The 57,671-nt window shown below is 71.6% G+C and carries 46 protein-coding genes and 1 riboswitch (1 of these 47 running past the window's edge); of the genes, 32 read left to right on the top strand and 14 right to left on the bottom strand.

The window, feature by feature from the left end; genetic code table 11:
- Positions 1 to 1,401 carry the 3' portion of an ATP-dependent DNA helicase gene (locus P4R38_RS13460; RefSeq protein WP_277192575.1) on the top strand. It extends 906 nt beyond the left edge of the window, so only the last 1,401 of its 2,307 coding nucleotides appear in the window; the start codon falls outside the window, past its left edge; the stop codon is at positions 1,399 to 1,401.
- 27 nt (positions 1,402 to 1,428) lie between these two features.
- On the opposite strand, the gene P4R38_RS13455 is transcribed toward P4R38_RS13460, so the two are convergent.
- Positions 1,429 to 1,779, bottom strand: coding sequence for a nucleoside triphosphate pyrophosphohydrolase family protein (locus P4R38_RS13455; RefSeq protein WP_277192574.1), 351 nt, complete (start codon positions 1,777 to 1,779; stop codon positions 1,429 to 1,431).
- Between the two features lie 81 nt (positions 1,780 to 1,860).
- Here P4R38_RS13455 and holA point away from each other — a divergent pair, with 81 nt between their 5' ends.
- From holA to P4R38_RS13425, 6 genes are all read left to right on the top strand, one after another.
- Positions 1,861 to 2,820, top strand: a complete 960-nt coding sequence (holA, locus tag P4R38_RS13450; protein WP_275238709.1) for a DNA polymerase III subunit delta — start codon at positions 1,861 to 1,863, stop codon at positions 2,818 to 2,820.
- Positions 2,821 to 3,005: 185 nt separating this feature from the next.
- Entirely contained in the window at positions 3,006 to 3,266 is a 261-nt protein-coding gene (gene rpsT / locus P4R38_RS13445) for a 30S ribosomal protein S20 (RefSeq protein ID WP_275238708.1), read from the top strand.
- Between the two features lie 236 nt (positions 3,267 to 3,502).
- Complete coding sequence (gene leuS, locus P4R38_RS13440) at positions 3,503 to 6,364, top strand: leucine--tRNA ligase (protein ID WP_277192571.1); 2,862 nt, start codon at positions 3,503 to 3,505, stop codon at positions 6,362 to 6,364.
- 4 nt (positions 6,365 to 6,368) lie between these two features.
- Positions 6,369 to 7,256, top strand: a complete 888-nt coding sequence (locus P4R38_RS13435; protein WP_277192570.1) for a DegV family protein — start codon at positions 6,369 to 6,371, stop codon at positions 7,254 to 7,256.
- 122 nt (positions 7,257 to 7,378) lie between these two features.
- Positions 7,379 to 8,341: a helix-hairpin-helix domain-containing protein gene (locus tag P4R38_RS13430; protein WP_277192569.1), complete on the top strand. Its 963-nt coding sequence runs from the start codon at positions 7,379 to 7,381 to the stop codon at positions 8,339 to 8,341.
- Between the two features lie 2 nt (positions 8,342 to 8,343).
- A complete protein-coding gene (locus P4R38_RS13425; RefSeq protein ID WP_277192568.1) occupies positions 8,344 to 10,698 on the top strand; it encodes a ComEC/Rec2 family competence protein in 2,355 nt (784 codons plus the stop codon).
- Positions 10,699 to 10,709: 11 nt separating this feature from the next.
- Here P4R38_RS13425 and P4R38_RS13420 read toward each other — a convergent pair whose 3' ends face one another.
- Both P4R38_RS13420 and P4R38_RS13415 read right to left on the bottom strand, forming a co-directional pair.
- Positions 10,710 to 11,633: an AEC family transporter gene (locus tag P4R38_RS13420; protein WP_277192566.1), complete on the bottom strand. Its 924-nt coding sequence runs from the start codon at positions 11,631 to 11,633 to the stop codon at positions 10,710 to 10,712.
- Between the two features lie 6 nt (positions 11,634 to 11,639).
- Complete coding sequence (locus P4R38_RS13415) at positions 11,640 to 12,551, bottom strand: LysR family transcriptional regulator (RefSeq protein ID WP_277192565.1); 912 nt, start codon at positions 12,549 to 12,551, stop codon at positions 11,640 to 11,642.
- 136 nt (positions 12,552 to 12,687) lie between these two features.
- On the opposite strand from P4R38_RS13415, the gene P4R38_RS13410 reads away from it, so the two are divergent.
- Entirely contained in the window at positions 12,688 to 13,551 is an 864-nt protein-coding gene (locus P4R38_RS13410; RefSeq protein ID WP_277192564.1) for a Sir2 family NAD-dependent protein deacetylase, read from the top strand.
- Between the two features lie 3 nt (positions 13,552 to 13,554).
- Here P4R38_RS13410 and lexA read toward each other — a convergent pair whose 3' ends face one another.
- Positions 13,555 to 14,268, bottom strand: a complete 714-nt coding sequence (lexA, locus tag P4R38_RS13405; protein ID WP_275238699.1) for a transcriptional repressor LexA — start codon at positions 14,266 to 14,268, stop codon at positions 13,555 to 13,557.
- 231 nt (positions 14,269 to 14,499) lie between these two features.
- On the opposite strand from lexA, the gene P4R38_RS13400 reads away from it, so the two are divergent.
- The 4 genes from P4R38_RS13400 to zwf all read left to right on the top strand — a co-directional run bounded on the left by P4R38_RS13400 (position 14,500) and on the right by zwf (position 20,293).
- Positions 14,500 to 14,871 carry a LysM peptidoglycan-binding domain-containing protein gene (locus P4R38_RS13400; protein ID WP_275238698.1) on the top strand — a complete coding sequence of 124 codons (372 nt, stop codon included), beginning with the start codon at positions 14,500 to 14,502 and terminating at the stop codon, positions 14,869 to 14,871.
- 439 nt (positions 14,872 to 15,310) lie between these two features.
- Positions 15,311 to 15,811 carry a transcriptional regulator NrdR gene (gene nrdR / locus P4R38_RS13395; RefSeq protein ID WP_275238697.1) on the top strand — a complete coding sequence of 167 codons (501 nt, stop codon included), beginning with the start codon at positions 15,311 to 15,313 and terminating at the stop codon, positions 15,809 to 15,811.
- A 23-nt stretch (positions 15,812 to 15,834) separates the two neighbouring features.
- A complete protein-coding gene (locus P4R38_RS13390; protein ID WP_277192563.1) occupies positions 15,835 to 18,726 on the top strand; it encodes a vitamin B12-dependent ribonucleotide reductase in 2,892 nt (963 codons plus the stop codon).
- Between the two features lie 73 nt (positions 18,727 to 18,799).
- On the top strand, positions 18,800 to 20,293 hold the full coding sequence (zwf, locus tag P4R38_RS13385; protein ID WP_275238694.1) for a glucose-6-phosphate dehydrogenase: 1,494 nt from the start codon (positions 18,800 to 18,802) through the stop codon (positions 20,291 to 20,293).
- A gap of 15 nt (positions 20,294 to 20,308) precedes the next feature.
- On the opposite strand, the gene P4R38_RS13380 is transcribed toward zwf, so the two are convergent.
- Positions 20,309 to 20,953: a CPBP family intramembrane glutamic endopeptidase gene (locus P4R38_RS13380; protein ID WP_277192562.1), complete on the bottom strand. Its 645-nt coding sequence runs from the start codon at positions 20,951 to 20,953 to the stop codon at positions 20,309 to 20,311.
- 138 nt (positions 20,954 to 21,091) lie between these two features.
- Between P4R38_RS13380 and P4R38_RS13375 the strand changes: the two genes are divergently transcribed.
- The 4 genes from P4R38_RS13375 to P4R38_RS13360 all read left to right on the top strand — a co-directional run bounded on the left by P4R38_RS13375 (position 21,092) and on the right by P4R38_RS13360 (position 27,546).
- Complete coding sequence (locus P4R38_RS13375) at positions 21,092 to 21,460, top strand: hypothetical protein (RefSeq protein ID WP_277192561.1); 369 nt, start codon at positions 21,092 to 21,094, stop codon at positions 21,458 to 21,460.
- Positions 21,460 to 22,101 (top strand): HD domain-containing protein, encoded by a 642-nt coding sequence (locus tag P4R38_RS13370; protein WP_277192560.1) that lies wholly within the window; start codon positions 21,460 to 21,462, stop codon positions 22,099 to 22,101. Before P4R38_RS13375 ends, P4R38_RS13370 begins: the two co-directional genes overlap by 1 nt.
- 84 nt (positions 22,102 to 22,185) lie before the next feature.
- A complete protein-coding gene (locus tag P4R38_RS13365; protein WP_277192559.1) occupies positions 22,186 to 23,823 on the top strand; it encodes a peptide-N4-asparagine amidase in 1,638 nt (545 codons plus the stop codon).
- A 90-nt stretch (positions 23,824 to 23,913) separates the two neighbouring features.
- Positions 23,914 to 27,546, top strand: a complete 3,633-nt coding sequence (locus tag P4R38_RS13360) for a TM0106 family RecB-like putative nuclease (RefSeq protein ID WP_277192558.1) — start codon at positions 23,914 to 23,916, stop codon at positions 27,544 to 27,546.
- Here the strand turns inward: P4R38_RS13360 and P4R38_RS13355 are convergent.
- The 5 genes from P4R38_RS13355 to P4R38_RS13335 are packed head-to-tail and all read right to left on the bottom strand — an operon-like array spanning position 27,536 to position 32,305.
- Positions 27,536 to 28,507 carry an NADPH:quinone oxidoreductase family protein gene (locus tag P4R38_RS13355; RefSeq protein ID WP_277192557.1) on the bottom strand — a complete coding sequence of 324 codons (972 nt, stop codon included), beginning with the start codon at positions 28,505 to 28,507 and terminating at the stop codon, positions 27,536 to 27,538. The genes P4R38_RS13360 and P4R38_RS13355 overlap by 11 nt on opposite strands.
- A 29-nt stretch (positions 28,508 to 28,536) precedes the next feature.
- On the bottom strand, positions 28,537 to 29,214 hold the full coding sequence (locus P4R38_RS13350; protein WP_277192556.1) for a histidine phosphatase family protein: 678 nt from the start codon (positions 29,212 to 29,214) through the stop codon (positions 28,537 to 28,539).
- A complete protein-coding gene (locus tag P4R38_RS13345) occupies positions 29,211 to 30,290 on the bottom strand; it encodes a phosphotransferase family protein (protein ID WP_277192555.1) in 1,080 nt (359 codons plus the stop codon). Before P4R38_RS13345 ends, P4R38_RS13350 begins: the two co-directional genes overlap by 4 nt.
- A gap of 3 nt (positions 30,291 to 30,293) precedes the next feature.
- A complete protein-coding gene (locus P4R38_RS13340) occupies positions 30,294 to 31,061 on the bottom strand; it encodes an SDR family oxidoreductase (RefSeq protein WP_277192553.1) in 768 nt (255 codons plus the stop codon).
- On the bottom strand, positions 31,058 to 32,305 hold the full coding sequence (locus tag P4R38_RS13335) for an acyl-CoA dehydrogenase family protein (RefSeq protein WP_275238684.1): 1,248 nt from the start codon (positions 32,303 to 32,305) through the stop codon (positions 31,058 to 31,060). Before P4R38_RS13335 ends, P4R38_RS13340 begins: the two co-directional genes overlap by 4 nt.
- 41 nt (positions 32,306 to 32,346) lie before the next feature.
- Here P4R38_RS13335 and P4R38_RS13330 point away from each other — a divergent pair, with 41 nt between their 5' ends.
- The 3 genes from P4R38_RS13330 to P4R38_RS13320 all read left to right on the top strand — a co-directional run bounded on the left by P4R38_RS13330 (position 32,347) and on the right by P4R38_RS13320 (position 35,203).
- Positions 32,347 to 32,940, top strand: a complete 594-nt coding sequence (locus tag P4R38_RS13330) for a TetR/AcrR family transcriptional regulator (RefSeq protein ID WP_277192552.1) — start codon at positions 32,347 to 32,349, stop codon at positions 32,938 to 32,940.
- On the top strand, positions 32,937 to 34,199 hold the full coding sequence (serA, locus tag P4R38_RS13325) for a phosphoglycerate dehydrogenase (RefSeq protein ID WP_409201268.1): 1,263 nt from the start codon (positions 32,937 to 32,939) through the stop codon (positions 34,197 to 34,199). The genes P4R38_RS13330 and serA overlap by 4 nt, the downstream gene beginning before the upstream one ends.
- Positions 34,200 to 34,336: 137 nt before the next feature.
- Positions 34,337 to 35,203, top strand: coding sequence for an excalibur calcium-binding domain-containing protein (locus tag P4R38_RS13320; RefSeq protein ID WP_277192551.1), 867 nt, complete (start codon positions 34,337 to 34,339; stop codon positions 35,201 to 35,203).
- A gap of 27 nt (positions 35,204 to 35,230) precedes the next feature.
- Here P4R38_RS13320 and P4R38_RS13315 read toward each other — a convergent pair whose 3' ends face one another.
- Positions 35,231 to 36,715 (bottom strand): cytochrome P450, encoded by a 1,485-nt coding sequence (locus P4R38_RS13315; protein ID WP_277192550.1) that lies wholly within the window; start codon positions 36,713 to 36,715, stop codon positions 35,231 to 35,233.
- A gap of 91 nt (positions 36,716 to 36,806) precedes the next feature.
- On the opposite strand from P4R38_RS13315, the gene P4R38_RS13310 reads away from it, so the two are divergent.
- A complete protein-coding gene (locus P4R38_RS13310; protein WP_275238679.1) occupies positions 36,807 to 37,235 on the top strand; it encodes a hypothetical protein in 429 nt (142 codons plus the stop codon).
- Here the strand turns inward: P4R38_RS13310 and P4R38_RS13305 are convergent.
- Positions 37,232 to 37,888 (bottom strand): DUF6891 domain-containing protein, encoded by a 657-nt coding sequence (locus P4R38_RS13305; RefSeq protein WP_275238678.1) that lies wholly within the window; start codon positions 37,886 to 37,888, stop codon positions 37,232 to 37,234. The two genes, P4R38_RS13310 and P4R38_RS13305, sit on opposite strands and share 4 nt — an antisense overlap.
- 123 nt (positions 37,889 to 38,011) lie before the next feature.
- Between P4R38_RS13305 and P4R38_RS13300 the strand changes: the two genes are divergently transcribed.
- From P4R38_RS13300 to P4R38_RS13245, 12 genes are all read left to right on the top strand, one after another.
- Positions 38,012 to 41,077, top strand: a complete 3,066-nt coding sequence (locus P4R38_RS13300) for an AAA family ATPase (RefSeq protein ID WP_277192549.1) — start codon at positions 38,012 to 38,014, stop codon at positions 41,075 to 41,077.
- Positions 41,078 to 41,097: 20 nt separating this feature from the next.
- The gene (locus tag P4R38_RS13295) at positions 41,098 to 42,297 is read left to right on the top strand and encodes an McrC family protein (protein ID WP_275238676.1); all 1,200 of its coding nucleotides are present in this window, start codon (positions 41,098 to 41,100) and stop codon (positions 42,295 to 42,297) included.
- 42 nt (positions 42,298 to 42,339) lie between these two features.
- On the top strand, positions 42,340 to 42,873 hold the full coding sequence (locus P4R38_RS13290; RefSeq protein ID WP_275238675.1) for a hypothetical protein: 534 nt from the start codon (positions 42,340 to 42,342) through the stop codon (positions 42,871 to 42,873).
- A 626-nt stretch (positions 42,874 to 43,499) separates the two neighbouring features.
- Complete coding sequence (locus tag P4R38_RS13285; protein WP_277192548.1) at positions 43,500 to 44,219, top strand: hypothetical protein; 720 nt, start codon at positions 43,500 to 43,502, stop codon at positions 44,217 to 44,219.
- A gap of 29 nt (positions 44,220 to 44,248) precedes the next feature.
- Positions 44,249 to 45,523, top strand: coding sequence for a DUF445 domain-containing protein (locus P4R38_RS13280; protein WP_346770758.1), 1,275 nt, complete (start codon positions 44,249 to 44,251; stop codon positions 45,521 to 45,523).
- Positions 45,524 to 45,587: 64 nt separating this feature from the next.
- A riboswitch (SAM riboswitch) is annotated at positions 45,588 to 45,702 on the top strand.
- Between the two features lie 65 nt (positions 45,703 to 45,767).
- Positions 45,768 to 47,087: a bifunctional o-acetylhomoserine/o-acetylserine sulfhydrylase gene (locus P4R38_RS13275; protein ID WP_277192547.1), complete on the top strand. Its 1,320-nt coding sequence runs from the start codon at positions 45,768 to 45,770 to the stop codon at positions 47,085 to 47,087.
- A 78-nt stretch (positions 47,088 to 47,165) separates the two neighbouring features.
- Positions 47,166 to 47,783: an antibiotic biosynthesis monooxygenase gene (locus P4R38_RS13270; RefSeq protein WP_277192546.1), complete on the top strand. Its 618-nt coding sequence runs from the start codon at positions 47,166 to 47,168 to the stop codon at positions 47,781 to 47,783.
- A 148-nt stretch (positions 47,784 to 47,931) separates the two neighbouring features.
- Positions 47,932 to 48,792: a serine protein kinase RIO gene (locus P4R38_RS13265; RefSeq protein ID WP_275238671.1), complete on the top strand. Its 861-nt coding sequence runs from the start codon at positions 47,932 to 47,934 to the stop codon at positions 48,790 to 48,792.
- Positions 48,793 to 48,823: 31 nt separating this feature from the next.
- Positions 48,824 to 50,026, top strand: a complete 1,203-nt coding sequence (locus P4R38_RS13260; protein ID WP_275238670.1) for a DUF4185 domain-containing protein — start codon at positions 48,824 to 48,826, stop codon at positions 50,024 to 50,026.
- A 16-nt stretch (positions 50,027 to 50,042) separates the two neighbouring features.
- Positions 50,043 to 53,909, top strand: coding sequence for an ATP-dependent RNA helicase HrpA (hrpA, locus tag P4R38_RS13255; RefSeq protein ID WP_277192545.1), 3,867 nt, complete (start codon positions 50,043 to 50,045; stop codon positions 53,907 to 53,909).
- 81 nt (positions 53,910 to 53,990) lie between these two features.
- The gene (locus P4R38_RS13250; RefSeq protein WP_275238667.1) at positions 53,991 to 54,416 is read left to right on the top strand and encodes an HIT family protein; all 426 of its coding nucleotides are present in this window, start codon (positions 53,991 to 53,993) and stop codon (positions 54,414 to 54,416) included.
- A gap of 79 nt (positions 54,417 to 54,495) precedes the next feature.
- Positions 54,496 to 55,449: a PAC2 family protein gene (locus tag P4R38_RS13245; RefSeq protein ID WP_277192544.1), complete on the top strand. Its 954-nt coding sequence runs from the start codon at positions 54,496 to 54,498 to the stop codon at positions 55,447 to 55,449.
- Positions 55,450 to 55,584: 135 nt separating this feature from the next.
- Here P4R38_RS13245 and P4R38_RS13240 read toward each other — a convergent pair whose 3' ends face one another.
- Positions 55,585 to 57,246, bottom strand: a complete 1,662-nt coding sequence (locus P4R38_RS13240) for a DNA polymerase (RefSeq protein WP_277192543.1) — start codon at positions 57,244 to 57,246, stop codon at positions 55,585 to 55,587.
- Between the two features lie 56 nt (positions 57,247 to 57,302).
- Positions 57,303 to 57,671 (bottom strand): hypothetical protein (locus P4R38_RS13235; protein ID WP_277192542.1); only part of this gene is annotated, 369 nt, incomplete at its 5' end.

Raw genomic sequence — 57,671 nt, 5'->3', positions numbered from 1 at the left:
GACAACCTCGCGCTCGCGCTCTCGCGGGTGCGCGACGCCGCCCGTGACGTGCAGTCGCAGATCAAGCCGTCGAGCCCGGCCGAGAACGACGGCGCCCGTCAGATGGCGCGCGCGGCGGTCGACGAGGTGTTCGACAACGCCGAGCGGGTCCTGGAGGACCGTGAGCTGGACGTCGTGTGGGTCTCCTCGGACCCTCGGCGCGGTCAGGTGCTCCGGGTGGCCCCGATGAGCGTCGCGATGCTCCTGCGGGACAAGATCTTCGGCGAGCGCTCGGTCGTCATGACCTCGGCCACCCTGGAGCTCGGTGGCTCCTTCGACGCGATCGCCGGTCAGCTCGGGCTCCGCGGCGAGGGCGGCCCCCGCTGGAACGGCCTGGACGTCGGGTCGCCGTTCGACTACCCGAGCCAGGCGATCGCCTACGTCGCCCAGCACCTGCCCGCGCCGGGCAGAGACGGTACGTCGCCGGCCGCGCTCGACGAGATCGAGGCGCTCGTGCGGGCCGCCGGCGGTCGCACCCTGGGGCTGTTCTCCTCCACGCGCTCCGCGAAGGCTGCGGCCGAGGAGATGCGGCGTCGCTTCGGTGCGGACATCCCCGTGCTGTGCCAGGGCGACGACCAGACGGCAACGCTGGTACGGCAGTTCGCCGGCGACGCCCGGACATGCCTGTTCGGGACGATGTCGCTGTGGCAGGGGGTCGACGTCCCCGGGTCGGCGTGCCAGCTGGTCATCATCGACCGCATCCCGTTCCCTCGACCGGACGACCCGCTGGCCTCGGCCCGGTCGCAGGCGATCGCCCGGATGGGTGGCAACGGCTTCATGGCCGTGTCGGCGACGCACGCCGCGCTGCGCCTCGCCCAGGGAGCGGGCCGGCTGGTCCGACGCTCGGACGACCGCGGCGTCGTCGCGTTCCTGGACTCGCGGATGATCACCGCGCGGTACGCCGGGTTCCTGCAGCGCTCGCTCCCGCCGTTCTGGCCCACCAGCGATCGCGCCCTGGTGCTCCAGGCGCTCAAGCGGCTGGACGAGACCGCGCCGCCGGTGCTGCCTGTCGCCACGCCCGCGCTGCGCGGCGTGACGGGTGCCCGGGACGACGCGCGGATGGCGCCGGCGCCCGAGCCGGCCGCCACGACACCGAAGGCACCGGCGCCCGAGCCGGAGCCGGAGCCGGAGCCGGAGCCCGTGATGCTCGAGGTCGCGCCGGAGCCTGCGTCGACAGCACCTCCTGTCGAGCCCGACGCGGCGCATGCCGGGTGGAGCGCCGAGGACGACGAGGAGCTGAGGGACGCCGCCGACATGGGCCTGACCGCAGGAGAGCTGGCCGATCACCTCGACCGTCCGCAGGACGAGGTCGCCGGACGCGCCGCGCAGCTCGGTCTCGTCCTCGAGGCCGACCCGGCCTGAGCGCGCGTCGCCCCCGAGCGCCGCTCCCTACGGCGCCGGGGCGGCGGCCGAGGGTCCGTCGAGCTGCTGCCCGACGTACCCGGTCAGCAGGTTCATGCACCGGTCGAACTCCGCGGCGAGGTCGACCCCCGTGCGGTGCGCGAGGACGGCGACCGAGTAGAGGCAGTCCGCCAGCTCGTGTCCCAGCTGCTCCCGCACGTCGTCCGCGTCGCGGGTGCCGGAGTGCGCCATCACGAGCTTGGCGAGGTCGCCGACGTCGCCCACGAACCCGAGCATGTAGTCGTCGGTCGTCCAGGTCCGGCCGCGCTGCTGCTCGTTGAGCCGGTCGTAGAGCGCCGCGACGTCGGTCGCGCGCCGGGTCACCTCGGAGAGATCCATCCGCCGATTGTGGCCCCGCCCGACCGGACGGATGCCGGTGGCCGACCCGGGCACGTCGGTGGCGGCTGGCACTCTTGGTCCGTGAGCGTCCCCTCGTACGTCCTGATCTCCGGCCCCGAGCAGGTCATCGCCGAGCGCGCGCTGGCGAGCACGCTCGAGGCGATCCGCGAGGAGGAGCCCGACGTCGAGGTCGTCCGCCTCGAGGGGAGCCTGTACGAGCCGGGCTCGCTGCACGTCCACACCAGCCCCAGCCTGTTCGGAGGTCGCAAGGCCGTCGTGGTCCGCGACCTGGACGAGGGCAACGACGCGCTGATCGAGGACCTGGTCGCGATCGTGGCGCAGGGCAGCGACGCGGTGCTGGTGGTGACCCACAAGTCCGGTACCCGTGGCAAGAAGGCGCTGGACGCCCTGAAGAAGGCCAAGGTCCGGATCATCGAGGCGCCCGCGATCAAGTCCGACCGCGACAAGACCGCGTTCGTCACGAACGAGTTCCGCAGCAAGGGTCGCAAGGTCGCACCCGAGGCGGTGCGCGCCCTGCTGGAGGCGGTCGGCAAGGACCTGCGCGAGCTCGCGCAGGCCTGCCAGCAGCTCGTCGACGACACGACGGGCGTGATCGACGCGGCGACGGTGGAGCGGTACCACGGCGGCAAGGTCGAGGCGACCGGCTTCCGGGTCGCCGACGCGGCGGTGGCCGGTGAGGCCGCGGAGGCCCTACGGCTGCTGCGGCACGCCCTGGCGACCGGGCTGGACCCGGTGCCGATCGTCGCCGTCCTCGCCTCCCAGCTGCGTCAGGTGGCGCGCGTCGCCTCCGCAGGTCGCGGTCGTTCCGCGGACCTGGCCAAGCAGCTGGGCATGGCGCCCTGGCAGGTCGACCGCGCGCGCGCCGCGGCCCGCGGCTGGGACGGCGACCGGCTCGGCCGTGCCATCCAGGCGGTCGCGGCCGCCGACTTCGACGTCAAGGGCGGCGGCCGCGACCCGGTGTACGCCGTCGAGCGAGCCGTCCTGGAGATCACCCGCCAGCGGGCAGGAGGCGCGACATAGCGCGGTTCCCGCGTTTTGGTCGCGACGTGCTGCACTGGTAGATTTCTCCCTTGCGTGCGCGCTCTGGTCGTGCGCGCACGACAGCACCACCTCAGCGCGGTTCAACGCCGGGTGTCCCCACGCCCCATCCCGAGCCGCGTCTGTCGCCCTCATGACAGATCAGCTCCGACCAAGAGAGAGTTTTCGTGGCAAACATCAAGTCGCAGATGAAGCGGATCAAGACCAACGCTGCGCGTACCGAGCGCAACAAGGCGCACAAGTCCGAGCTGCGTACCTGGGTCCGCAAGTTCCGCGAGGCTGCCGCCTCCGGTGACAAGTCCGCCGCCGAGACGGCTCTGCGCGACGCCTCGCGCAAGCTGGACAAGGCCGTCACCAAGGGCGTCATCCACAAGAACCAGGCCGCCAACAAGAAGGCGGCGATGGCCAAGAAGTTCTCGAGCCTGTGAGCCTCGAGCACTGACACCGACGACGGCCGCCGCCCGCGAGGGCGGCGGCCGTCTTCGTCCCCGCGGCCTGCCGTCCACGGTGCGATATCATCCTCGCCATGCAGCGACTGCTCCTTCTTAGCCGGCCGCGTTGACCCACACGGACCTCAACGCGGCTGACCCCTCCTGAGTGAGGGGTTTCTTTGTGTTCGCGAGTCCGCGCCCCGACCGCCACACGAGCTCGATCCGAGGAAGACATGACTGAGCAGGAGCACCCCCACCGCTACACGGCCGCGCTGGCCGGGGAGATCGAGCGGCGCTGGCAGGACCGCTGGGAGGAGGAGCGCACGTTCGAGGCGCCCAACCCCGCGGGTCCGTGGGCCGAGCCCAACAAGGTCGGCGGCCGCCCGAAGTTCATGGTGCAGGACATGTTCCCCTACCCCAGCGGGGCGGGTCTGCACGTCGGTCACCCGCTGCCCTTCGTCGCTACCGACGTCTACGCGCGGTTCCAGCGCACCCAGGGCAAGAACGTCCTCTACACCCAGGGCTTCGACGCGTTCGGGCTGCCGGCCGAGCAGCACGCGGTGCAGACCGGCCAGCACCCGCGCAAGACGACCGAGGACAACATCGTCACCTTCACCCGGCAGCTGCGGCAGCTGGGGCTGTCGTACGACCGTCGTCGCCGGGTCGCGACGATCGACCCGGAGTTCTACCGCTGGACCCAGTGGATCTTCCTGCAGATCTACAACGCCTGGTACGACGAGCAGGCCGGTCGCGCCCGGCCGATCGACGACCTGGTCGCGGCGTACGAGGCGGGCAGCGTCCGCACGCCGGACGGGCGCCCCTGGGCCGACCTGTCCGACGCCGAGCGTCGTGAGGCGGTCGACAGCCGGCGGCTGGCGTACAAGAAGAAGGTCCCGGTCAACTGGGCCCCGGGTCTGGGCACGGTGGTGGCCAACGAGGAGGTCACCAACGAAGGCCTGACCGAGCGCGGCGACATGCCCGTCTTCCAGCGCAACCTGTCGCAGTGGATGATGCGCATCACCGCCTACGCCGACCGGCTGACCGACGACCTGGACCGCGTGGAGTGGACCGAGTCGATCAAGCAGATGCAGCGCAACTGGATCGGTCGCTCGCACGGTGCGGCGATCACGTTCCCGGTGCAGGGCTCGCAGCCGGGCGTCGAGGTCTTCACCACGCGCCCGGACACGATCTTCGGCGCGACCTTCATGGTGCTGGCGCCGGAGCACCCGCTGGTCGCCTCGCTGGTCCCGGACGCCTGGCCCGAGGGCACCAAGGACGCCTGGACCGATGGTGCCGCCGACCCGCGCACCGCGGTGACCGCGTACCAGCGTGCGGCCATGCGCAAGAGCGACCTGGAGCGGCAGACCGACGACAAGGCGAAGACGGGTGTCTTCACCGGTGCGTTCGCAACGAATCCCGTTTCGGGACAGCCGGTTCCGGTCTTCATCGCCGACTACGTGATGATGGGTTACGGCACGGGCGCCATCATGGCCGTGCCGGCGGAGGACCCGCGTGACTGGGACTTCGCCAAGAAGTACGACCTGCCGTACGTCCGGACCGTTCAGCCGCACGAGGGCCACGACGAGGACGCCGCCTACACCGGCGTCGGTCCGATGATCAACTCCTCCAACGAGCGGATCAGCCTGGACGGCAAGGACATCGAGGACGCCAAGGACGCCGTCATCGCCCTGCTGGAGCAGGACGGCACCGGCCACGGCACCATCACCTACAAGCTGCGCGACTGGCTGTTCAGCCGGCAGCGGTACTGGGGCGAGCCGTTCCCGATCGTGTACGACGAGGACGGCGTCGCTCACCCGCTGCCCGCGTCGATGCTTCCGGTGGAGCTGCCCGACGTGGCGGACTACTCGCCGAAGACGTACGAGCCGGACGACGCGGACTCCATGCCGGAGTCACCGCTGTCCCGGGCCGAGGAGTGGGTCGAGGTCGAGCTGGACCTGGGCGACGGTCCGCGCAAGTACCGTCGCGAGACCGACACCATGCCCAACTGGGCGGGCTCCTGCTGGTACGAGCTGCGCTACACCGATCCCGCCAACACCGAGCGCTTCGTCGACCCCGAGGTCGAGAAGTACTGGATGGGCAAGCAGCAGGGTGGCGGCGAGGGGATCGCCGACGACCCGGGCGGCGTGGACCTGTACGTCGGCGGGCCCGAGCACGCCGTGCTGCACCTGCTGTACGCGCGCTTCTGGCACAAGGTCCTGTACGACCTGGGCCACGTCTCGTCCGAGGAGCCGTTCCGGCGGCTGTTCATCCACGGGTACGTCCAGGCTTACGCCTACCGTGACCACCGCGGCCAGCCGGTGCCGGCCGCCGAGGTGGTCGAGCACGGGGAGGGCCAGGAGGCGACGTACACCTGGAACGGCCAGGCGGTCACGCGCGAGCACGGGAAGATGGGCAAGTCGCTGAAGAACGTCGTGACTCCCGACGAGATGGCCGCGGAGTACGGCGCCGACACCTTCCGGGTGTACGAGATGTCGATGGGGCCGGTCGACCAGTCGCGCCCGTGGGAGACGCGGGCGATCGTCGGGTCGCAGCGCTTCCTGCAGCGGCTGTGGCGCAACGTCGTGGACGAGGACTCCGGTGAGGTCCGGGTCGTGGAGGACGCTGCGGACGAGGCGCTGAACCGCCTGCTGCACAAGACGATCGACGGCGTGCAGAGGGACTACGAGAGCCTGCACTTCAACACCGCCGCCGCCAAGCTGATCGAGCTGAACAACGCGGTTGTGAAGGCCGGCGTCGCGCCCCGGGCCGTGATGGAGGCCATGGTGCAGATGGTGGCTCCGCTCGCTCCCCACCTGGCCGAGGAGCTGTGGGAGCGGCTGGGCCACGACGGGACGCTGGCCTTCGAGCCGTTCCCGCAGGCCGACCCCGGTCTGCTGGTGGACGACCTGGTCACGTGCGTCGTGCAGATCCAGGGCAAGGTGCGCGACCGTCTGCAGGTGGCGCCGGACATCAGCGACGCCGACCTGGAGGCGCTGGCCCGCCAGAGCGAGAAGGTGCTGGAATCGTTGGGGGACAAGCAGATCCGCAAGGTGATCGTGCGCGCCCCCAAGCTGGTCAACATCGTCGCGGGATGACCCGATGACGGTCGCGGTGGTGACGGACTCGACGGCGTGCCTGCCGCGCGAGTCCGTCACCCGGCACGGCATCCACGTCGTCCCGCTGCACGTGGTCGTGGAAGGCCGCTCGTTCACCGAGGGCGAGGGCATCAGCTCCTCCGAGGTGGCCGAGGCGCTGCGCGCGCACCGCACGGTGTCGACGTCGAAGCCGTCACCGGGCGAGATGCTCGACGCGTACGAGAAGGCGGCGGCGGGCGGCGTCGACGCCATCGTCTCGGTCCATCTCTCGGCGTCCATGTCGGCGACCGTGTCATCGGCGCTGGTCGCGGCGAGCGAGTCCCCGGTGCCGGTGACCGTTGTCGACTCCCACTCGGTCGGGATGGCCATGGGGTTCGCGGTGGAGTCGGCCGCCCGCTACGCCGCGGCGGGGGCGTCCGCCGAGGTCGTCGCGCAGTCCGCCCGCAGCAGGGCGGAGGCCGCCCGCGCGATGTTCTACGTCGACACCCTGGAGTACCTGCGGCGTGGCGGACGGATCGGCAAGGCCTCGGCGCTGCTCGGCTCGGCGCTGGCGATCAAGCCGCTCCTGGAGCTGTCCGACGGTCAGATCCTCCCGCTGGAGCGCGTCCGGACGTCCTCCAAGGCGCTCGTCCGGCTGGAGGACCGGTTGATCTCGGCCGTCGAGGCGATGGACGCGCCGCTCGGCGTCGAGATCGCGATCCACCACCTCGACTCCCGACCACGCGCCGACGACCTGCTGCGGAAGGTGCGGGCCCGGCTGCCGCACGTCAGGTCCGTCCAGGTCGTCGAGCTCGGAGCCGTCGTCGGTACGCACGTGGGCCCGGGGACGCTCGCGGTGGCGGCCAGCCCGTGGAGCGGTCCCTCGACCGTGATCGGCGCGGCCGTCCTCTGAGCGGACCGCGTCCTCGCTGTCCGCACCCTCGCTGTCCGCACCCTCGCTGCGGGCGCCCCGTTGTCCACAGGGGGCGCCGCTGCTGGGGCGGTGGCTGCGGTGTTCTCCCTACGGTGCCAGCCATGGGATCCCGTCGCGCCGCCTCGCCACCACCCGACCGCCTCGCCGCCGTGCTCGGCGAGGTCGACCGGGCGCGACGCGGCGGCTGGGTCCCGCAGGAGTCCACCGTCAGCGACGAGCGGCCGCGGCGTCGCCCGTCCACGGGCTCACGTCGTGACACCTCGGCCAGCGTCACGGCCGCCGACCGGGCAGGCCATCGCGGCGGCGAGCCGGACCGGGTCCGCCCGTACGCGCCGTTGATACGGACCCCGAGCAGCCTGCAGGGCGCCCAGGTCGGGACCAGCCGGCTGGCGCTGGTCGGCGTGCTGATGCTGGTGGCCGCCGCCGTGGTCGTGCTCGGCGGCCGGATGATGTGGGTCCGCGCGATGGCCGAGCCGCACCCGGCGCGCGGTCCGCTGCCGGTCGCGACGAGCACTCCGAGCGGCATCGCCACCTCCAGCGCACGGACCCGCGTGCCCGGTGTCGCTCCGGCCGCCGCCGGTCCGACCAGCGCTGCTACGTCGCTGCTCGTCCACGTGGTGGGCCAGGTCCGGCAACCGGGGGTGGTCCGGCTCACGGCGGGCGCCCGGGTGCAGGATGCCGTCCGTGCCGCCGGCGGGACCACCGGTACCGCGGATCTCGCGCGGGTGAACCTCGCCCGCCCGGTCGTCGACGGCGAGCAGGTCGTGATCCCGCGACCGGGAGAGCAGGTCGATCCAGTGCAGGGTCCGCCGGCGGCAACGGGCCTGCCCACTGCCGCCGGCGGCACCGGAGGGACGGCCGCCGCGGTCGGTGCACCGGTCGACCTCAACGCCGCCGACGAGACGGCGCTGGACGCGCTGCCGGGCGTGGGCCCGGTCATCGCCCAACGCATCGTGCAGTGGCGCACCGACAACGGGCGGTTCTCCACCGTGGAGGAGCTCAGCGAGGTGAGCGGCATCGGCGACAAGCTCATGGAGAAGCTGCGCCCGCTCGTCCGCGTCTAGGGATGGGTCTGGACCTTCGCCTGCTCGCGCCGGCGACCGTGGCCTGGATCGGCGTCCTCGTCTGTCTTCGTCTCTCGCCCGCAGTGGTCGCCGTCGTCGCCGGGGTGCTGACGGCGGCGGGAGTCGTCGTCCTGCTGGCCGAGCGGCGCGGCGCCGACCCGCGCGTCCTCGTCATCGGGCTGTGCTGCGCGGCGGCTGCGCTGACGCTGGTCTCGACCGCAGCGCACCAGGCCACCAGGTCGGCCGGACCGGTCGTCCACCTCGCCGAACGGCGCGCCGCGGTGTCGGTCGAGGCCGTCGTCACCTCCGACCCCCGCACCCTGCCGGCGGCGGGGCCCGGTCGCACCGGTCCGATGGTGCTCGTACGTCTGTCGATCCGGCAGGTGGTGGGTCGTGGCCAGGTCAGCACGCCTCGTACGCCGGTGCTGCTGTTCGCCGACGCGCGCTGGCTCGACGTGCGCTGGCACCAGCGGGTGCGTGCGCAGATCCGGCTCGCTCCGCCCAAGGAGAAGGGGTCCGAGGTCGAGGCGGTGGCGAGCGCGCAGTCACCACCCGTGGTCGTCGCCCAGCCCGGTGTGATCACCCGGAGCATCGACGCGGTCCGCGGGGACCTGCGCACCGCGACGGACCCGCTGCCGGCCGACCCTCGCGGGCTGGTTCCTGCCCTGGTGATCGGCGACACGAGCCGGGTTCCACCGGCACTGGACGACGACATGCGGGCGACCGGCATGACCCACCTCAACGCCGTCAGCGGCAGCAACGTCACGGTGGTCCTGATGGCGGTGCTGTGGGCCTGCGGCTGGCTGCGGGTACCCCGCCGCTGGCGGCTTCCGTGCTGCCTCGGTGCGCTGGTCCTGTTCGTCCTGCTCTGCCGACCGGAGCCGAGCGTGGTGCGAGCGACCGCGATGGGCGTGGTCGGTCTGCTCGGGACCACCCTGGCCCGGCCGCACGCCGCACCGGCCGCCCTGTCAGCGGCCGTGATCGGACTGCTGTGCATCGACCCGTGGCTCGCGTCGTCGTACGGCTTCGCCCTGTCCGCGCTCGCCACTCTCGGTCTCATCCTGTTCGCGCGTCCGTGGGGGAGCTGGTTCGCGAGGTTCCTGCCCGAGCGGCTGCGTCCGCTGGCCGACGCCGTGGCGATCCCCGTGGCGGCGCAGGCGGTCTGCGCCCCGGTCATCGTGCTCCTGCAGGGTTCGGTGAGCGTCGTCGGCGTGCCCGCGAACCTGCTGGCCGCACCCCTCGTCGCTCCGGCGACTGTCGCGGGCGTGGTGACCGTGCTCGTCGCCCCGCTCTCCACGACGGCCGCGCTGCTGCCCGCATGGCTCGCGGGACTGCCGGCGTGGGGGATCGCGGCGGTGGCGCACGCGTTCGCGGCGCTGCCGTTCGGTGCGCTGCCCTGGCCCGACGGTGCGGCGGGCGCGTTCCTGCTCGCCGGGATCACCCTCGGGCTGCTGCTGTGCGCCCCGGCCCTGGCCGTCCGCGCCGTCCGACGACCGGTGCTCGCCATGGCGGTGACTGTTCTCGTCGCGGCGGCGTTCGCGCCACTGCCGCCGGTGGGCTGGCCGGCCGGAGGCTGGGTGTACGTCGCGTGCGACGTCGGCCAGGGGGACGGCGGCGTGCTGCGTACGGGCGACCGGTCGGGCGTGCTCGTCGACGCCGGCCCGGACGGTGAAGCCATCGACCGGTGTCTGAGCCGACTGGGCATCACCAGGCTGGACGCCGTGCTGCTCACGCACTTCCACGCCGACCACGTCGACGGACTCGCCGGTGCGCTGCACGACCGGTCCGTCGGGGTGATCTTCACCAACGGCGTCCACGACACCGGCTCCTCCGGCGCTCGCGACGAGCCGTCGCAGGAACCGGAGGTCGATCGGCAGGCGGCCGCCGCCGGCGTACCCGTGCACGCCTTGGAGGCGGGCCAGCAGCTGCAGTGGGGTGCGGTGACCGCGCGAGTCCTCTGGCCTGCCAGGGTGATTCACGAGGGCTCGGTCCAGAACAACGCATCGGTCGTGCTGGACGTCCGCTCCGGCGGGCTGCGCATCCTGCTGCTGGGCGACGCCGAGCGGGAGGCCCAGGCGCAGGTACGGCGAGCGCTGTCCGGGGACCCGGACCGCACACCCTTCAGCGTGCTCAAGGTCGCTCACCACGGCTCCTCGAACCAGGACCCCGAGCTGATGCACCTGGTGAGGGCGCCGGTCGCGGTGATCAGCGTCGGCGCCGGCAACGACTACGGCCATCCGGCTCCCCGGACGCTGGACCTGATGCGGGACAGCGGGTCCATGGTGGTTCGGACCGACCGTGGGGGAGACGTCGCCGTGGTCGGCCGCCACGGCCGGCCGTTCATCGCCCGGCCGTGACGCCCGGACGGTCAGGCGAGCAGCGCGGCGATCCCGAGCAGGACGGGCACCGAGCAGAGCGTGGTCACGAAGATGGCGTCGCGGGCCAGCACCTCGGCACGGCCGTAGCGGGTCGCGTACACGAAGATGTTCTGCGCCGTCGGCAGGCTCGCCACCACGACCACGGCCAGCAGGTCGTGACCGCGCAGCCCGAACGGCCCGGCGGCGACGGCCCAGGCGACCAGGGGCTGGACGAGGACCTTCAGGACGGCCACCGTCGCGACATCGGCGACCGAGGTGTCCGCGAGGGGACGTGGCCCCAGACGGAGCGCGACGCCGTACGCGAGCAGGGCGGCGGGGACGGCGATCTGGCCGATCATGGTGAGCGGGTCGACCACCACGGTGGGTGGCCGCCGGCCGCTCAGGGCGATCGCGACACCCACCGACGAGCCGATGGTGATCGGGTTGCGCAACGGCTGCGCGAGCACCCGGAGCACGGACGGCCGTCGTCCCGAGGTGACCAGGTCCAGCACCGCGAAGGCGGTGGGGGTCAGCACGAGCAGCTGCATCAGCAGGATCGGCGCGATCGCGGCGCCGCCACCGAGCACGTAGACCGCGATGGGGAGGCCCAGGTTGCCGGCGTTCACGTACGAGGAGCAGAGCGCACCGACGACCGTCTCGGCCGTGTCACGCCGCCAGATCAGCCGAGCGACAACGACATAGACACCGGCTGCGACGACCACGCTGACGAACGCGATCACCAGACCGGCCGAGAACACCCGGTGCAGGTCGGCCTTCATCAGCAGCGTGAGCAGCAGGCACGGTGTCGCGACGAAGAAGACCAGCCGGGCGAGAACCTGCTGGGCAGCGACGTCGAGTACCCCGGTGTGCGCCAGCACGAAGCCGACGCCGATGACGGCGGCGATGACTCCGAACCCGTCGAGGACTCCCTGCATCCTCGCTCAGCAGGTGAGGCGTGCGGCCTCGTGCAGCGCGTCGAGCGTCGCCTGCACGGCCGGGACCCGTTGCAGGTCGGGCGTGGTCACCGCCTGGACGGTACGTCGGCTGGCGGGGTCGATCGGCATCGTCACCACGCCGGGGTTGTGGGCCGAGCGCAGGATGAGGTCGGGCACGAGGGCCACCCCGAGGCCCTCGGCCACGAGGCCCAGCACCGCGACGTAGTCCTCGGTCTCGAAGGCGACCTCGGGCACGAAGCCCTCCCGCTCGGCCAGGGTCAGCAGGTGGCCGCGGCAGCGCGGGCAGCCCGCGATCCAGGGCTCGGCCGACAGGTCGGACAGCCGGGCGGAGCCGGCCTTCGCCAGCGGGTGCTTGGCCGACACCGCGAGCCGCACCTCGTCGACCAGCAGGTCGCGGATGGTGAAGGCCTCCATGTCGTCCTCACCGCGCGGCAGGTCGTCGCCCTCGTAGGCGAACGCGACCGCGAGGTCGCACTGGCCGGCGCGCAGCGCCGCGAGCGACTCCGGCGGCTCGGCCTCGGCGAAGGTGACCTGGACGTCGGGGAAGCGCTCCTTCACCAGCGCGAGCGCCCGAGGTACCAGCGTCGAGGAGGACGACGGGAAGGCCATCAGCCGCACCCGGCCGGAGCGCAGTCCGGCGATCGCGGCCACCTCGGCCTCCGCGGCCTCGAGGGCGGACAGCACCGGCCCGGCGTGACGCGCGAGGACGGTGCCCGCCTCGGTGAGGCGGACGGTGCGTCCGAGCCGTTCGACCAGGACCGTGCCGGTGCGCTCCTCGAGCCGCCGCACCATCTGGGAGATGGCCGGCTGGGAGTACCCGAGGGAGGCGGCGGCGGCGGTGAAGCTGCCCTCGTCGGAGATGGCCCGCATGACGCGCAGGCCGGCGGCGTCGATCATGGTTCGAATCCTATAAGTGCACGTTATCGAATGCCAGTCGTCCAGCGTGGGCCGTGATGCTGGCGCGGCCGCGGCGCGGGCCCGGCCGGCGAGGGCGTGCCTGGGTGGCGGACCGCGGCGGCGCCATACTGCAGGGGTGTACGAGACGACCACCCAGGCCCCCGACGGCGTGGACGAGCGCACCTGGGCCGAGCTGGTCGACCTGGTACGCGGGCGGGGGCTCGCCGTGCTGAGCGGAGCCGGCCTGTCGACGGAGTCGGGTATCCCGGACTACCGCGGGCCGGACGGTGAGCGCCGCATCACCCCGATGACCGCCGCGGAGCTGCTGGCGACCGTGGAGGCGCGGCGTCGCTACTGGGCGCGCAGCTTCGCCGGCTGGCGCCGGTTCGCCCGGGCGCGTCCGAACGAGGGCCATCGGGTGGTCGCCCGGCTGCAGGACGCGGGCGTCCTCGGCACCGTCATCACCCAGAACGTCGACGGGCTGCACCAGCAGGCGGGCTCCTCCGACGTCCTGGAGCTGCACGGCTCGCTGGAGCAGGTGGTCTGCACCAGCTGCGGCGAGCACTACCGACGGACGGTCATCGACGAGTGGCTCACCGAGGCGAACCCGACCTTCGACCGGGACGTCCGGGGCGAGATCCGACCGGACGGCGACGTCGTGATCCCGGAGGAGCTGGCGCAAGCCTTCCACCTGGTGGCGTGCGTGGTGTGCGGCTCCGACAAGCTCAAGCCGGACGTGGTGATGTTCGGGGAGTCGGTGCCGAAGCCGCTGGTCGAGCAGTGCTTCGGCGTGGTCGAGGCCTCCCGCGGGCTGCTGGTGCTGGGGTCCTCGCTGATGGTGATGTCGGGCTACCGGTTCGTGCGCCGGGCGGCGCGGCTCGGCCTCCCGGTCGCCGTGCTGACCACCGGGCAGACGCGGGCGGAGGCCGAGACGACGATCAAGCTGGACTCGCCGCTCGGGCTCACGCTGACCCGCCTGGAGAAGGCTCTCGGGCAGTAGCCCTCAGACGCGCCGGAGCACGGCCGTGACGCGTCCGAGGATGGTGGCGTCGTCGCCGTCGATGGGCTCGTACGCCTCGTTGTGGGGCATCAGCCAGACCTTGTCCTTGGTGCGCTTGAACGTCTTGACCGTGGCCTCGTTGTCCAGCATCGCGGCCACGATGTCGCCGTTCTCGGCGGTCTGCTGCTGGTGCACGACCACCCAGTCACCGTCGCAGATCGCCGCGTCGACCATCGAGTCGCCGACGACCTTGAGCAGGAAGAGGTCGCCCTCGCCGACGATCTGGCGCGGCAGCGGGAAGACGTCGTCGATGACCTCCTCGGCGAGGATCGGGCCACCGGCGGCGATTCGCCCCACGACCGGGATGTAGGAGGGCTCCGGCCGCTCGTCGTTGATCCCGGTCTCGTCGACGCCCTCCTCCGCCTCGCCCGGGACCTGCCCGCGGTAGCCCCGCGCCTGCTTGCCCAGGTCGGGAGAGATGACCTCCATCGCGCGGGGGCGCATCGGGTCGCGGCGCAGGTAGCCCTTGCGCTCCAGCATCGACAGCTGATGGGCCACCGAGCTCGGGGAGGTGAGGCCGACGGCCTGACCGATCTCGCGCATGCTGGGCGGGTAGCCCCTGCGGTCGATCGAGCTGCGGATGACCTCCAGCACCTTGCGCTGGCGCGTCGTGAGCGCGTGGCTGTCCGGCTCCGGCAGCTCGTGGATCTTGGCCATCGTTGGCGTCCCTCGTTCCCCGTCGTGCGGCGCCAGGACGCCCGGGGAAGAGGGCTGTCGGTGGACGCTGCTTCAGTCTTCTGGTGTGAGGTCAGCGTATGGACTTCGCACACAGTTCTCAAACACCTGTACGAGGCATGTCGCGCTCCGCGTGGTCGACACGTTCGAACGTACGTGCTATATCTCGTACGAACGTTCTATCGCACAGGTGTTCGGATCGAGGAGGTCCTCATGAGCGCAGCGACCGCGTGGCACGTCCCGGATCCGCCGGCGGGCGTGCGTCGCCGCCACCTGGTGCTGGTGCCCGATCCGCCGGTCGAGGTGGCCACGCCGCGGATGCGGCTGACGCGTCGCGGCCGCCTGGTCCTCGCCGTGCTTCTCGCGCTGCTCGTCCTGGCCGTCACGATGACGTCCGTGGCGATGGCAGGGACGTCATCGGCGCCGACGACGGTGACCGTGACGCGCGGGCAGACGCTGGGGGAGGTCGCCCACCGCCAGCTCCCTACCCTCCCGGTCCGGGAGGCGGTCGTGCGCTTCCAGCTCGCCAACGATCTGAGCTCGCTGCAGGTGCAAGAGGGGCAGCGGCTGGTCGTCCCGGACTGATCGGCGGCGCGGCGGCGGTGGGGAGATCGCTCCCCGCGCCGCCGCCGTCGTGTGTGGGGCGACCCGACGCGGACGGCGCCGAGCGGAGGCCCAGCGTCGGCGGAAGGCAGGGCGACACGCCGTCGACGCCCGCTCGACCCGCCGGTGACGAGGCGCTGACCTGCACGTTTACGAGCGCTCGACAGGTGCGGTCGGGCGGATCTTGCACGTGCGCGTCCCGCGACCTACGATCCCTATATCTAGTAGTTACACCGCTGTAAGTCGTCCACATCTAGTCCCCACGTCGTCCACCGGATAACCCACAGAGTTATCCACAGGCGGCGCTGTCGGGACCATCTCCACACACCGTCGCCCGGGCATTCGTATGCCCCCGCCGACGTTGACCACGGGGGGTGGAGTGGGCGTCGCAGCAGCCACGCGAAGGGCGAGAGGAGCCGTCATGCACTGCCCGTTCTGCCGGCACACCGACAGCCGGGTCGTCGACAGCCGCACGAGCGAGGACGGCACCGTCATCAAGCGGCGCCGCCAGTGCCCGAGCTGCGGCAAGCGCTTCTCGACGATGGAGAACGCGAGCCTCACCGTGGTCAAGCGGTCCGGTGCGAGCGAGCCGTTCAGCCGCGCCAAGGTCGTCACCGGCGTACGCAAGGCGTGCCAAGGGCGGCCGGTCGGCGACGACGACTTCGCCCTGCTGGCCCAGCAGGTGGAGGAGTCCATCCGCGCCAAGGGTGTGGCCGAGATCGACGCCCACGACGTGGGGCTGGAGATCCTCGGGCCGCTGCGCCGGCTGGACGAGGTCGCCTACCTGCGGTTCGCCAGCGTCTACCAGGCCTTCGAGTCCCTCGAGGACTTCGAGGCCGCCATCAGCCTGCTGCGCCTGGAGGCGCAGCGCAGGCCCGAGGACACCACGGCCACTGTCAGTGGTCAGCGAGACGATCAGTGAGTACGAGGAGAGGGAGCACCACCATGACCGAGACGGCGCGCACGTCCCAGGCACGTCGCAAGAGCAAGGGTGTGAAGGTCGAGCGCATCTACACCACCCCGGGTGTGCACCCGTACGACGAGGTGACGTGGGAGTCGCGCGACGTCGTCCAGCAGAACTGGAAGACGGGCGAGACGATCTTCGAGCAGCGCGGGGTGGAGTTCCCCGACTTCTGGTCGCTCAACGCCTCGACGATCGTGACGACTAAGTACTTCCGGGGGGCCGTCGGCACCGACGCGCGGGAGAAGAGCCTCAAGCAGCTCATCGACCGCGTCGTGCTGACCTACGTCAAGGCGGGCAAGGACCACGGCTACTTCCGCAGCGACGAGGACGCCGAGGTCTTCGAGCACGAGCTCACCTGGGCGCTGCTGCACCAGGTGTTCGCGTTCAACTCACCCGTCTGGTTCAACGTCGGCACCAAGAGCCCGCAGCAGGTCTCGGCCTGCTTCATCCTCTCGGTCGACGACTCGATGGACTCGATCCTGAACTGGTACAAGGAGGAGGGGTTCATCTTCAAGGGCGGCTCCGGTGCCGGTCTGAACCTCTCGCGCATCCGCTCCTCCAAGGAGCTGCTCTCCAGCGGTGGCACCGCCTCCGGGCCGGTCTCGTTCATGCGCGGCGCGGACGCCTCCGCCGGCACCATCAAGTCGGGCGGTGCGACCCGTCGCGCGGCCAAGATGGTCGTCCTCGACGTGGACCACCCGGACATCGAGGAGTTCATCGAGACCAAGGCGCGCGAGGAGGACAAGATCCGCGCGCTGCGGGACGCCGGCTTCGACATGGACCTCGGCGGCAAGGACATCACCTCCGTCCAGTACCAGAACGCCAACAACTCCGTCCGTGTCAGCGACGCCTTCATGCGTGCGGTGGAGGACGGCACGACGTTCGGCCTGACCTCGCGCGCCGACGGCTCGGTCATCACCCAGGTCGACGCCCGCGAGCTGTTCGACAAGATCAACAAGGCCGCGTGGGAGTGCGCCGACCCGGGCATCCAGTACGACGACACGATCAACGACTGGCACACCAACCCCGAGACGGGCCGCATCACCGCGTCCAACCCGTGCTCGGAGTACATGTCGCTGGACAATTCCTCGTGCAACCTGGCGAGCCTGAACCTGCTGAAGTTCCTCAAGGAAGACGACACGTTCGACGTCGCGACCTTCCAGAAGGTCGTGGAGCTGGTCATCACCGCGATGGACATCTCCATCTGCTTCGCCGACTTCCCGACCGAGGCGATCGGCAAGACCACCGTCGACTACCGCCAGCTCGGCATCGGGTACGCCAACCTCGGCGCGCTGCTCATGGCGACCGGCCACGGCTACGAGTCCGAGGGCGGCCGCAGCCTGGCCGCCGCGATAACCTCGCTGCTGACCGGTGCCGCGTACAAGCGGTCCGCGGAGATCGCCGGGGTCGTCGGTGCGTACGCGGGGTACGCCCGCAACGCCGAGGCGCACCAGCGGGTCATGCGCAAGCACCGCGCGGCCAACGACGAAGTCCGCACGCTCGACGTCATGGACGGCTCGATCCACCGCGCGGCGACGCAGGCGTGGACCGACGTCATCGAGCTCGGCGCCAAGCACGGCTACCGCAACGCCCAGGCGTCGGTGCTCGCGCCGACCGGGACCATCGGCTTCATGATGGACTGCGACACCACCGGCATCGAGCCGGACTTCTCGCTGGTCAAGTTCAAGAAGCTCGTCGGTGGCGGCTCGATGCAGATCGTCAACCAGACGATCCCGCGCGCCCTGACCAAGCTCGGCTACCAGAACGAGCAGATCGAAGCGATCGTCGAGCACATCGCCGAGAAGGGCCACGTCATCGACGCGCCCGGGCTCAAGCCGGAGCACTACGAGGTGTTCGACTGCGCCATGGGGCAGCGCGCCATCTCGCCGATGGGCCACGTCCGGATGATGGCGGCGACCCAGCCGTTCCTCTCCGGTGCCATCTCCAAGACGGTCAACCTGCCCGAGACGGCGACCGTCGAGGACATCGCCGAGGTGCACCTGCAGGGCTGGAAGCTGGGCCTGAAGGCGCTGGCGGTCTACCGCGACAACTGCAAGGTCGGCCAGCCGCTGTCCGACGGCAAGAAGGAGCAGGAGCCCGCGCCGGCCAAGACCGCTGAGGTCGCCGCGGTGGAGAAGGTCGTGGAGTACCGGCCGATCCGCAAGCGTCTGCCGAAGCGTCGCAGCAGCCAGACCACCTCGTTCGCGGTCGGTGGCGCCGAGGGTTACCTCACCGCCGGCGTGCACGACGACGGCGAGCTCGGCGAGATCTTCCTGAAGTTCGGCAAGCAGGGCTCGACTCTCGCCGGCGTGATGGACGCCTTCTCGGTCGCGGTCTCGGTGGCGCTGCAGTACGGCGTGCCGCTGGAGACGTACGTGGAGAAGTTCACGAACATGCGATTCGAGCCGGCCGGGATGACCGACGACCCGGACGTGCGGATGGCGCAGTCCATCATGGACTACGTGTTCCGTCGCCTGGCGCTGGATCACCTGGACTTCGAGACGCGCTCGTTCATGGGCATCCACACCGCCCAGGAGCGGGCCCGTCAGCTGGAGACCGGCTCGTACGCCGAGTCGACGACGGACGACACCGACGGTGACGACGTGGCCGGCGAGCTCGAGTCGTACTCGCAGTCCGCGGCTCCGGCCTCGGCGCGCAAGGCCGAGAAGGCCGACGTCGAGGTGAAGTCCGGCGCCGGTGCGGCCGACGCACGGGAGGTCTCCGCGGAGATCCACTCCTCGGCCGAGCTGATGGAGAAGTTCCAGGGCAAGGCCGCGGACGCGCCGATGTGCCTGACCTGCGGTACGAAGATGCGCCCCGCGGGCAGCTGCTACGTCTGTGAGGGTTGCGGCAGCACCAGCGGCTGCAGCTGATCACCGAACGATCGATGGCCCGGAGCGCGGCGAGCGCTCCGGGCCATCGTCGTCGGTGGCAGGATTCGTTGGCATGAGCGCCAATGACGAGAGCATCGCCTACCCGCACCCGGGTGCGCGCCGCCCGTACGACACCGAGCCGACGGCGCCGCACGTGGTCGTGCTGTTCGGCGCGACCGGCGACCTCGGCCGGCGCAAGCTGCTGCCCGGGCTCGCGCACCTCACGCTGTCCGACCTCACCCCTGACGTGCAGGTGGTGGGCACCTCGCTGGAGGAGATGGACGACGAGGGCTTCCGGCAGTTCGCCCGCAAGGCGCTGGACGAGTTCAGCACTAAGCCGGTCGAGGGAGCCGACTGGGAGGAGTTCGCGGCCCGGCTGCGCTACGTCCCGCAGAGCGCCGGCCCCGACGCCCTCGCGTCCGCGGTGCGCGACGCCGAGGAGCAGCTCGGCACGGACGTACGGCGGCTGCACTACCTGAGCGTGCCTCCGAAGGCGGCGCGTGCGGTCATCAAGATGCTGTCCGAGGCCGACCTGGTCGAGGGCTCGCGGGTCGTGATGGAGAAGCCGTTCGGCACCGATCTCGCCAGCGCGATCGAGCTGAACGACGAGATCCACCAGACGTTCACCGAGGACCAGATCTTCCGGATCGACCACTTCCTGGGCAAGGAGGCGGCGCAGAACATCCTGGCGTTCCGGTTCGCCAACGGCCTGTTCGAGCCGATCTGGAACCGCACCTTCATCGACCACGTGCAGATCGACATCCCCGAGACGCTCGGCCTGGACAACCGCGCCGAGTTCTACGAGCAGACCGGTGCGTTCAAGGACATGGTCGTGACGCACCTGCTCCAGGTGCTGGCCTTCGTCGCGATGGAGCCGCCGACGGCACTGGAGCCACGCGCGATCAGCGAGGAGAAGAACAAGGTCTTCCGCTCGCTGCAGCCGATCGACCCTCGACACGTCGTGCGCGGCCAGTACGCCGGCTACCGTGACGAGCCGGGGGTGTCGCCGGACTCCGACACCGAGACGTTCATCGCGCTGAAGTGCGAGATCGACAACTGGCGCTGGGCCGACGTGCCCTTCTATCTGCGTACGGGCAAGCGGATGGCCGAGGGCCAACGGATCATCTCGATCGCGTTCCGCGAGGCGCCCAAGAGCATGTTCCCGGCGGGGTCGGGTGTCGGCTCCCAGGGACCGGACCACCTCACCTTCGACCTCGCGGACGCCTCGAAGCTGTCGCTGTCCTTCTACGGCAAGCGGCCCGGCCCGGGCATGCGCCTGGAGAAGCTGTCGATGCAGTTCGCGACGCGGGAGACCGCCGAGGCCGACGACGTGCTGGAGGCCTACCAGCGGCTGATCCTGGACGCGATGCGCGGCGACCACACGCTGTTCACCACCTCGGAGGGCATCGAGAGCCTGTGGGAGCGGTCCGCCCCACTGCTGGAGAACCCGCCGATGGTGAAGTCGTACGCGCCGGACAGCTGGGGCCCGAACGCCATCCACCAGCTCATCGCGCCGCACGCCTGGCGGCTGCCGTTCGAGCGGACCTGGCGGGAGTCGCACCGCTGACGGCGGCCGGTCCGGCTACGCGGTGGCGTCCAGCACCGCCGGCAGCACGAGCACCAGGCAGACCGTCCAGACGGCGTGCGTGATCACCGGGGCGAGCACCCCGCCGGTGACGGCCCGCTGCCGAGCGGTCAGGAGCCCGAGCACGACCGTGGCGGCGACCAGCATCGGGTTGCCCGTGGCCATCGTGACGAGGGCGTACAGCACGGTCGAGAGCACGACCTCCCGGCCGCGGGGGAGTGCCTCGTAGACCGCGCCCCGGAAGAACAGCTCCTCGGCCGTGCCGGTGAGCACGGCGAGTGGGAGCACCAGCGCGAGCCGACCACGCCGGGCCAGGTCGATCACCGAGCTCACCTCCTCGTGCACCGCCCCCACCCGCGCGAGGACGAGGACGCCGAGCGCACAGGCGGCGGACAGGGCGAGACCGGTGAGCAGCCCCGCCACGACCGGCGGCGTGGGCGCTCCCGCTCGGGGCCCGGCCAGCCGTACCGGCGCGGCGAGCAGGGCCCCCACCAGCCAGGTGAGCGCCACCGCCAGACCGAGCGGGTAGAAGCGCGGACTTCCGGGTGGGGTGCTCAGCGCGAGCGCCAGCAGTGCCGTACCGACGAGGGTGGCGACGACGCACACGAACCGGCGCCGCACGATCACCTCGGACGACGGCACGGGGCACCTTTCGGCAGCGATCCGCCGAGTCTGCCACGGGAACGTTCCTCGAACCGGAGGCAACAGGCGACGGACCCGGGACCGAACGTCGCGCCCGAGTTCCTGCGCCGGACGGCCAGCAATCCCTAGGGTGTGTCCGTGGCCTTCTGGAACCGGACCAAGGACCTCCCGCGCGAGCGCGAGGAGGTGGGCGGCGCGCCGTTGGACCCGACCGCCCTGCTGGAGCTCGTGGAGCGCATCGGCGACGAGTGCGCGCAGGAGGTGGGCCGCCTCGGTGGCGACGCCGACCAGGTGATGGCCACGGTCCACCTGGACACGGTGCAGCGGGTGACCCGGGTCGAGCTCGTCTCCGACGGCATGCCGCTGCTCACCGGCAAGGCGTTCATCCGGCAGCTGAACGACCTGGCGGCGCCGCTGGTGAACCAGCCGCCCGGCCGTCGCCTCGCTCACATCGACGCCACCGTCGCGGACGGGCGGCTGCAGACCCGGATCACCTACGCCGACTGATGAGCGTCTCGTCCGACCGCGTGCGCCGGGCCTGGCCGCTCGGCAACGGGACGGTGCTGCGCGAACGGATCGTCGCGGCGTACGAGCAGCCCTGGCGGCGCTACCACGACGTCCGCCATCTCGACGAGGTGCTGGCGCGGATCGCCGAGATCTGCTCTGCCACGACGATCTCCGCCGAGCAGGAGGAGATCGTGACGTTGGCCGGGTACTTCCACGACGTCGTCTACCGGCCCGACCCGCCCGACGGCATCTCGAACGAGGAGCAGTCCGCCCGTCTCGCCGAGGCGTGGCTGTCGTCGGCCGGCCTCGATCCCGACGTGGTCACCGAGGTCGCCCGGCTCGTCCGGGGTACGCAGACGCACGACAGCGCGCCGCAGGACGTCGCCGCACACGTCCTGTACGACGCCGACCTGGGGATACTGGCCGCCGACCCGGACCGCTACGCGCAGTACGTCCGCGACGTGCGCGCCGAGTACGCCGAGGTCCCCGACCAGCAGTTCGCGCAGGGGCGTTCGGCCGTCCTGGAGTCCCTGCTGCGGCGGCCGGCCGTGTTCGCCACGCCGTACGGCCGCGACCGGTGGGAGGCCGCAGCACGGGAGAACGTCGAGCAGGAGCTCCTGCTGCTTCGCGCGCAGACCTAGCCTCGGCGAACGGCTCGTCCGGAACTCACCGTGGGGCACCGGTGGAGGGGTAGCGTCCCCACCACGTCACCGAGAGGACCCGCCGTGAGATTCGTCCGATCCCTGGCCGCTGTCGCCGGCGCGCTCGCGCTGTCCGTCGCCGGCGTCCCCACCGCTCACGCCGACCCCGTGCCGCCGTACTTCGGGTCCGACCACGCCGATCCGCGAACGGCCGACCAGCCGGTCGCTCGGCCCGACACCGCGAGCTGCACGACCCGGATCGTCGACCACGGCTTCCGTGACTACAACGTGTACCGCAGCGCGTTCGCCCCGCCGGCGTCGTGCCGGGGCGACTGGAGCAAGGTCGTCCTCACCCTGCACGGTGCTGTGAAGGGGCGGCAGTTCGACCGGCTCGGCTGGCTGAAGGTGGGTGGAGTGCCGATCTTCAAGACCAGCACGCCGGAGCCGTCCGCCGACGGGATCCAGTGGTCCGTCGAGCGGGACGTGACCGCGTACGCCTCGCTCCTGCGCAGTCCTCAGGACGTGCAGATGTACCTGGGCAACACCGTCGACAGCACCTACACCGGCGTCCTCGACGTGACCGTCGACCTCACGTTCTACGGCACGTCGGCCGTCTGGCCGAAGGCGACGACGGCGGAGCGGGTCCAGCCGCTGGCCGACGAGGTCGGCGGTGCCGGCGACACCCACGGCACGCTCACGGTCGCGCCCAACACCGAGCGGCTCGTCGCGGACGTCTACGCGACAGGCTCCGGAGGCGGCTGCGAGGAGTTCTGGTACACCGCAGCGCCCACCACGAGCGACGACCCCGACTACTGGTGCCGCACGGCCGACGGTCCGTGGCGCGAGCTGCAGGTGTACGTGGACGGTCGGCTCGCGGGCATCGCGACGCCGTACCCGCACATCTACACCGGCGGCTGGTCCAACCCCTATCTCTGGTACGTCCTGCCCGCTCCGCGCGCGTTCGACATCACCCCGGTCCAGCTAGACCTCACTCCGTTCGTCGGCACGATGACCGACGGCAGAGCGCACCGCGTGAGCATCAAGGTTCGCGGCGCGGACGGTGGCGGCTGGGACGTCCCGGCGGCCTTCCGTTCCTGGCAGGACGAGGGCTCCACGCGGGTGACCGGCTCCGTCCGGACGGTCGAGGAGTCGGCGCCCAGCGTCACCAACACCGTGGGCCGCGACGGTGCGTACTTCACCGCCGATCTCGACGGCTCCCACTCGCTGACCACGAGCGGTCAGGTGCACACCTCCCGCGGGACGGTGACGACCACCGTGGTGCGCAGCGTCGGCGAGCGGACGCACCACTTCTGGTCCGACGGGGAGACCACCGACGGGCAGAGCACCTCGATGTCCGACCAGGGCTTCGTCCGCACGGCCGTTGGTCCCGGCGTGCCGACCTTCCAGCGGTTCCGCTACGGGTACCGGCTCGACGGCCGCATCGACATCGACGACGCCGGTGACCTGACCACGAAGATCTCGCTCGCCGACACCGGCAGCGACGAGAGCAAGCAGGGACCGAGCCGCGGTGCGTGGCACACCTGGGACCACCGGTACGCCGGTGAGGCGACCTGGAGCACGACCGTGCCGCGCGACCAACGCCGGGCGACGGGCGCCTCGAGTCATGACTTCACCGACCGGTCGGCCAACGGTTGCTGGCACGGCGTGATCGCCACGCGCAACGGCGCCGTCACCCAGGAGACCGGCTCGACCCGCTGCTGAGGTGGCCCACGCCGTGCCGAGGTCGCGGCGTGCTGCGAGCGACGGCGGCACGAGGAGTCGCTGTCGGCGCTCGTCCGTAGGGTCGTGAGCATGTTCCTGCTACGCGACGACGCGCGCCTGGTCCTCAGCCCGAGCGACCTGCGCCTCGCCGCGCAGTGCGAGTTCGCGCTCGTGCGTGAGCTGGACGTCACGCTCGGGCGCATGCCCCGGCCCGCGCCGGCCGACGAGGCGATGCTGACCCGTCTGCAGGAGCTCGGTGACGCGACCGAGCGGCAGGAGCTGCTGCGTCTGTCGGCTGCCCACCCAGGGCGGGTACGACAGTTCCCGCGGCCGGAGTACGACCTGGCCTCGCTCACCGCGGCGCACGAGCAGACCATCGCCGCGCTCCGCAGCCCCGACACCGACGTGGTGTACCAGGCGACGTTCTTCGACGGCGGCTTCGTCGGGCACGCCGACTTCCTCGTCCGCACCGAGGCCGGGTGGCTCGTCTGCGACACCAAGCTCGCGCGGCACGCGAACGTCCCGGCGCTGCTGCAGATCGCGGCGTACGCCTCACAGCTGCGCGACGCCGGCGTCCCGACGGCGCCGCTGGCCCGGCTGGTGCTGGGCAGCGGCCTCACCTCCGACCACCTGCTCGACGACATCCTTCCGGTGTACGCCGCGCGTCGGGAGCGCCTGACCGCGCTCCTCGCCGAGCACGCGGCGGAGACCGGCGTCGCGCGCTGGGGGGACCCGCGCCGGCTGGCGTGCGGGCGGTGCGAGGTGTGCGAGGCGGAGGCCGAGGTCGCCCGCGACGTGCTGCTCGTGGCCGGGGTCCGGCTGCCTCAACGCCGTCGCCTGCGCGAGGCGGGGGTGACGACGATCGAGCAGCTGGCCGTGCGCACCGAGCCGGTCCCGGACGTCCGCGCTGCCACCCTGGACCGGCTGCGGGAGCAGGCTCGCCTGCAGCTGGTGCAGGAGTCCGATCCCGAGGGCCGGGTCGTCGCCGAGGTGACCTCCCCGGAGGCCCTGCACGCCATGCCCGCACCGAGTGACGGCGACGTCTTCTTCGACTTCGAGGGCGACCCGCTGTGGTCCGAACGCGGTTCGCACGACTGGGGTCTGGAGTACCTCTTCGGTCTCGTCGAGATCGACGGCGTCGACCTCGCGGGTGGTCAGCCGCCGCGGTTCCGCGCCTTCTGGGCCCACGACCGGGTGCAGGAGAAGCAGGCGCTCATCGACTTCGTCGCCCACCTGCACGAGCGGCGCCGTCGCTGGCCGGACCTGCACGTCTACCACTACGCCCCGTACGAGAAGTCCGCGCTGCTCCGGCTCGCCGCGCGGCACGGCGTCTGCGAGGACGACATCGACCAGTTCCTGCGCGACGGCGTCTTCGTCGACCTGTACGCCGTGGTGCGCTCGGCGATCCGCGTCTCGCAGCGCTCGTACTCCATCAAGCGCCTCGAGCCCCTGTACATGGGCGGCCGGACCGCCGCCGTCGCCAAGGGGGACGACTCGATCGTCGCGTACCACCGCTTCGTGCTGGCCCGGGAGATGGGCGACGACGCGACCGCCGAGCAGGAGATCCGCGACATCGCCGAGTACAACGAGGAGGACTGCGTCTCGACGCTGCTGCTGCGCAACTGGCTGCTGGCGCGCGGAGCGGAGGCGGCGGTCGGGGTGTCCGGCCCGAACGGCTCCACCGCGGCACCTCTCGTCGGCGACGGCTCGGCGCCCAGCACCACCCCCCACACGCCGAGCGACTCCCGGATCGCTCTCATGGGGCTGGAGAGCGCACTGCGCGCGCACCTGGACGGCATCCGACCGCAGGACCGCACGCCCGAGCAGCAGGCGGTCGCGATGGTTGCGGCGACCCTTCTCTTCCATGCGCGCGAGGACAAGCCGTACTGGTGGAAGCACTTCGACCGGCTTCGGCTGCCCGTCGGCGAGTGGGTCAGCGACGCAGGGGTCTTCGTCGTGCAGCGCAGCGAGGTCGCGCAGGACTGGCACCGGGACTCGCCGCGCAAGCGGCCGCGGCGCAGGATCCGGCTGACCGGTGAGCCGATGGGTGGCGTGCTGCTCGAGCCCGGCGTCGAGGTCTCCGCCGTGTACGCCGCGCCGCCGCCGCTCGGTGTCCCGCTGCTGCCCGGCCACCTCAACGCCCGCTCCAGCGCCACGGTGTCCGTCCTGGACGCCCGGGACGTCATCGCTTCGAACGGTCGCGTCCACCAGGTCCTGACCGTCGAGGAGCTCATGCCGAAGGACGGCGAGGAGCACCGGGCTGTCCCGGTCGCCCTGGTGCCCTCCGCCGTCGTGGCGACCAAGAACATCGACGCCGCGCTCGAGCGGCTGGCGCGCCGGGTGGGGGAGTCCTGGCCCGACCTGCCGCAGGAGGCGGCCGTCGACGTCCTGCTACGACGTCCACCGCGGCTGCGGTCCGGGAGTGCGCTGCCGGCGGTGGGTGAGGGCGAGGACCGCCACATCCGCGCGATCGAGGCGGCGCTCCTGGACCTCGACCGGTCGGCGCTGTCGGTCCAGGGCCCGCCCGGCACCGGGAAGACCTACGTCGCCTCGCAGGTGATCGCGCGTCTGGTCCGCGAGCACGGCTGGCGCGTCGGCGTGTGCGCCCAGTCGCACGCGGCGATCGAGAACGTCCTCGCGGCCGTGGTGGCCGCGGGCCTGGAGCCGGAGCGCGCCGGGAAGGTGACCCGGGACGCCGAGCAGCCGACGTGGACCGACCTGGCCGCGGCGGACGAGCTCGCCGGCTTCGCGGCGGAGCAGGAGGGCGGGTACGTCATCGGCGGCACGGCCTGGGACCTCACCCACCCGAGCCGGGTCGAGCCCGGTCAGCTGGACCTGCTGGTCATCGACGAGGCAGGGCAGTACTCCCTGGCCAAGACGCTCGCGGTGGCCCAGTCCGCCGACCGGCTCCTGCTGCTCGGTGACCCGCAGCAGCTCCCGCAGGTCTCCCAGGGCACCCATCCCGAGCCGGTGGACCTGTCCGCGCTCGGCTGGGTGATCCGCGCCGAGCATGACGACGAGCGGGTGCTGCCCGCGTCGCACGGGTACTTCCTGGAGACCACCTGGCGCATGCACCCCGCCCTCACCGAGCCGGTCTCCCGGCTCGCGTACGAGGGGCGGCTGCGCTCGCACGAGGACCGCACGGCCAAGCGGACCCTGGAGGGCGTCGACCCCGGTCTGCACGTCCGGCTCGTCGACCACCGGGACCGCGCGCGGTGGTCACCGGAGGAGGCGCAGGTGGTCCTCGACCTCGCGCGCGACCACCTGGGCCGCGCCTGGCGCGAGTCGCCGGAGGAGCCGCCCCGGCCGCTGACCGAGGCGGACGTCCTGGTCATCACGCCCTACAACGCGCAGGTCGGGACCCTGCGCGCCGCGCTCGACGAGGCCGGTCTGCGGGGCGTCGCGGTGGGCACGGTCGACAAGTTCCAGGGCCGCGAGGCACCGGTGGCGATCGTGTCGATGGCCTCGTCCGCACACGCCGACGTCCCGCGAGGGCTGGCCTTCCTGCTCGACCGGCACCGCCTCAACGTCGCGGTGTCCCGAGCCCAGTACGCGGCGTACCTCGTGCGCTCGAGGGTGCTCACCGACGTCGCGCCCCGCTCGCCCGAGGAGCTCACCGCGCTCGGTGCCTTCCTGGGGCTGTGCGAGCGGGCCGTCTCCACGGTCAGCGTGCCCGTGCCGCTCGACGACGAACGGGCGCAGGCGTCGCCGCTCAGTCCGTGACGCGCAGCAGCACCTTGCCCTGAGCACGGCGCTCATCGAGGTCGGTCAGCGCCTCTCCGACCTGGTCGAGCTCGTACGTGCCACCGACGACCGGCTTGATGCCACCGCCGTCCCACAGCCGCATGAGCTGCTGCCACTGTCCGGCCAGCACCTGCGGCTGCGGCAGCCAGAACGCACCCCACCCGACGCCGATCACCTCGGTGTTGTTGTGCAGCAGCCGGTTCACCTTCACGGTCGGGATCTCCCCACCGGTGAAGCCGATGACCAGCAGCCGTCCCTCGGGCGCGAGCGAGCGCAGCGAGTCGGTGAACCGGTCGCCACCCACCGGGTCGACCACGATGTCCGCACCCCGGCCGGAGGTCAGCTCCTTCACCGCGTCTCGGAACCCGTCGGCGAGGACCACGTGGTCCGCGCCGGCGTCCTGCGCCACCGCGCGCTTGGCCTGCGTGGACACGACCGCGATGACGCTCGCCCCGGAGGCCTTCGCGACCTGGATCGCAGCCGTGCCGATCCCGCCGGACGCGCCGTGGACGAGCACGGTCTCACCGGCGGCGAGGCGGCCACGCCGCAGGAGGGCGAAGACGCAGGTGAGGTAGTTCATCGGCAGGGCGGCGGCGTCCTCCAAGGACAGGCCGTCCGGCAGCGGGAACACCATCGCCTCGGGCAGGGCGACACGCTCGGCGAACCCGCCGAACGCCGGGAACGCCGCGACGTGCTGTCCCGGGGTGAGCGAGGAACCCGACGGGGCCTCCAGCACGACGCCGGAGACCTCGGCGCCGAGCACGAACGGCAGCTCCGGCTTGAACTGGTACTCACCGCGGGAGAGCAGCACGTCCGGGTACGCGACGCCGGCTCGGTGGACCTGGACGAGCACCTGGTCCTCGGCTCGGGCCGGCTCCGGGACGTCACCGACCCGGAGGGCCCGAGGTCCGTCGAGCGAAGTGACCTGAACTGCGCGCATGCGGCGATCTCCTTGGGTAGCAGTGGGTTTCAGCGGTACGTGATCGAGGCGGGGTCGCTCTCGAGGTGGTCGTGCGCGTTGAACGACACCAGCGTCAGCCCGGAGGACCCGCTGATGACCTTGGTGACGCCGGTGTTGACCGCGACGGCGTTGATGTCGCTCCAGCGGCCCAGGTCGCCGGCGAGCAGCCGAGCCGTGATGACCCCGATGACTCCGCCCGACGTGACGACGACCGTGGTCCCCTCACCGTCGGCGGCCGCCCGCAGCGCCTGCTCGGCGCGAGCCGTGAACGACGCGAACGTCTCGACGTACCCGTCGTGCTCGCCCGAGGACCACCGGGTCGTCGCCTCGGCGAACATCGTCCGAAAAGCCCTCTGCGGGTTGAGGGTCCGAGCGAGGTCGGCCTTCATGACGGTGGACCGCCGGTACGCCGGGCGATAGGCGTGGATGACGTCCTCGTGGTCGAACTCGGCCCATCGCTCGTCGACGTCGAGGGACACCTGCCAGTCGGCCGCCTCCACCACGCCGGCCGCGGTGTCGGCCTGGCGTCGCATGCCGCCGTGGACGACCCGCGCCGGCCGGACGCCACGGCCGGCGAGCGCCCGACCCAGCAGCGCGGCCTGCTCGTGGCCGCGGTCGGAGAGGACGTCGTAGTCGCGCTTGCCGAACGACGCCTGGCCGTGCCGCACCAGCAGGACGACGCTCATCGGCCGGCGGCCCGGATCAGCCGGCGGCAGCGCCAGTCCAGCGCGATGACCGCGAGGTACAGGTGCTTGAACGCGGGGTTCGTCGTCTGCTTGTGGTGGTAGCGGTAGTAGATCTGCTGCACGATGCCGGCCAGCCGGAAAAGGCCGAACACCTCGTAGAACGTCCACTCCTCGTCGGTGACGGACAGGCCGGCCCGCTCGCAGTACTCGTGGACGATCTCGCGGCGCGACAGCATGCCGGGCAGGTGGCTGGGCTGGCGACGGAAAAGACGGAACGCGAGGTCGTCGTCGGCCTGCACCCAGTACGCCAGGGCGCCGCCGAGGTCCATCAGCGGGTCGCCGATGGTGGCCATCTCCCAGTCCAGGACGCCGATGACCCGCGTCGGGTCGTCCTTGTCCAGGACGACGTTGTCGAGCCGGTAGTCGTTGTGGATCAGGCAGCTTCGCAGGTCGGGGGGCTGGTTGGCGTCGAGCCAGGCCATGACCTTCTCGAACGAGCCGACATTGCGCGTCCGGGCCTTGCGGTACCGGTCGGACCAGCCGGCCACCTGCCGGCCGACGTAGCCCGCCCCGCGCCTCAGGTCGGAGAGCCCGGCGGCCTCGACGTCGACCGCGTGCAGGTCGGCGAGGACGTCCAGCACCCGGCGGCACAACGCGCGTGCCTCCTCGGGGGAGAGGGTGACCCCGGCCGGCATCTCCTTGTGGGGGATCAGACCGTCGAGGCGTTCCATGACGTAGAAGTCGGACCCGATGACCGCGTCGTCGTCGCAGAACCCGACCATCCGCGGCACGTACGGGAACGCCGTCCGCAGCCGGTCCTGGATGGTGAACTCGCGGCGCATGTCGTGCGCGCTGCGGGCCTTGCGCCCCGCGGGCGGCCGTCGCAGCACCAGGTCACGCTGCTCGTACTCCAGCAGGTAGGTGAGGTTCGAGGCGCCGCCGGAGAACTGGCGGACCTGCGGGGTGCCGTCGAGACCGGCGGCGTCGGAGGCGTGCGTGCGCAGCCACTGCGCCATCGCCGATACGTCGAAGGCGTCCTCGTCGCGCACCGCGCGGGCGTCGTCCGTCGTGGCCATCGCTCAGACCATCCGTCGCACGACCGACAGCGGCAGCGCCCGCATGGCCGTCCCGATCGGCAGCCACGGCCAGGTGGGGACGTACGCCTTCACCTTGCGGGCCTCGATCGCCTCGACCATGGCGCGGACGCCCGTCTCGGTGTCGACCATCATCCTCTGCTCCTGCTCGACGTGCTCGTTCATCTCCGAGCGGATGTAGCCGGGGTAGAGGGTGGTCACGTCGATGTCCAGCTCGGGTCGGGCGATCACCTCGGAGCGCACGCCCTCGGCGAGGCTCGCGACCCCGGCCTTGCTCGCGGCGTACGTCGTCATGGCCCGGCGCATGCCGCGCAGCGCGGAGATGGAGGAGACGACCACCAGGTGGCCCTGCCGCTGCTCGCGGAAGACCTCCATCGCCGCCTCGATCTGCGCCAGCGCGCCGACGAAGTTGGTCATGGCGGTCTCGCGGTTGGCGTCGAACCGACCGGTGCCGAGCGGCGTGCCTTTGCCGAGACCGGCGTTGACGACGAACCGGTCGAGGCCGCCCAGCTCGGCCGTCGCCTCGCGGGTGACGGCGAAGACCTGGTCGTGATCGGTGACGTCCAGCGCGCGGACGACGACCCGCCGGCCCGGGTGAGCGGCCGTGATCTCGTCCCGTAGCGACTCCAGCCGGTCGGTCCGGCGGGCGGTGAGGGCGACGTCGTGGCCGCGGGCGGCCAGCTGGCGGGCCATCTCGGCGCCGAGGCCCGAGCTCGCGCCGGTGATGATCGTGCGGAGGGGAGTGGTGGTCATCGCTTCGCTCCGTACTTGCCCAGCTCGAGACGGGCGACGACACTGCGATGCACCTCGTCGGGACCGTCCGCGAGGCGCAGCGCCCGCGCGTTCGTCCACGCGGCGGCCAGGGGGAAGTCGTCGGACAGTCCGCCGCCGCCGTGCAGCTGCATCGCCATGTCGATGACCTGCTGGGCCATCGTCGGCACCGCGACCTTGATCGCGCTCACGGCGGAGAACGCCCCGAGCGGACCCTGTGTGTCCAGCAGCCAGGCGGCGTGCAGCACCAGCAGACGCGCCTGGTCGATCGCGATCCGGGCGTCGGCGATGCGCTCCCGGTTGCCACCGAGGTTGGCGATGGGCTTGCCGAACGCGGTGCGTTCCAGGCTCCGCCGGCAGGCGAGCTCCAGAGCGGCCTCGGCGAGGCCGATGAGGCGCATGCAGTGGTGCACGCGGCCTGGGCCGAGCCGGCCCTGGGCGATCTCGAACGCGCGGCCAGGACCGGCCAGGACGTTGCCGACCGGGACGCGCACGTCGGTGAAGGACACCTCACCGTGTCCGTGGGGCGGGTCGAGGGTGCCCATGGTCGGGAGCAGCCGCTCGACGTTCACGCCGGGCGTGTCCCGCGGCACGAGCACCATCGAGTGCTGGGAGTGCCGGTCGGCGCTCTCGTCGGTGAGCCCCATGAAGACGAGGATCTTGCAGTCGGGGTGCCCGACCCCGGTCGACCACCACTTGCGGCCGTTGATCACCATCTCGTCGCCGTCGACCACGGCGGTTGCCCGCATGTTGGTGGCGTCGGAGGAGGCGGCGTCCGGCTCGGTCATGCAGAACGCGCTGCGGATCTCGGCGCGCAGGAGGGGCTCCAGCCACTCGCGCTGCTGCTCGGCCGTGCCGTACCGCAGCAGCACCTCCATGTTGCCGGTGTCGGGCGCGTTGCAGTTGAAGACGTGCGGGGCGAGGAAGGAGCGTCCGGTCAGCTCGGCGACCGGGGCGTAGTCCAGGTTCGTCAGGCCCTGGCCACCGACCGTGCCGTACTGCTGCGCGTACGCGTCGCCGTGCCCGGCCGGCAGGAACAGGTTCCACAGGCCCTGTGCCCGCGCCTTCTCGCGCAGCTGCTCGACGAGCGGCAGAGGCGTCCACGGGTCGTCGGCAGCGGCGACATCCCGGTGGTACTGCTCCTCGACCGGCTCGATCTCGGCCTGGATGAACCCGCGGACGGCCTCGACGATCTCGGCGGCCCGGTCGGAGGGAGAGAAGTCCATGGCGTTGACCGTAGCCCACGTGTTGAGCAATGCTCAATAACATGCAGGAATCGGTCCCGAGTGCTGGTCGCGCGCGCAGTCGCCTGAGCCCGGACGAGCGTCGGCGTCAGCTGGTGGGGATCGGTCTGCGCCGGCTGGTCGAGCGGCCGATCCAGGACCTGCCGATCGACGAGGTCGCCGCCGAGGCGGGCATCTCCCGCGGTCTGCTGTTCCACTACTTCCCGACGAAGAACGACTTCTACGCCGCCGTCGTCGCGGCCGCCGGGCGCCGGGTGCTGCGCACCATCGCCCCGGACGACGGCGTGAGCGGCGACGCCGCGCTGGAGCAGCTGCTCCACCGGTACGTCGAGCAGATCGGCCGGCGCCGCGAGTCCTACCTGGCGCTGGTGCACGGCCGTGGCCCGGTCGGCGGCGACGAAGACCTCGCGCTCGGGCTGCGGATGGCGGTGGCGCGCCTGGTCGCATCCGCGCTGGAGCTGCCGGAGGCGCGGGCGCCGGTCGTGCACGGGTGGGTCGCCTACGTCGAGGACCGTGCCCTGCAGTGGAGCGAGGCCGCGCCGCAGCGGCGCACGCCCTCGTCCGAGCTGGTGGAGCACTGCAGCGAGGCGCTGCGCGTCCTGCTGGCCCTGCGCTGAGTGGCCGACCGCAGAACGGACACGTTTGCCGCGGTCCCCGCCGGGCTTGCGAAGATGAGGTCGTGAAGGCCTTGCTGCTGGAGAACGTGCACCCGTTGGCGGAGACGCTGCTGACCGACGCCGGCATCGACGTGAAGACGCACGCCGGTGCCCTGGACGAGGACGAGCTGATCGCCGCCCTGGACGGCATCGACATGGTCGGCATCCGGTCCAAGACCGAGATCACGCCACGGGTGCTGGCCCATGCCCCGAGCCTGCAGGCGATCGGGGCGTTCTGCATCGGGACCAACCAGATCGCGCTGTCGGACGCGGCCGAGCGCGGCATCGTCGCGTTCAACGCGCCCTTCTCCAACACCCGCTCGGTGGTGGAGCTGGCGATCGCCGAGATCATCGTCATGGCGCGGCGGCTCACCGAGAAGGACCGAGCGCTGCACGACGGGGTGTGGGAGAAGAACGCCACCGGCAGCCACGAGATCCGCGGTCGCCGGCTGGGCATCGTGGGGTACGGCAACATCGGCTCCCAGCTCTCGGTCGTGGCGGAGATGCTGGGCCTGCAGGTCTACTTCTACGACACCGACGACAAGCTCGCGCTCGGCAACGCCCGCCGCTGCTCCAGCCTGAACGAGCTGCTGGAGGTCGCCGAGGTCGTGACCCTGCACGTCGACGGACGCGACCGCAACGCCGGCTTCTTCGGGGCCGAGCAGTTCGCCCGGATGCGCCCGCGGTCGCTCTTCTTGAACCTCTCGCGCGGGTTCGTCGTCGACTACGAGGCGCTGCGCGAGAACCTCCTGAGCGGTCACATCGCCGGTGCGTCGGTGGACGTCTTCCCGGTGGAGCCGAAGAAGCGCGGCGACGCGTTCGAGTCGCCGCTGCAGGGCATCCCCAACGTCGTGCTCACCCCGCACATCGGCGGCTCGACCGAGGAGGCGCAGGAGGACATCGGCCGGTTCGTCGCCACCAAGCTGCGGGACTACGTCCAGCAGGGCAGCACCACGTTGAACGTCAACCTTCCCTCGCTCAACGTGCCGCCGCGCAGCGAGGGCTCCCGGCTCATGCACTTCCACACCAACACGCCCGGTGTGCTCGCGAAGGTCAACAGCGTGCTGGCCGAGCACGGCGTCAACATCGACGGCCAGATGCTCGGGACGCACGGCCACGCCGGGTACGTCGTCACGGATGTCTCCCAGGGCCTGTCGGACGAGGTGCTGGCCGAGCTGCGGCAGATGCCGGAGACCATCCGCCTGCGCTCCATCGCCTGACGCCGCAGTTCTTGCGGTTCGGTCCACGTCGCGAATGAACGGGGTGAACCACGCGGTGCTGCGATGAGGACGCCTTACCTTCAGTCATCTGCCATCGGGGGACCGGCAGCACCGCACACGACTGGGGGGACTTCGTCATGTCGACGATGCCTGTTCCGGGTTGGTACGCCGACCCGCACGATGCACACCAGCTGCGCTACTGGGACGGGGGCCAGTGGACCGCAGCCACCCGCCCGTGGGCGGATCAGCCCACGGGGGACCCGCGGACGAGCGCGTGGGCGACGACGGTCGTCCCGGAGCAGGCAGCCGCGACGAGCGGCGGTCCCGGCGCCCAGGAGCTCGCGTCCGCGGGTCGACCATGGTGGCAGCGCAAGCGGTTCGCCGTCCTGGCCGTCGTGCTGATGCTGGCTGCGGCGGGTCACGCCGCGAATGGTGACGACCGCCCCGTCAGGAACGCGCAACCTCTGTCCGGCACCGCGACGCCGGCCGCCGCAGCGCCCGCCGCGACGACGTCGGCCGCTGAACCGGTCCAGAGCGCACCGCCGGCGAAGACTGCACAGCAGACGTCGCCGGCGCCCGCCACACCGACCCCCCGGCGTACGTCACCGCCTCGTCCCACCTCCCGGCCGAAGCAGCACGTCACGACCTCGGCCACGCGGGTCGCCCCACTCGTGCCAGAGGCTGCGCCCCGGCAGCCCGCAGGGGTTCACTACGCCGGCTGCGCCGCGGTGCGGGCCGCTGGGAAGGCTCCGCTGCACCGCGGCGACCCCGGCTTCCGTGCCGGCCTCGACCGTGACGGCGACGGCGTCGCCTGCGAGCCGTACGGCGGTGGTGCACGCGAGGCGCAGCCCACCGTCGCGCCGCGTCCGCTGGTGGGCGGTGGCGACGTCTACTACGCGAACTGCACGGCGGTCCGCGACGCCGGCAAGGCGCCGCTGCACCCGGGTGACCCCGGCTACCGCGACGCGCTCGACCGCGACCACGACGGCTCGGCGTGCGAGTAGCGGCGACACGTCGGACTCACCCGGTCGTCAGGCGGAGTGAGCGACCGGGCACCCCGCCCGGCCCGCCTCGGCGACCTCTGGCTCGGGCTCGACGGCGGGTGAGGCTTCGCCACCTCCCGGCGTCCGGCGGCTCAGCCCGAGCCGGAAGGCGACCGGCATCAGCGTGAGCCGTTCGGACACCTCGAGCTCGTAGTCGGGATCGGGCGTCATGTCGTAGCGGTGCAGCAGCCGGGCGAGCACGAACACCGCCTCGTGCAAGGCGAACTGCCGACCGATGCAGGCGCGCTCGCCGACGCCGAAGGGGAAGTAGGTGTGCGCCGGGCGGGCCCGCACCCGCGCCGGCAGGAAGTGGTCCGGGTCGTACGTCTCCGCCGCCTCGCCCCATACCTGCGGGTCGCGATGGACCGCCGGGATCAGGACGGTCGCCCAGTCGTCCGACCGCATCGGGTAGCGGCCGCCGAGCACCGTGCTGGTCCGCGGGCCGCGCGTGAAGGCGGGCGCGGTCGGCCACAGCCGCAGCGCCTCGTCCAGGCAACGGCGGACGTACCGCAGCTTGGCGACCTGCTCGTACGCCGGGACGGCGGTGGGGTCGGACCCGAGGACGGCGTCGACCTCCGCCTGCGCCCGGGCGAGGACGGCCGGGTCCCGCGTCATGAAGTGCAGCGCGAAGGACAGGGCGCCCGAGGTGGTCTCGTGCCCGGCGACGAGGAAGGTGTTGATCTGGAACCGGATGTTGACCGGGTCCAGCCGCTCGCCGGACTGCTCGTGCGCGGAGTGCAGCATCAGGCCGAGCAGGTCGCTGGTGGAGCTGTCGGCGTCGGCGATCCGTGACCGGACGATCCCGTCCAGCGTGGTCGCGACGTACGCCCGGTGCTGCTCGAACGCCTTGGCACCCCGGCGCAGCAGGAGCGACCCGCCGGGGAGAGCGGCGAGGGCGCCGCGCCGCTGGCCCCGGCGCAGCGACTGGACCATCGCGGTCACGAACGGATGCTCGTGGGCGCTGGCGAAGGAGTCGAAAGTGGTGCTGAACGACGTCCGGCCGATCGTCTCCAGCGTCATCTTGGTCAGCGCGGGGGAGACGTCGACCGGCCCGTCCTGGGCGTCCCAGTAGGTGATGAGCTCGTCGCACACCGCGTTCATGACGTCGTGGTAGCGCCGCATGGCCTCCTTGGTGAACGCCGGCCGCAGCAGGTCGTGCGCCAGCGACCAGCTCGGCTCGTCCGAGTACGCGGTGAACAGCCCGTCGCCGGCGCTCTCCCGCAGGGCGACCAGGCCGGGCGGGAGCTTCTTCTCGAACCGCGACTCGTCGCACAGCTCCCGGGCCAGCGCGGTGTCCTGGACGAAGACCATCTTCTGGCGGGCGAGGCGGATCTCGAAGATCGGACCGAGGCCCTCGCCGGCGAGGAGCAGGTTCTGCAGGGGTCGCGGCGGCCGGACGGTCAGCAGGTCGCCGATGACCGGACGACGTCCCGGCGGGTGGGGCAGGTCCAGATGCGGCCAGTTGCTCGACATGTGACGCTCCTCACGGTCCACTACAGATGTAGACCGTAGCGGCTGTGGACAACCGCCGAGGCGTCCCGAGCAGATCGGCCACGCTGCGGGCATGAGACTCGACGACCGTCCCGACCCCTGCGGTGATCGCCCCCTGGACGACCCGGACCACGCGACCGCCGCACTGGAGGCCTACATCGGCGCCGAGGAACGAGAGGCGGGATGCATCTTCCTGCTGCTGTGCGACGAGCACGCGCGGCTGATCCAGCCGCTCGCGCTCACCCTCGGCGGCGTGGACCACAGCGTCGAGGCCGGCGCGGTCCTGCCCCGCCTCGCGGGAGTGCTCGACGCGGCGGGTGTTCGCAGCCTCGTCGTCGCGGTCGCGCGCGCCGGCTACAGCGCGATCAGCGACAGCGACCGGGCCTGGCACCAGGCGGTCATCGACCTCGCCGTCCAGGCCGAGGCCCGCCTGCTCGCGACGTACGTCGTGACGCACGGCGACATCGTGCGCCTCCCGGAGCCGTTGCCCCGCTCGGCCTAGAGCTCCTCGTCCGGCGCCGGGATGTCCATGCCTTCGTACGGGAGCTCGTAGACCATCGGGCCGACGATCAGGCGCTGCTCGGCCGACAGGTGCGGCCGGACGGTGAGGCCGTGCTCGCGCAGGACCTGCGCGATGTCCCGGCCGATCTCCTCGGGCATGCTGCCCGACTCGGCGAAGATGCCGTAGCCCAGGGCGAGCTGGCCGTTCATGATCAGCTCGTCGGTGTCGACGGCGTGGGCGAAGCAGTAGCCGCGCACGCCGACGCCGTGCTCCACCAGCTCGCGAGCGGAGTCGCCGATGTCCTCCAGCGCGGTCTGAGTGTCACCGGCCTCGGCGAAGGAGTAGACGATGCCGCGGATACTCATGGCGTGGAACGCGTCCAGCAGCGCGATGGCGTCACGCGAGGCACTGGTGACCTGCGCGTTGTGGTCCCGGATCACCAGGTCGACGAGGCGCTCGACGTCGGCCCCGTCCATGGCCGGCTCCGGGAAGTAGGAGCTCATCTCCGCGCCGATCTCGCTGAAGCCCGCGACGAGGGCCTCGCGCGTGTCGACGCCGGTCGCCACCTTCAGGGCGATCGCGCCGGCGAACGTCACCGTGTCAGGCGGGAAGGTGCCGCCGAAGTAGCGTCCCCGAGAAGGCTTTACGTCCACTTGCCACACTCCGTCATACTCCTGAGTCACATCACATACGCTGGTGAGCCTAGGCGACCAACCCCCCTTGATCTTCCATCGGAGTGCACTGCTGTGGCCCTGGCCGACATCACGCGAGACGACGTGCTCGCAGCCATCAACGAGTTCGACGCACAGGGGCGAGGGGCATTCCTCGATTCGTACGGTTTCAGTCCGACCGACGAGCATCTGCTGGTCCACGAGGGTCGGCCCTACGACGTCCCCGCACTGACCGCGGCAGCGCACGGCTTCGCGCGCCCGGAGTTCGGCGCGCTGACGCCGCTGTCGATGCCAAACGACCTGAGCGCGGTCGCCGGCCACCTCCACGACATCGGCTTCGCGGTCAAGAGCACCCATCACGCGTCGCGCCCGAACCCGCAGCGCCAGCTCGACATCAAGCGCTGGAAGACCACGTACGAGCTGGTCTGCGAGACGGTCAAGGCCGACCCAGCGGCGCAGACGCTCCTACAGGCGGGGGAGAACCACCGCGCCGAGCGTGACGAGGAGGCGCGCGCGATCCTCAAGGAGCTCGCGCTGACCCGCGACGTCCAGGCGTTCGTCGAGCAGGCCTCGGTCTGGTCGCGTCGGCCCGGCCCGTACTCCGCGCTCAGCCAGACCGCTCCGACGTGGCTGGGGCAGCTGATGGCGCACACGTCCGGTCGGGAGCGGGACCTCGCCGACCTGCTGGTCGACGTCACGCTGACCCCGGAGGACGAGGAGCAGGCGGCGACCCGCATCCGGGCCGTCCAGGAGTTCATCGGCAGCGGTGGCCCGGACGCCTCGCGGATCCCGACGGTCCTGTCGGTGTTCTGGTCGACCGACGGCGGGTCCACCTGGCCGGCGCTGTGGCCGCAGGGGGCCGACACCTTCCAGACGCTGGGCTGGATGGGCCGGCACCTGACGCACGCCGAGCGCTACATCGCCTACGCCGAGCTGTGCCACGCGCTCGAGCCGGACGACCCCCGTCGCGTCGAGTGGGTCGTCGGCTACCTCGCCTCCCGCCAGCCCTTCGTCGGGCTCGGCACGGCCATGCCGGAGATCTGCGAGGAGGCCGGCTCCCTCTTCATGGACTACCACCCGGGCACCGGCTACCCCAGCCCGGGCGAGGAGGCGCGGGCCGCCGGCCTGGCCCTGCAGCTGCGCGGTGCCGCGACGCTGTCGGTGCGTTCACTGCTCGGCCCTCTCATGGAGGCGACCGGCCTGCGGCTGCACGAGACCAACCTGCAGGCCCGTACCGGTATCTCCAAGGACGCCCCGTACCGGGTCGACGCGCACTCCACCTGGGCGCTGCCCGGCGGTACCAGCGCGCCGGGCTTTCGGATGTGGCTCACCCGCTCGGGTGTGGCCGTCGGTCTGCACTCCGGGTGGGACGGCCAGGGCAGCGCGCAGCGTCACGAGGAGATCGGCAAGCGTGTCGAGCGGTTCCTGCCCGACGACATGACGTTCCTGACGATCCGCCCGGTCACCTCCGCCGACCGGGTGCACCCCGCGGAGCGCACCTACCCCGGCGGCGACATCTTCGTCGGCCGCTGGTGGTCACACCCCGACGCGCTCGGCCGCGCGGACTTCGCCGACGACATCATCGAGACGGTCAAGGCGCTCGCCCCGCTCGTGGAGGTGATGAGCGGCAAGGAGCCCACGCCGACCGGCCCGCTCGACCTGGACCTGCTGGCCCAGCTGGAGCGTTTCGTCGCCGAGCGGCCCTACCCGTCCGAGCGCGACACCTGGCACCAGGACCAGCGGCGCGCGCTCGCCGCGGCGCTCGAGCCCGCCGCACTCGACGCCTTCGACCTGGTCGCCTTCCGTCGCCTGCTGAACGGCCGTGCGTACGGCCACCCCGGCACCAACTCGGTCTTCAACGCCCGCCTCGCCGCGATGGACGCCGCCGAGCTGGACGGTCTCGCGGTCCGGCTGAAGAGTCTGCTGTGGGGAGAGGACGACGACCGGGACCGGATCGAGCAGATCCTCTCGCCCGAGGGCGGCGTCACCGGCCTCGGCGAGGCCGTCGTGATGAAGGCGCTCGCGGTGACCCATCCCGGCCGGTTCCTGCCGATCTACTCCCTCGGCGGCGCCGACGGGAAGATCGCGCTGGCACGGGTGCTCGGCGTCGAGCTGCCGGACGCCGACGGCCAGTCGCGCGCCAAGCAGCACCTGGTCGCCAACGACCGGCTCCGGGCGCGGCTGGAGCCGCTGCTGCCGGGCGACCCGTGGGGTCAGGTGCAGTTCGCGCTGTGGCTGCTGCGTCAGGGTGAGTCGGCCGCCGACCCCGAGCGCGACCTGATCGCCGAGGCGGCCGCCGAGCTGCTCGTCGACGAGGACTTCCTGCGCGAGGTGCACGGCCTGCTGGAGGACAAGAAGCAGATCATCTTCTACGGCCCGCCCGGCACCGGTAAGACCTACCTGGCCCAGCGGCTCGCGGCGGCGCTGCAGCCGAGCTCCACCAAGCGGGCCGTGGTGCAGTTCCACCCCTCGACCTCCTACGAGGACTTCTTCGAGGGCTTCCGGCCGCGGCTGGACGCCGGCGGTCAGATGGTCTACGAGCTGCGCAAGGGTCCGCTGGCCCTGCTGGTCGAGGCGGCCGAGGCCGACCCGACGACGCCGCACATCATGCTGATCGACGAGATCAACCGCGCGAACCTGCCGCGGGTCTTCGGTGAGCTGCTGTTCCTGCTGGAGTACCGCTCGCAGAGCGTGATGACCTCCTACCGCCCGGACGAAGGCTTCGAGCTCCCGCCGAACCTGTATTTCATCGGCACCATGAACACCGCCGACCGCTCGATCGCCCTCGTGGACGCGGCGCTGCGTCGTCGTTTCCACTTCGTGCCGTTCATGCCGCACGAGGGTCCGATGGAGGGCCTGCTCGGACGCTGGCTCACCAAGCACGAAGGCCCGGCCTGGGTCGCCGGGGTGGTCGACCGGGTCAACGCCGAGCTGCGGCAGGCGCTGCGTGGTCCGCACCTGCAGATCGGCCACAGCCACTTCATGTCCGAGGGCCTGGACGACGAGGCGCTGCAGCGGATCTGGACCTACAGCGTCTACCCGTTCATCGAGGACCAGTTCTACGGCCGCGAGGACCTCCTGCGCACCTTCACCTGGCAGGCCGTGAAGGAGCGGCACGGCGAGTCGGCGCAGGCCGAGGTGGGTGCGCTGCCGCCGTCGCCGAAGCGCTGATCGGCTGCGCGATGGACGTCATGGACGTTGACCTCGCCGAGCACAGCGAGTCGCTTCCGGTACGACTGCCCCGTGAGGCCCGCAAGTCCCTGATGTCGGTCTCCCAGGGCCGTGTCGACATCCGGGCCACGGCCGACCCGGACCGCGTGGTCCTGGTCACCGGTTCGTGGGTCGGTGCCATCTCGGTGCCCGGTCTGACGGTACGGATCCGGCCGTCCGCGCCGATGGAGAACCTCTTCACCATGTTCTCTGCCGGCATCCCGGGGGAGGGCTGGGGCAGCGACCAGGTCGGCTGGTCCTCCGACGGTGACCTCGTCGACGGCGTCGCCGCCTTCGTGCTGCGCTCGATCGACGAGGCGACCCGACGTGGCCTGCTGCACGGGTACGTCACCGTGGAGGAGGACCTCAACCTGATCCGCGGCCGGCTGCTGGTCGAGAAGCTCGCGACCCGTCCGTGGCAGATCGCCGAGCCGCCCTGCCGGTACGACGACTTCACCGCCAACATCCCCGAGAACAAGCTGCTGCGCTGCGCGGTACGTCAGGTCCTCACCTGGCCCACCCTGCCGCCGGTGGTGCGCCGCGACGGCCTGCGCCTGCTGTCGCGGTTCGACGGGGTGGACGACACCGACGCGCGCGCTCATCGGGACAAGATCCCGATCACCCGGTTGAACGAGCACTACGGCTCGGCGATGGACCTCGCCCGGATGGCCCTGGACGGCGTCGCGATCCGGCACATGGAGGGCGACCAGAGCGCGCACACCTTCCTGGTCGACATGGACGACCTGTTCCGCCGCTGGGTCACCGAGGAGCTGAGCCAGCGGCTGTGGCCCGAGATCGCCGTCGACGAGCAGCCCGAGCACAGCCTGGACGTGCACGACCAGCTGCAGTTCACCCCGGACATGCTGCTGCGCCGCGGTCCGCAGGCGGTCCTCGTCGGCGACGTCGTCTACCACCTCGGCTCCACCTCCTCCGGGCCGAGCACCGACTACTTCCCGCTGCTCACCTACGCCTCGGCGCTCGGCCTCGGCGCGGGCATGCTGGTGTACGCCCAGGCGGACGAGCCGCCGGCGCCGGAGATGGTGGTCCGCAGCATCGGCACCCGGCTGATCAGCGTGCCGCTGCGCCTGAGCGTGCCGCCGGCGCGGCTGGCCGGTTCGCTCGACACCCTGGCCGAGCTGGTCCGCGCGGTCTCGGTGGGCGCCCTCGCGCCGCTGCGCTGAGCCGCTGGTACGACCTCATCCGCCCCCAGGAAAGGACCTCGAGTGTTCGCCAAGGCCGGGCTCGTGCTCGTCGCGATCGTCGTCATCTCCGTCGTCTGGTTCTTCGTGAAGGGCCGGGTCGGCCGGGCCCACGACCAGGTCCGTGACCGTGCGCTGGAGGGCGGCCTCGGACGGAAGGTGACCGCCGGACCCGCGGCCAAGCATCTGACGATGATGGGCCGGACCCTCACCCTGCACGCCGACCCGGTACGTGCGGGCGAGCTCATCGCGCACGTCGCCGGGGCCGACGACCGCGTCACGGCCGTCTCGCCCGAGGCCGCGGCGGTCGTGGTGGAGATCGACGGGTCGCGGCCACGGGTCCGGGCCCATCTGCGCGCGGACCGTACGGTGATCGGCGTCGAGGAGATGTCCTGGGAGATGGGCTTCCCCCAGGGCGCCCAGGTGTGGGACCGGGTGGCCGACGCCATCGCCGAGTCGGCGGGCAAGCAGGGGATCGGGGTCTCCGAGGGCACCCGCGAGTTCGTCAAGGCCGACCGGCCCGGCGAGAGCGGCGACATCTGGGTGGTCCGGACCTGACCTGCGGTCCGGCGAGCGCGCATCGGTGCCGACAGCATCGCGACCTGAGCCAGCGACCTTGATCGCTTCCCTCGCGAAGTCCGGGAGAGATCCCACGGCATACACGTACGTGGCGAGTGGTACCTTCCGGTTGCTTCGCGCAACGGGCTCGGAGCACACATGCGATCTAGGGGGACCTATGTCATCACTACGCACCGCGGTAGCCATGGTTGGTATCGGCGCTGCCTTCGTGGGCGGAGGAGTTCTGGCGGCTCCTTCAGCTCACGCCTCAGGGCCGGTCTCGGTGAACTGTGCCGACGAGGCCAAGAAGCGTGCGGTGGCCCTCCAGGCAGCCGCATCCTATGAGTCTCAGGCAGCCAGGGCCACGTCCTCGGCGGAGCGTGTTCGCCTGCTGAAGCTCGCTGAGTCGAAGCGTGCCTACGCAGCCTCGATCTACAGTCGGTGGAAGGGCATCTGCTGGTAGACGAAACGGTGCGCAAGAGGGATACGGGCGGCTCAAAGTGCCGCTCGTGTCCTTCTGCAGGCGGGCCGAGCCGCCGAGTCGGAACCTATCCACGCCGACTGACGTCGTAGCGCTAGCCTGACCGCGGCAGCCGGGGAGCTGCCACACATCACTGGAGGAGAACATGATCGCCACCCGTCGTCTGCGTCTTGCCGTCATCCCGGCCGCTTTCGCAGCGCTTGCTCTTGCCGGCTGCCAGGACGAGGCGCCGACGGCGGCCCCGCCGGCGGCACCGACCAGCCAGGCTCCTGCCGCGACGTCGTCGGCGCCCGCGCCGACCGCCGCTCCGAGCAGCGAGGCCCCTAGCAGCCAGGCGCCCGCACCCGCTCCTACGTCCAGCACTCCCTCCCCGAACTCGTCGGGACCGGCCTCTGGTGTCGAGTGCAACTCGACTTTGAGTAGCAACCGTCGCGGCGACTCGCCGGCCAAGCCCATCGGCACGAAGCAGGCTGCCTCAGGCATCGGATTCAGCAAGGACGATTCGGTGGAGGTCATCGTGGGCAAGCCCACGATCGACTCGACCAGCACGGACGACTACTTTCCCGGTGATGGGATGGTCGTGCTGAAGTTCCCGACGCTCATCAAGGCGACTGCAGGGTCGGCCGTGGTGTCTTACCTCAACTTCTCTCTTCTCGATCCAGAAGGGAACCCGTGCGACCCGGACGTCAGCGGCACGGTGGTTGCCAAGACGCAGCAGCTCGATGTCACGACTGTGAAGGCCGGCGACAGCCTCAGTGGTCTGCTGGTCTTCGCGGCCCCCGCCGGCGCCGACTACACCAAGTACAACGTGGTCTTCGCCTCTGAGTCTCGCGGCAAGGCGGAGCTGGCCTGGACCGCTTCCTGATCGGTCGGACCACGATCTCGAGGAGCTGAGTGAGCAGCCCGTCCACCAGCACGGCATCGGCCGGCCCCTTCATGGGGCCGGCCGATGCGGCGCGTCGCGCCGGCCTGCGTCGCATGCGGATCGTCGCGACCTCGCTGCTGGTCCTCGCCGCGGTCGTGTTCGTCCTCACCCACGGCCGCCACGGCGGTTGGGCGTACGTCAACGCGGCGGCCGAGGCCGCCATGGTCGGGGCCGTCGCTGACTGGTTCGCCGTGACGGCGCTGTTCCGGCACCCGCTCGGGCTCCCCATCCCGCACACGGCGCTCATCCCGCGCAAGAAGGACGCGCTGGGGGAGAGCCTCGAGGAGTTCGTCACCGAGAACTTCCTGACCCCCGCGATCGTGCAGGAGCGCCTCGAGCAGGCACAGATCCCGCTGCGCGTCGGGCGCTGGCTCTCCGAGCCGGAGCACGCCGCCCGCGCCGTCCAGGAGGCCGCGCCCGCACTGGGCCGGGCGGTCGCCTCGATCGAGGACGAGGAGGTCCGCACCCTGCTGGACTCCTTCCTGCTGCCACGCCTGGCCGAGGAGCCGATCAGCGAGCTCGCCGGCCACCTGCTGGACGGTGTGCTGGAGGACCGGTCGCACGTCGGCCTGGTCGACCTCGGCATCCGTCAGGTCCACGACTGGGCCCGTGACAACAAGGCCGCCATCGCCTCCATCATCGGAGCACGTGCGCCCTGGTGGTCGCCGCGCTGGCTGGACGACACGGTCATCGACCGGTTGTACGCCGAGCTGATGAGCTGGCTGGCCGACGTGCGCGACAACGCCCAGCACCCGGCGCGGCACGCGGTGGACGATCTGCTGAAGCGACTGGCGCACGACCTGCAGCACGACCCGCAGACCCAGGAGCGAGCCGAGGCGCTCAAGCGCCGGTTCCTCACCCACCCCGGCGTCTCCACCGGCATCGTGTCCGTGTGGGGCTCGGTCCAGCGCGCCGTCGTCGAGGCCCTCGCCGACCCCGAGGGACCGCTGCGCCGACGGCTCGCCGTCCTGCTCGAGGACGTCGGCCGGCGCCTGGTCCGGGACGAGCAGCTGCGGTCGGCCGTCGACCGCCGGCTGCACGACGTCGCCGGCTACGTCGTGAGCGCGTACGGACGAGAGATCTCCACGCTCATCTCGCAGACGGTCGCGCGCTGGGACGGCCGCGAGGCGTCCCGCCGCATCGAGCTCCAGGTCGGTCGCGACCTGCAGTTCATCCGCATCAACGGCACGCTCGTCGGTGGCCTGGTCGGCCTGCTGATCCATGCCGTGTCGCAGCTGCTCTGATGGTTTGTTTCACCATAAGGAACGGTGATGCGTGACGGCGGATCGAGCCGTTATCGTCGCCGCAGGTCAAGAGTCTCAGCGTCAAGCCCCGGCTGGCTGAGCGGCAACCCTCCAACCGCGGTGGGGTGCCCCGGGTGAGGACCCGGCCGTCGGCACCGAGCCCGCGGCAAGCGCGGGCAGCAGACCCTCTGCTTCCGCAGCACCATCGCGTGCCTGCCGGTGGTGCGACGTGTGAGGAGCACCCATGAGCGAGACGCCCAGCTGGTCGTTCGAGACGCGCCAGATCCACGCCGGTCAGACGCCCGACCCGACCACCGGTTCGCGTGCGCTGCCGATCCACCAGACGACGTCGTACGTCTTCCGGGACGCCGAGCACGCCGCGAACCTGTTCGGGCTCAAGGAGTTCGGCAACATCTACTCGCGGCTGATGAACCCGACCCAGGACGTGGTCGAGCAGCGGATCGCCAGCCTGGAGGGCGGTGTGGGCGCGCTCCTGCTCGCGTCCGGGCAGGCCGCCGAGACGATCGCGATCCTGAACATCGCCGAGGCGGGCGACCACGTCGTCGCGAGCCCGTCGCTGTACGGCGGGACCTTCAACCTGCTGAAGTACACGCTGCCGAAGCTCGGCATCCGGGTGACCTTCGTCGACGACGCACGGGACCCGGAGTCGTGGCGGGCAGCGGCGGAGGAGCGGACCAAGCTGTTCTTCGGGGAGACGATCTCCAATCCCAAGAGCGAGATCCTGGACATCGAGGCGGTCGCCGCGGTCGCGCACGAGATCGGAGTGCCGCTGGTCGTCGACAACACCGTCGCGACGCCGTACCTGCTGCGCCCGCTGGAGCGCGGAGCGGACGTCGTGGTGCACTCCGCGACCAAGTACCTCGGTGGCCACGGGACGACGATCGCCGGCGTCATCGTGGACGGCGGCACCTTCGACTACGGCAAGGATCCCGCGCGTTTCCCGAACTTCAACACACCCGAGGAGAGCTATCAGGGTCTGGTGTACGCCCGCGACCTCGGCGTCGACAGCGAGCTGGGAGCCAACCTCGCGTACATCCTCAAGGCGCGGGTCCAGCTGCTGCGCGACCTCGGACCGGCGACCTCGGCTTTCGACGCGTTCCTGATCGCCCAGGGCCTGGAGACGCTCAGCCTGCGGGTCGAGCGTCATCTGCAGAACGCCCACCGGGTGGCGGCGTTCCTGCAGGCGCACGAGCAGGTCGAGTCGGTGCGCTGGGCGTCCCTGCCGGACAACGAGTACTACGACCTGGCGCAGAAGTACGTGCCGCAGGGCGCGGGTGCCGTGCTCGCCTTCGAGATCAGCGGTGGCGTGGCTGCGGGGCAGCGGTTCGTCCAGGCGCTGTCGCTGCACTCCCACGTCGCCAACATCGGCGACGTCCGCTCGCTGGTGATCCACCCGGCGTCGACCACGCACAGCCAGGGCGGCGACGAGGACCGGCTGGCCGCGGGTGTGACCCCGGGTCTGGTTCGCCTGTCGGTGGGCCTGGAGCACATCGACGACATCCTCGCCGACCTGGAGCAGGGCTTCACCGCCGCGAAGGGCTGAACCCGGGCAGGCGGGGGTGAGCAAGGCCACGCCCCGGTTGGTCAGGGGCACCTGACGGCCCGGGTCACCATGGTGGGGATGACCACTACCCAGATCCCGCCGACCGCCGTGCCGAGCGTGACCGTGTCGATCACCCGACGGGTGCGCGCCCAGGACGAGACCGCCATGGTCGCCTGGGTGCGCGCCGGTACGGCGATGGCCGAGCGGTTCCCCGGCTTCCTGGGCTCCGGCTGGGTGCGTCCGACCGATCGGTCGGACGAGTGGCACATGCTCTACCGGTTCGCCGACGAGCAGAGCCTGCACCGGTGGGAGGTCTCCGCCGAGCGGTCGTGGTGGCTCCGCTCCGCGGAGGGTCTGGTCGAGCACACTCGCGCCGAGCGTCGTACGGGCGTGGAGGGCTGGTTCGACGAGCCGTCGGAGACGTCCCTGCTCTCACCGGCGGCGCCGCCTGCTCCGCCCCGGTGGAAGCAGGCGCTGGTCATCTGGATGACGTTCTTCCCGCTGAACCTGCTCGCGACCGTGACCATCGGTCATCTGATCGCGGCGTGGCCGGTCGCCCTGCGCGTCCTGGTCCTGACCGCACTGCTGACGCCGGTCATGACCTACCTGCTGCTGCCGGCGATGACCCGAGCACTGGCGCCGTGGCTGCACGCCGGTCGCGCCTGGGGCTGGCGCGTCCTGACCCGCGCCGAATAAACCCGTTGCGGCGGTCCGTACCGGCCCTGCACAGTTGACCCCGCACCTGCGGCGCCGGCACGGCGCCCCGATGAGAGGAGAAGTGACATGTCGACGACTGTCCTCGGCCTGCCCTGCAAGCCGTCCCACCTCTTCGTTCGGAGCACCCGTGTCATCTGCCAGCCCGGAGCGCGATTCTGAGGTCGCGCTCGACCCCTTCTTCACTTTCGACTTCACCGCCGTCGAGGACCCTGGTGAGGGTCAGCGATGGTCCACCTGGTCCAGCATCGAACGCCTGTGCCGTGGTCCCGAGCCACGGCCGGACTGGGTCGTCACCGACGACTCGGCGCTGGACACCGAGCTCGGCGTCCTGAAGACCGGCAAGGAGGCCGACGTCTTCCTGCTCGAGCGCACCTCCACCAACGACACCAGTCGTACCTGCGTCATGGCCGCCAAGCGGTACCGCGGCGAGGACCACCGCACGTTCCACCGCAGCGCCTCCTACACGGAGGGCCGCCGCACGCGCCGGAGCCGGGACGCCCGGGCTCTGGCCAAGGGCACGGAGTACGGCCGGGCCGTCGCGGCCGGTCAGTGGGCGTGGGCGGAGTGGGAAGCGCTCAACCGCTTCTGGTCGCAGGGCATCCCGGTGCCCTACCCCGTGCAGGTGGACGGGACGGAGATCCTGATGGAGTTCGTGACCGGTCCGGACGGTACGGGCGCGCCTCGGCTCGCCCAGGCCCGATCCACCCCCGCCCTGCTCAGCACCTGGTTCGAGCAGCTGCGCGAGGCCATGATCGGACTGGTCCGAGCCGGGTTCGCGCACGGCGACCTGTCGGCGTACAACGTGCTGGCGGCGGGTGAGCGACTCGTCGTGATCGACCTGCCGCAGGCCGTGGACGTCGTCGGCAACCCGCAGGGGATGGACTTCCTGCACCGGGACTGTCGCAACATCGCGCGATGGTTCAGCGCCAAGGGGCACGAGGTGGACGAGGAGTCGTTGTTCGCCGATCTCCTCGCGTACGCCTTCTGAGCCGGGCCGGCGCGCTCGTTAGCCTGAGCGCATGCCTCGGTCGCGGACCCGTCGTGCGGTGCTGGCCGCCGCGCTCGGCGCCCTGCTGCTCGCGGGATGCGCCGAGCCCGAGCCCGGCCTGCAGGTGGAGGTCAGCGGTGCGTCCCGGTCGGGAGGCACCGCTGACGCCTCGGTCCCGCCGGGCGGCGACGGCTCGACCGTGCCCCGGCTCCCGCCGATCTGCGCGCCGCCGAAGCCCGGCCGGACGTACGACACGGCCCAGCTGAACGCCACGATGACGCAGCTGGACCTGCCCGACTGGCGGGCGGCCGACGTCGGCGCGACGGCGCCGCTCACCGACGGCCGGGTGCTGTGGGTCTTCGGCGACACGTTGCGCGCCGCCGGCTCACGGCCCGGGCTCGTGGCCAACTCCCTGCTGGTGAGCTCGGGGACGTGCTTCACCCAGGTCGGCGCGGGGCGGGACACGGCGCTGCTCGGTGTCCCGGAGGACGGCGAGGCGTGCTGGCCGACGTCCGTGGCGTCGCGGGCCGTGATCGGCGGCGACGAGGCGTTCGTGATCTGCTCGCGGGTCCAGCGCAAGCCCGCCGGCCTGCTGGACTTCAGCTACCTGGGTGCCTCGCTGATCCGCATCACGGTCGCCTCCGGTGGTCAGCCGGTGATCCGGGACGTGACCTCGCTGACGCCGGACACCCACGACGAGACCGTCGTCAACTGGGGTGCGGGCCAGCTCATCGACGGTGGCTGGCTGTACGTCTACGGGAGTCAGCAAGGGCGCGGAGCGACGTCGAAGTCGGTGCTGGTGGCTCGGGTCCGGCTCGCGCAGGCGTCCCGGTTCATGGCGTGGCAGTTCTACGACGGGCGGCGGTGGCAGGAGGACGCGGGGTGGGCGCGGCCGGTGCTCCCGGCGAATCCCGGTGTGTCGCAGGCGTTCTCGGTGCACCGGGACGGCAACCACTTCGTCCTCGTGTCCAAGCGGGGTGGTGAGTTCGGTGACGCGATCGGCGTCTGGACCGCTCCCACACCGGCCGGCCCGTGGAGCCTGGCCTCGCAGACCCCGTACCCCTACGACGACGGCTCGGGATTCGTGAGCTACCAGCCGCTGGCCCACCCGGAGCTGCCGCTGCGCAACGGTCGGCTGCTGGTGACGATGTCGCGCAACCCCACGTCGTTCGAAAATCTGCTGGCGCAGCCGCGTCGCGGACGACCAGTATTCGTCGAGGTCCCGAAGCCCTGACAGACTGAGCTCAGCCATGACCCACCCAGCCTCTCCCGCGCGACGACGTCGCGGGCCCGACAGCGCGCCCTCGCGCGGACGTCGGCCCCGTGCCCGTCGCCCCCACGAGTCGGAGGAGCAGCGCACCGCTCGCATCGAGCGCCGGCGCGCGCTCGTGCCCTCGATCGCCTACCCGCAGGCGCTGCCCGTGTCGGCCGCGCGCGAGGAGATCGCCGCCGCGATCCGCGACCACCAGGTGGTCGTCGTCGCCGGCGAGACCGGCTCGGGCAAGACCACCCAGCTGCCCAAGATCTGCCTCGAGCTCGGCCGCGGGCTCGCCGGCACCATCGGGCACACCCAGCCCCGGCGGATCGCCGCACGCTCGGTGGCCGAGCGCATCGCCGAGGAGCTGGACGTCGAGCTGGGGGAGCAGGTCGGCTACCAGGTGCGGTTCACCGACCACGCCAACCGGGACACCCTGGTCAAGGTGATGACCGACGGCATCCTGCTGTCGGAGATGCAGCGGGACCGCGACCTGCGGCGGTACGACACCCTGATCATCGACGAGGCCCACGAGCGCTCGCTCAACATCGACTTCATCCTCGGCTACCTCAAGCAGCTGCTGCCGCGCCGCCCGGACCTGAAGGTGATCATCACCTCGGCGACGATCGACCCGGAGAAGTTCGCGCAGCACTTCGCCCGTGACGGGGTCCCGGCGCCGATCATCGAGGTGTCCGGGCGCACCTACCCCGTCGAGCTGCGCTACCGCCCGCTGGTGCGCACGGACGGCGAGGTCGAGGTCGACGTCGATCAGGTCACCGGCATCGTCGAGGCGGTCGAGGAGCTGTGGACCGAGACGCCGCGGGACGGTCGCGCCCAGGACGTCCTGGTCTTCTGCTCGGGCGAGCGGGAGATCCGCGACGCGGCCGACGCGCTCCGGGGCCTGGAACTGCTGCAGACCGAGATCCTGCCGCTATACGCGCGGCTGTCGGCGGCCGAGCAGCACCGGGTGTTCAGCCGGCACAGCGGACGGCGGGTCGTCCTCGCCACCAACGTCGCCGAGACATCGCTCACCGTGCCGGGCATCCGGTACGTCGTCGACACCGGAACCGCCCGCATCTCGCGGTACAGCCAGCGGACCAAGGTGCAGCGGCTGCCGATCGAGCCGGTCTCCCAGGCGTCGGCCCAGCAGCGGTCCGGTCGGTGCGGGCGCGTCGCCGAGGGCATCTGCATCCGGCTGTACTCCGAGGAGGACTTCCAGGCGCGTCCGGAGTTCACCGACCCGGAGATCCTGAGGACCTCGCTCGCATCGGTGATCCTGCAGATGACCTCGCTCGGGCTGGGTGACGTCGCCCGGTTCCCGTTCGTCGACCCGCCGGACGCCCGCCAGGTGACCGACGGCGTACGACTGCTCGAGGAGCTCGGCGCCCTGGACCCGGAGGCGGTGGATCCGCGCAAGCGGCTGACGGCGTACGGACGGACCCTCGCGGCGCTGCCGGTCGACCCGCGGATGGCCAGGATGCTGGTCGCGGCAGCGGAGAACGGCTCACTGCGCGAGGTCCTGGTCATCGTCGCCGGTCTCTCGATCCAGGACGTCCGCGAGCGCCCGGCCGAGTCGCAGGCTCAGGCCGACCAGGCGCACGCGCGGTTCAAGGACGAGCACAGCGACTTCATCTCCTACCTGAACCTGTGGCGGTACCTGAAGGAGCAGCAGAAGGAGCTGAGCGGCAGCGCGTTCCGCCGCATGTGCAAGCGCGAGTACCTGCACTACCTGCGGATCCGCGAGTGGCAGGACCTGCACACCCAGCTGCGGCAGGCGTGCAAGCAGCAGCACCTGACCCTGAACGACAACGAGGCGTCGCCCGACACGGTCCACCAGGCGCTGCTCACCGGTCTGCTGTCCCACATCGGGCTGCGCGACCGAGACCGGCGCGACTACCTCGGGGCCCGGAACGCCCGGTTCTCGATCCAGCCGGGCTCGACGCTGTTCCGGCGCCAGCCCGACTGGGTCATGGCCGCCGAGCTGGTCGAGACCACCCGGTTGTGGGCGCGGGTCAACGCGCGGACCGACCCGGCGTGGGTCGAGCGGGCGGCCGGTCACCTGGTGAAACGCTCGTACGCCGAGCCGCACTGGGAGCGCAAGCAGGGCAGCGCGATGGCGCTCGAGCGGGTCACGTTGTACGGCGTGCCGCTCGTCGCCGGGCGCAAGGTGCCGTACGGGCGCGTCGACCCGCACGTCTCGCGGGAGCTGTTCATCCGGCACGCCCTCGTCGAGGGCGACTGGGAGACCCGGCACCGGTTCTTCGCCGACAACCAGGCGCTGCTGCGGCGCCTGTCGGACCTGGAGGCGCGGGCCCGACGCCGTGACCTGCTGGTGGACGACGAGACACTCGTGCAGTTCTACGACGAGCGCATCCCCGAGTCGGTGGTGTCGGCGACGCACTTCGACACGTGGTGGAAGACGGCGTCCCGGCAGACCCCGGACCTGCTGACCTACAGCGAGGAGCTGCTGGTCAGCGACGACGCGGAGGCCGTCGACGAGTCCCAGTTCCCCAAGTCGTGGCGGCAGGGCGACCTGCGGCTGCGACTGACCTACCAGTTCGAGCCCGGCGAGGATGCCGACGGCGTCACCGTGCACATCCCGGTCGAGCAGCTCAACCAGATCGAGGACACCGGCTTCGACTGGCTGGTGCCGGGCATGCGCGAGGAGCTCGCCGTCGCCCTCATCAAGTCGTTGCCCAAGGCGACGCGGCGCAGCTTCGTCCCGGCGCCCGACCATGCGAGGGCGGCCCTCGCGCAGACCGACCCGGCCGACGGCGCCATCACCGACGAGCTCGCCGGCGCCCTGACCCGCCGTACGGGCGTCCGGCTCCCGCCGCAGGAGTGGGACTGGTCGCGGGTGCCGGACCACCTGCGGATGACGTTCCGGATCGAGGACCGCCGGCGCCGGCCGCTCGGCGAGGGCAAGGACCTGTCGGTCCTGAAGGAGCAGCTGGCGGGCCAGGTCCGGTCCACGATGGCCCGGGCGGCCGCGTCCGTGGAGCGCGAGGGGCTGCGGCAGTGGGCCTTCGGCGACCTGCCGGAGACGTTCGAGACCAAGCAGGGCCGGCAGACGATCCAGGGCTTCCCGGCGGTCGTCGACCACGGCGACACCGTTGCGGTGGAGGTCCTGCCGAGCCGCGCCGAGAGCGACGAGGCGACGCGCCTGGGCGTGCGCCGGCTGCTGCTGCTCAACACCGACGTCCCGTGGAAGCGCATCCTCGGCCTGCTGACCAACGCCCAGCGGCTCGCGCTCGGCAGCAACCCGCACGGCGACCTGCAGGCGATGCTCGACGACGCGCTGGCCTGTGCGCTCGACGCGGTGGTGGCCGACCAGCCCGGGGGAGCGCCCCGTACGCCCGCCGGGTTCGAGGAGTCCCTGCGCTCGGTGAAGCAGCTCGTCGTCCCGCGGGTCATCGAGGTCGTCGACCTGCTGGTACCGGTGCTGAACCACTACCGGGAGCTCGACCTGGCGCTGGGCCGGATGACGCCGGCGTCCGTCGCGTCGCTGCGCGAGGACGTCCGCGCCCAGCTCGACCACCTGGTGTACCCGGGGTTCGTCGCCGGGACGGGCCTGGCCCGGCTGCGCGACCTGGACCGCTACCTGCGTGCGGCGCTGGAGCGTCTGGACAAGGCGCCCGCCGACATGGCGCGCGACCAGGAGCGGGCCGAGGTCGTCCGTCGCGTGGAGCAGGAGCGCGAGGACCTGCTGGCCGAGCTGCCGGCGGCCCGGCGCAGCGAGCCCGCCGTCGTCGAGCTGCGCTGGATGGTCGAGGAGCTGCGGGTGAGCCTGTTCGCCCAGCGTCTCGGGACCGCCTACCCGGTGTCGGAGAAGCGCGTCTACAAGGCGATGGACGCCGTCTGAGGACCATCCCTCAAGTCCCGCGCTCTCCCGTGCACGAGGTGTGAGGTCGATCGTCCGGTGCGATCAGTAGGGTCGAGCACCATGGCGACCCTGTTCAGCAAGATCATCGACGGTGAGATCCCCGGCCACTTCGTCTGGCAGGACGAGGTGTGCGTGGCCTTCCTCGTCATCGACCCGTTGACCGACGGCCACACGATCGTGGTGCCGCGTACCGAGGTCGACCAGTGGCTGGACGCGGACGAGGAGCTGGTCGCTCACCTGGTGGGAGTCGCCAAGCAGGTCGGTCTGGCCCAGCGGCAGGCCTGGGACGCCCCGCGCGCCGGTCTGATGGTGATGGGTTTCGAGGTACCTCACCTGCACGTTCACGTGTGGCCGACGTGGAGCATGGCCGACTTCGACCTGTCCCGAGTCACGCACGGCGAGGACCAGAAGGTGCTCGCCGACAACGCGCAGCGGGTGCGGGACGGGCTCCGTGGCCTGGGTCACAGCTCGGTGGTCCCGGGCTGATCGACCCGTTCGGTCGGGAATCGGGACGGCCCGTCGGGCGTTGGAGCCACGAGACAGACCGCCACGCTCAGGAGAGATCGTGCAAGACCCGTCGTTGCTGTACCAGTTCGAGACCGACGCCCGCCAGGAGGACCTGCGTGCCTCCACGATGATCGTGTCCTTCGGTGGGCTGCTCGACGCCGGTCAGGCCCAGAAGCTGCTCACCGACCACATCCTGGAGACCCTCGACAACGAGGTCGTCGCCTCCTTCGACCTCGACCAGCTGCTGGACTACCGCGGCCGGCGTCCCCTGATGACCTTCGACCGCGACCACATCGCCTCGTACGAGGACCCGTCGCTGCTGCTGCACCGGGTCGTCGACGAGGAGGGCACCCCCTTCTACGTGCTCTACGGCCCCGAGCCGGACTACCAGTGGGAGCGCACCATCGAGGCGGTGCGCAGCATGGTCCGGATGCTGGGTGTGCGGCTGGTCATCAGCGCGCACGGCATCCCGATGGGTGTCCCGCACACCCGGCCGGTCGGGATGACCCGGTACGCCACCGACCGTAGCCTGATCACCGAGAACGTCCCGGCGTTCGGGGCGATCCGGATCCCGGCCAGTCTGGAGCAGCTGCTGCACCTGCGGCTGGGGGAGTCGGGTACCGATGCGGTCGGGTTCGCCCTCCACGTCCCGCACTACCTCGCGCAGATGGAGTTCGGCGACGCCGCGGTGGCCGCCCTGGAGTCGATCCACGCCCTGACCGGCCTGGCGATCCCGGTGGACGGTCTCGCCGCGACGGCGGGCCTGAACCGCGTCGACATCCAGCGGCAGATCGCCGACAACGAGGAGGTCGGGCAGGTCGTCTCCGGCCTCGAGGAGCAGTACGACGCCTATCACGATGGGCGGGAGCGCAAGAGCCTGCTCGCGACCGAGATGGCCGAGCTGCCCTCCGCCGACGAGATCGGCGAGCAGCTGGAGGCGTTCCTGCGCGAGGAGACCTCCGACGGCTCGGACACCTCCGACGAGGACGCCGGGCCCGACTTCCTGCGCTGACCGCTACGGTCGCCCGGTGCACTTCAGCGGGTCCGACCCGCCTGGCCGCGTACGCCGTCGAGCTCGACGGCTTCCTCGGCATCGACTCCTGGGTCCTGCCGGCGGTCGAGCGCATCATCCGGAGGGGTCGCTCGGCTACTTCGCCTCGGACCACCGATGCACCACACTGACGTCCGCGACGAACCGCACCGGCGCGCCGCCCGACCAGTGATGGGCGGCCGACTCCAGCGCGCCGTGGACGACACGGACGCCCTCGTCCGCGTGCTCGTGCGGTACGTGGAGTACCAGCTCGTCGTGCAGGCACAGGACGATCTGCCCGCCGATCGGGACGATGCCGGCCCGGACCGTCAGGGCCCAGGCCTTGAAGAGCTCGGCAGCCGCACCCTGGACGACCGCGTTGCGGGTGAACCGGCCGACGGCCCGGCGACGCGCCGGATCGCCGCCCTCGTCGACCGGCACCCGCCGACCGCCGTACGTGGTCACCGCCTCGCCGCGTTCACCGGTCTCCGCCGCGCGCCCGAGGTAGGCCATGGCGGTCGGGTAAGCACGCTCCAGCCCGGTGAGCGCCTCGCCGGCCGCGCCGGACGTCTGCCCGTACATCGCCGCCAGCACCGCGATCTTCGCGACGGGACGGTCGATACGCAGCCGCGCCGCGACGTCGGCGTACAGGTCGTCCGCCGCGGTGGCGGCCGCGAACGCGCGGTCCCCGGACACCACGGCCAGCACCCGCGGCTCCACCTGACCGAGATCGGCCCGGATCAGCACGTGCCCGGCGCCGGCGGCGACACCCGGGCGCAGGGGAGCGGGCAGGCTGTGCAGCCCCGCGCCCGCCGTCATCCGTCCGGCGCCACCGTCGCAGACCGTCCACTCGCCGCGTAGCCGGTCGTCCTCGCCGACGAACCGGTCCAGCCAGGTCCATCCGTAGGTCGTCGCGATCCGCTCGGACTTCCGCCAGGCCAGCAGCGCCTCGACGACCGGGTGCATCCCTCGGTACGGGTCCAGCCGCCAGGAGCGGGTGTCGTCGACCCGGACCCCGACGGCGTGCAGGAGCTGCAGCACCTGCGCCGGGTTGCGCAGATCCGTCCGCTCGCGGCCGGGGACGTGCTGCAGGACGAGCTGGTCGCGCTCGCGGCGGATGGCGGCGGCGTGCGCGTCGGTCTCGGGCCGTGGCCCGGCGGCCAGGGTGATCAGCTCGGACATCCGCGCGCGGTCGATCGGGAGCCCGTCGCGGGCCAGCTCCAGGCACAGCAGACCGGCGCCGGACTCGCTGTACGCGGTGCTGAGGGCACGACCCGACCGTGCCCTCAGCAGCTCCTCCTGCCGCCGAGCCACCCGCAGCGCGAGGACGCCCCAGGCCGCGCACTCCTCCGGTCCGGCCGGCCAGGCCGGGTCGAGGGCGCGCGCACCGAGATAGCCGTCGTCGCGGACGAGCGGCTCGTCGGCGTCCGTGCTGTCGAACAGGTCGCCCGTCGGCCCCGACGGCCGGTCGCCCGGGGCCAGCCCGTGCGAGACGGCCCAGACCTCGTCCGGGTCGGCCGACCAGCCGCCGACGAGCAGCCGGTGCACCTCCTGCAGGTCCCAGCACCGGCGCAGCACGACTCGCGCCTCGACCGCCGGGGCGGCAGCGGACCGGTTCCACCAGACCCATCGGCTCGGGCCCTGCGCCTCGTACGCCGCGACCCGCTCGACGACCTCGCCGATCGGCCCGCTCGCGACCGGGTCCGACGCGTCGCTCTCGACGACGACGGCGTGCCGGCCGGAGCTGTCGACGACCAGCGCGCGCCGCACCGGCTGCACGGACGACGAACCCCGCACCGGCGGCCGGTGCGGGGTGTCGACGTGGTCGGGTCGGTTCAGCTGTTGCCCTTGCCCTGGTCGTCGCGCTGCCAGGACGATCCACCCTGCTGGTTCTGCTGACCCTGCTGGCGCTCGTCCTGCACCGGGGTCGCGGTGGTCGGCTGCTCGTGCACGCTGTCGCCGTCGACGGGTCGCACCGCCTGGGTGGGAGCCTCGTGGTCCTGGTCACCGCGGACGCCCTGCGTGGGCTGGTCGGCGTGGCCCTGGCCCTGAGCGTTCTGCTGGTCGCCGTAGCCCTGGCCGTACTGGGACTGGTCGCCGTAGCCCTGCTGGCCGTAACCGGCCTGGCCCTGGTTGTAGCCGCCCTGCTGGCCGTAGCCGCCCTGGCCGTACTGGGACTGGTCGCCGTAGCCCTGCTGGCCGTA

Source organism: Luteipulveratus flavus, assembly GCF_029439465.1.
Classification (GTDB): Bacteria; Actinomycetota; Actinomycetes; order Actinomycetales; family Dermatophilaceae; genus Luteipulveratus; species Luteipulveratus flavus.
The sequence above is the reverse complement of the archived record's forward strand: the minus strand, read 5'-3'. Positions and strand labels throughout refer to the sequence as shown.

Excerpts from the sequence above, each read along its gene's own strand:
- P4R38_RS13270 (WP_277192546.1), top strand. The coding sequence starts at position 47,166 with ATGACCACTACCCAGATCCCGCCGACCGCCGTGCCGAGCGTGACCGTG.
- P4R38_RS13420 (WP_277192566.1), bottom strand. The coding sequence starts at position 11,633 with ATGCAGGGAGTCCTCGACGGGTTCGGAGTCATCGCCGCCGTCATCGGC.
- P4R38_RS13295 (WP_275238676.1), top strand. The coding sequence starts at position 41,098 with ATGGACGTTGACCTCGCCGAGCACAGCGAGTCGCTTCCGGTACGACTG.
- lexA (WP_275238699.1), bottom strand. The coding sequence starts at position 14,268 with ATGGCCAAGATCCACGAGCTGCCGGAGCCGGACAGCCACGCGCTCACG.
- P4R38_RS13390 (WP_277192563.1), top strand. The coding sequence starts at position 15,835 with ATGACCGAGACGGCGCGCACGTCCCAGGCACGTCGCAAGAGCAAGGGT.
- P4R38_RS13370 (WP_277192560.1), top strand. The coding sequence starts at position 21,460 with ATGAGCGTCTCGTCCGACCGCGTGCGCCGGGCCTGGCCGCTCGGCAAC.
- P4R38_RS13360 (WP_277192558.1), top strand. The coding sequence starts at position 23,914 with ATGTTCCTGCTACGCGACGACGCGCGCCTGGTCCTCAGCCCGAGCGAC.
- nrdR (WP_275238697.1), top strand. The coding sequence starts at position 15,311 with ATGCACTGCCCGTTCTGCCGGCACACCGACAGCCGGGTCGTCGACAGC.
- P4R38_RS13340 (WP_277192553.1), bottom strand. The coding sequence starts at position 31,061 with ATGACCACCACTCCCCTCCGCACGATCATCACCGGCGCGAGCTCGGGC.
- P4R38_RS13250 (WP_275238667.1), top strand. The coding sequence starts at position 53,991 with ATGGCGACCCTGTTCAGCAAGATCATCGACGGTGAGATCCCCGGCCAC.
- P4R38_RS13275 (WP_277192547.1), top strand. The coding sequence starts at position 45,768 with ATGAGCGAGACGCCCAGCTGGTCGTTCGAGACGCGCCAGATCCACGCC.
- zwf (WP_275238694.1), top strand. The coding sequence starts at position 18,800 with ATGAGCGCCAATGACGAGAGCATCGCCTACCCGCACCCGGGTGCGCGC.
- P4R38_RS13400 (WP_275238698.1), top strand. The coding sequence starts at position 14,500 with ATGAGCGCAGCGACCGCGTGGCACGTCCCGGATCCGCCGGCGGGCGTG.
- P4R38_RS13260 (WP_275238670.1), top strand. The coding sequence starts at position 48,824 with ATGCCTCGGTCGCGGACCCGTCGTGCGGTGCTGGCCGCCGCGCTCGGC.
- leuS (WP_277192571.1), top strand. The coding sequence starts at position 3,503 with ATGACTGAGCAGGAGCACCCCCACCGCTACACGGCCGCGCTGGCCGGG.
- P4R38_RS13355 (WP_277192557.1), bottom strand. The coding sequence starts at position 28,507 with ATGCGCGCAGTTCAGGTCACTTCGCTCGACGGACCTCGGGCCCTCCGG.
- P4R38_RS13350 (WP_277192556.1), bottom strand. The coding sequence starts at position 29,214 with ATGAGCGTCGTCCTGCTGGTGCGGCACGGCCAGGCGTCGTTCGGCAAG.
- P4R38_RS13345 (WP_277192555.1), bottom strand. The coding sequence starts at position 30,290 with ATGGCCACGACGGACGACGCCCGCGCGGTGCGCGACGAGGACGCCTTC.
- P4R38_RS13285 (WP_277192548.1), top strand. The coding sequence starts at position 43,500 with ATGATCGCCACCCGTCGTCTGCGTCTTGCCGTCATCCCGGCCGCTTTC.
- P4R38_RS13425 (WP_277192568.1), top strand. The coding sequence starts at position 8,344 with ATGGGTCTGGACCTTCGCCTGCTCGCGCCGGCGACCGTGGCCTGGATC.
- P4R38_RS13430 (WP_277192569.1), top strand. The coding sequence starts at position 7,379 with ATGGGATCCCGTCGCGCCGCCTCGCCACCACCCGACCGCCTCGCCGCC.
- P4R38_RS13455 (WP_277192574.1), bottom strand. The coding sequence starts at position 1,779 with ATGGATCTCTCCGAGGTGACCCGGCGCGCGACCGACGTCGCGGCGCTC.
- P4R38_RS13320 (WP_277192551.1), top strand. The coding sequence starts at position 34,337 with ATGTCGACGATGCCTGTTCCGGGTTGGTACGCCGACCCGCACGATGCA.
- P4R38_RS13315 (WP_277192550.1), bottom strand. The coding sequence starts at position 36,715 with ATGTCGAGCAACTGGCCGCATCTGGACCTGCCCCACCCGCCGGGACGT.
- hrpA (WP_277192545.1), top strand. The coding sequence starts at position 50,043 with ATGACCCACCCAGCCTCTCCCGCGCGACGACGTCGCGGGCCCGACAGC.
- P4R38_RS13435 (WP_277192570.1), top strand. The coding sequence starts at position 6,369 with ATGACGGTCGCGGTGGTGACGGACTCGACGGCGTGCCTGCCGCGCGAG.
- P4R38_RS13335 (WP_275238684.1), bottom strand. The coding sequence starts at position 32,305 with ATGGACTTCTCTCCCTCCGACCGGGCCGCCGAGATCGTCGAGGCCGTC.
- P4R38_RS13415 (WP_277192565.1), bottom strand. The coding sequence starts at position 12,551 with ATGATCGACGCCGCCGGCCTGCGCGTCATGCGGGCCATCTCCGACGAG.
- P4R38_RS13310 (WP_275238679.1), top strand. The coding sequence starts at position 36,807 with ATGAGACTCGACGACCGTCCCGACCCCTGCGGTGATCGCCCCCTGGAC.
- P4R38_RS13330 (WP_277192552.1), top strand. The coding sequence starts at position 32,347 with ATGCAGGAATCGGTCCCGAGTGCTGGTCGCGCGCGCAGTCGCCTGAGC.